Below are 42,793 nucleotides of genomic sequence, written 5' to 3'. Positions count from 1 at the left end.
GCTCGAGCATCCCCGCCACCCCGACGCACTCGAAGACGACCGGACCGGTCGGTGACTGGCCGAGGCGGTCGGCGTCATGACGAGCCGACTCGGCGGGGTTTTCGGTCAGAACGAGCCGACTCGACCTGGTTTTGGCCCGCGTTGGAATAGGGGGCGTAGGGTCTTCGTTGTGGAGAGTGAACGAAGTTGAGTTGATCCGACTCAACTTGTTTGCAACACTCGGCGGCAGCAGTCGCTGGGCGGGTGCAGAACAACCCAAGTCTTCCGGGGTCTCCCCAGGGAACACAGTCCACATACACACAGCTTCAACAAGCGGAGGTAGCAAAGATGGCACGTGCCGTCGGTATCGACCTCGGGACCACCAACTCGGTCGTCTCGGTTCTGGAGGGTGGCGAGGCCACCGTCATCGCGAATGCCGAAGGCGCCCGTACGACGCCTTCCGTGGTCGCGTTCAGCAAGTCCGGTGAGGTGCTGGTCGGTGAGGTCGCCAAGCGCCAGGCCGTCACCAACGTGGACCGCACGATCAAGTCGGTCAAGCGTCACATGGGCACCGACTGGAAGGTGTCCATCGACGACAAGGACTTCACGCCGCAGCAGATCAGCGCGTTCGTCCTGCAAAAGCTCAAGCGCGACGCCGAGGCCTACCTCGGTGAGACGGTGACCGACGCGGTCATCACCGTCCCGGCCTACTTCTCCGACGCCCAGCGTCAGGCCACCAAGGAGGCCGGTGAGATCGCGGGCCTCAACGTCTCCCGCATCGTCAACGAGCCCACCGCCGCCGCGCTGGCCTACGGCCTCGACAAGGGCGACGACCAGACCATCCTCGTCTTCGACCTCGGTGGCGGCACGTTCGACGTGTCCCTGCTCGAGATCGGTGAGGGTGTCGTCGAGGTCAAGGCGACCTCCGGTGACAACCACCTCGGTGGTGACGACTGGGACAACGCGATCGTCAAGTGGATGGTCGGGAAGTTCAAGGCCGCCAACGGTGTCGACCTCGCCGCCGACAAGATCGCCGCCCAGCGCCTCCAGGAGGCCGCCGAGAAGGCGAAGATCGAGCTCTCCTCCTCGCAGAACACGAGCATCCACCTGCCCTACATCACCCACGGTGAGTCCGGCCCCCTCCACTTCGAGGAGACCCTGACCCGGGCGGAGTTCCAGAAGATCACCGCGGACCTGCTCGACCGCACCAAGAAGCCGTTCGAGTCCGTCCTCAAGGACGCCGGCGTCGCGCTCAAGGACATCGACCACGTCGTCCTGGTCGGCGGTTCGACCCGGATGCCGGCCGTGACCGACCTGGTCAAGAGCCTGCTCGGTGGCAAGGAGCCCAACAAGGGCGTCAACCCGGACGAGGTCGTCGCCGTCGGTGCCGCGCTGCAGGCCGGCGTGCTGAAGGGCGAGGTCAAGGACGTACTGCTCCTCGACGTCACCCCGCTGAGCCTCGGCATCGAGACCAAGGGCGGTGTCTTCACCACCCTGATCGAGCGCAACACCACCATCCCGACCAAGCGCTCCGAGATCTTCACCACGGCTGACGACAACCAGCCGAGCGTCGAGATCAAGGTCGCCCAGGGCGAGCGCCCGATGTGGTCGGAGAACCAGCCGCTGGGCAACTTCGAGCTGACCGGCCTCCCGCCGGCGCCGCGTGGCGTGCCGAAGATCGAGGTCACCTTCGACATCGACGCCAACGGCATCGTGCACGTCTCCGCCAAGGACCAGGCCTCGGGCCGCGAGCAGTCCATGACGATCTCCGGCGGCTCCGCGCTGTCGAAGGACGACATCGACCGCATGGTCAAGGAGGCGGAGCAGTACGCCGAGGAGGACGCCAAGCGTCGCGAGTCCATCGAGATCCGCAACCAGGGTGACAGCCTCGTCTACACCACCGAGAAGTTCATCACCGACTCCGGCGACAAGGTCCCGGACGACGTGAAGACCGAGGTGCAGGCCGACCTGGACGCCCTGAAGAAGGTCCTCGAGGACACCGAGGCCGACAAGGACGCCATCCAGACCGCGATCACCAAGCTCGGTGAGTCCTCGCAGAAGATGGGTGCGGCCATGTACGCCGCGGCCGAGGCCGAGCAGTCCGCTGCCGGCGGTGCCACCGGTGCGACCGGTGAGGCCGACGACGACGTCGTCGACGCCGAGATCGTCGACGAGCCCGTCGAGGGTGAAGAGGGCGACAAGAAGTGACGAAGCGCCGCCCCGGCGGGGCGGAGGAGGCCGTCGAGGAGACGACCACCGAGGCCCCGCCCGAGACCGACCCTGAGACAGAGGCTGGCGAGGAGTCGACCGAGGATTCCGAGGTGGACGCTCCTGAGGGCGACGCCTCGGAGTCGGACGACGCCGCCGAGACTGGATCCGACGAGGATGGCTCCGCCGAAGCGGCGGAGGACAAGGCGGACGAGGCAGACGACGAGGACGACGTGATCGTTGACGACAGCGAGGTGGACTTCATGGGCGATGCCGCCGACGAGGTCGACAAGCGGGTCGCCGAGCTGACCACGGACCTGCAGCGTCTCCAGGCCGAGTACGTCAACTACAAGAGGCGGGTCGACCGTGACCGCGAGCTGGTCTCGCAGAACGCGACCTACAAGGTGCTCACTCCGATCGTGGAGGTGCTCGACACCATCGACCGTGCCCGCGAGCACGGCGAGGTCGACGGCGGCTTCAAGGCCGTCGCCGACCAGCTCGAGAAGATCGTGACCAACCTGGGTCTGAAGAAGTTCGGTGAGCCGGGCGACGTCTTCGATCCCAACCGTCACGAGGCGCTCAGCCACATGGGCACCGACCCGGAGGTCGAGGAGACCTCGGTCAAGCTGGTCGCCAAGGCCGGCTACATGATCGGCGACCGGGTGGTCAGGGCCGCGCAGGTCCTGGTCGTCGACCCGGAGTGACCCGGAGTGACAACGATGGGTGGCCGAGGCTGTCGAGAGATCGACGGCCTCGGTCACCGAGAAGAAGGGAGGAGGGGCTAGGTGGCTGAGAACGACGGGATCCGGCCGGACTGGATCAACAAGGACTACTACGCCGAGCTGGGCGTCAAGAAGGACGCCTCGGGCGACGACATCAAGAAGGCCTATCGCAAGCTCGCGCGGGCCAACCACCCCGACTCCAACCCTGGCGACGACGCCAAGCACGAGAAGTTCAAGAAGGTAGCCGAGGCCTACGACGTCATCGGCGACGCCGAGAAGCGCAAGAAGTACGACGAGGTCCGCACCCTCGGCGCCTCGGGCGGGTTCCCGGGCGGCTTCGGTGGCACGGGTGGCGGCCGCGGCTACAACTTCGACGACCTCTTCGGTGCCGGCGGCGCCCAGGGTGGTGGCCTCGGTGACATGTTCGGCGACCTCTTCGGCGGCGCCGGCGGCGGTGGAGGCTTCGGTGGGCGGCGTACGACCCCGAGGGCTCGGCCGATCAAGGGTGCCGACGTCGAGACGAGCGCCACGATCGGGTTCACCGACGCGCTCGACGGCGTGACCATCTCGCTGCGGCTGACCTCCGACGCCGCCTGTCCCGACTGCAACGGCACCGGTGGCAAGCCCGGCACCAAGCCGCGGGTCTGTCCCGAGTGCGAGGGCGCGGGCTACGTCGTCAACTCCGTCGGCGGCGCGTTCTCGATGAACGAGACCTGCCCGCGCTGCGGTGGCCGCCAGCTGATCTACGACGAGGCCTGCCCGACCTGCCACGGCTCCGGTCGCGGCACCTCCGCCCGCACCATCCAGGCGCGCATCCCGGCGGGCGTCAAGGACCGTCAGCGGATCCGGCTCAAGGGCAAGGGTGCCGCCGGTGAGAACGGCGGCCCGGCCGGTGACCTCTACGTCACTGTGCACGTCACGCCGCACCGCGTCTTCGGCCGCAAGGACGACAACCTCACCATCGACGTGCCGGTCGGGTTCGACGAGCTGGCTCTCGGCGCCGAGGCCAAGCTGCCGACGCTGTCCGGCTCGCCGGTGACGCTGCGGATCCCCGCAGGGACCCCCAACGGACGTACGTTCCGGGTCCGCGGCAAGGGGTTCCGCCGCTCGGACGGCACCGTGGGTGACCTGCTCGCGACCGTCGAGGTGCAGATCCCGGCCGTGCTCGACGCCGATGCCAAGGCCGCCGTCGAGGCCTATCGGGCCGCGATGGCCGGCAAGCCCCTGCGTACGTCCCTTCTCGAGGAGTCATGATGAGTGACGGATTCGGCAGCCCGGCGCCGGATGCCGCGGTCTACGTGATCAGCGTCGCCGCGGAGCTGACCGGGCTGCACCCGCAGACACTGCGTACCTACGAGCGGATGGGCCTGATCACCCCCGGTCGCACCGGGGGCGGCGGGCGGCGCTACTCCTTCCACGACATCGAGCTGCTGCGCTCGATCGCGGACCTGACCGCGGCCGGTATCGGCATCGAGGGCGTGCGTCGCATCCTCGCTCTCGAGCAGCACGTCGACGCCCTGCGCCGGCGCAACGAGGAGTTGCTGCACGAGCTGGCCGCGACCCGCGAGGCGCTCGCCCAGGCACGGGCGGCGGCGCCCGAGCCGAAGGGGCCCACCAGCAGGCTTCCTGCGGTTCGTCAGGCCCCGCCAGGACAGGCGATCGTGGTCTGGCGGCGCCAGCAGGGCTAGCACAGTACTAACTGATCGCTCGATAGATTTGTTGGCGAGTTGTGGATTTCGGGTAAAACCGATGTGGGTTCGACACCCGCATACTGAGGAGTAAGCCGCGGGTGTCGGACCAACCCCCATATGGTCGGGGCACACGCGGCGGACCCGGTGGAGCCGACCCGAGACGGACCCGCCGGGTCCTTCCAATTTCAAGCGAGCCACGAGATCGCGACGCAGGAGCGAGCTCGTTAGCGAGACGAGATCGAGCAGCGGCGCGGCTGAGCTTGCGAAGCCGCGACCCGCGTGTCGAGATCTACACATTCCGGGGCGGTCGGAGAGCGAAAAGTTCAGTTCGGGAACGTCCCGGCCTGCGCCGCCGCCTTGCAGGACTGGTTGCCCGGAAGCAGCTCGATCTCCAGGTTCGGCAGGGTCACCTTGCCCTCGATCTGGGCCTGCCAGACGTCGCCGTAGACGGAGTTGAGGTCGGCGACGGTCGCGTCGATGCCGGTGAAGCCCTGGCCGTTGTTGTGGCCGCCGTTGCCGCTGGCCTGGTACCAGCTCGGGTCGAACGCCTGGGGTAGGCCCATCGGGTTGGCGGCGTACGGCGCGCTTCCCGGGTTGGTGGTCAGGTCGGTGGAGGCCAGCCCGATCTGGGCGACCCCCTGCAGGTTGATCCCCGGCGCGGCCGCGGCACGGAGCTGGGTGATGTCGAAGACGGCCATCTGGGCGTTGATCTCGTTGGTCGCCGGGTCGTCGTCCCCGGAGGTGAGCCTGATCGTGTAGCTGCCGAGCATCCCGACCTCCTCCACGCGGGAGAGGCAGAAGCCGTTCATCGTCGCGCTCGCGAAGCCGGCACGCAGGACCGGCGTCCAGTCGCCACCGCTGCTGGCGGCCGCCTGGGTCTGCACCAGCGAGGTGCCGAAGGCGGCGTCGGCCGCGTGGATGTTGGTCGAGGAGAAGGTCGAGCTGCCGTTGTTGATCGTCAACGTGGGGCTGAAGACCGCGGACGCGGAGGACCCCATCGCTGCGACCATCCCGGCGAGCAAGCCGAGGCCGACCGTCGTCGCCGCGACCATGCGTCGCCACCGTGTGCCGTACGTGCTCATCCCGCGGTCACCGTGATCGTCGTGTGGGGGAGCTGGATCGAGTTGAGCGGGTTCGTGGTGCCGCCCGGGGGATAGACGTACGGGTCGTTGCTCGCGTTGTTGTCGTGGGTGAACAGGTAGTAGAACTCCAGGTTCGCCGCCAGGATGTTGTAGTCACCGCCGGCCGCGAGGCCACTGAGGATCGCGGTGACCAGGTCGTTCCAGCCGCCGGTGCCGTCACCGGCGAGCGTGCGGATCTTCAACCGGCACGAGTCGCCGTTCCAGCCGGCGGTGCAGATGGTGTTCTTCTGCGAGGTCGTGGTCAGGCCGGCGGCGATGATCAGGAGGCCGGCCAGGTTCGTGACCGTTCTCCACGGGATCGCCACCCAGGAGTCGCCGGTGGTGAGCAGGTTCGTCTTCACCCCCGGCCCGCCGACGGTGAACGGGCCGTCCGGAGCGATCCTGAGGGTGTGCGCCACCTTCGCGCTGGGGGCGGGCGCCGTCGTCGACCGCGCGGAGAGCACCGGAGCGCCGAACGAGGCGACGTTGTTGCGGAAGACGAGGTCGCTGAAGGCGATCTGGAACAGGCACATCGAGCCGGTGGCGGCGTAGTAGTAGGTGAAGCCCTTGTTGCTGTCGCAGTTGCCGTCGCTGCTGTTGGTGTAGATGCCATGCACGTCGGCGGCCACGTTGGTGGTGCTGCTTCCGTTCGGCTCGCCCGCGGTCAGGACCCACCGCGTCCCGGACAGGCAGGGGAACATCCGGGTCCCGAAGAGGCGGCTCTGGAAGGCGCCGTTGTCGCCACTGTTCTTGAGCGGTACGACCTGCCGCCGTTGCTGCGGGTTGCTGCTGCCCGGCTGGTCGCACTGGAACGGCTGATAGCTGTTGTTCTGGCTGTTCGCCGCGGCCCGGTGGTCGGGGGAGGGCCACAGTGCCGAGGACATGATGAGGAGCGCGATCGCGGTGACGACGACAAGGCGTTGCTTGCCGACGGTGAGCTGGTGGGACACGGCGGTCAGCCGCCGGAGGTGACGCGCTTGGACGGCCGCGGCTTCTTCTCGCCCCAGGACCAGATCATCGAGCCGCCGATGATGCCGAGGACGGAGCCGAGGACGAAGCCGCCCAGGTTGGCAGTCGGGAACGCACCGAGTGCGATCAGGAACGCGACGATCCCCGAGAGCGACTTGTAGTGCGGTGCCAGCCAGGTGACCAGCCCGAACATGATCAGCGCTCCGCCCATGACGTAGCCGGCGGAGTACGACCAGCCGCCGGTCAGCGCGATGCCGATGTCGAACGACATCCAGTAGATGATCCAGGCGCCGGCCACGATGAGCCACAGCGCACCCCAGAAGGGTCGCGTACGTCGCCACGCGCGGAACCACGAGCGGGCCCCGCCGAGGAGCGTGCCGAGCCGGTTGCGGCGTACGTGCACGGGGTCGGAGGAGAAGCCGAGGATGTCGGTCGATGTCTTGGTGTCGGTCGCGGTCATGAGCAGTCTGCCTGTGTCTTGGCTCCGGGGACGACCCTGAGGCTCAGCTTCGGCAGGGTGATGTTGCCCTTGAGGTTGAGCCCATAGCTGTTTCCGTTGAGGCCGGCCACGTTGAGCTGGCGGGCGTAGAGACCGAAGGCACCGGCCTTGGGCAGCTGGTTGGCGTTGCCCTCGAAGGCGAGACCGGCGGAGTCGCCGACGGTCTCGGCCGACTGGCCGAGGTTCATGCCGGAGATCTTGTTGCCGTAGCCGCTGAGCGCGTCGGCGTTGATGAAGAGGTTGGTCGCCGAGATCGCGTTGCCGAGGCTGCCCTCGGTGAGCTTGCCCGTGCTCGGGTCGGTGGTGGTGCCCGTCGGGATCGTGCTGCCGCTGTAGCTGTCCGGGATGTCGTCACCGGCGGTGATCATCAGCGAGTAGCTCCCGACGAGCGGGATGTTCTCGGTAGCGATCCCGCACAGGCCGGCGAGCTTGGCCTGGTGGATGCCGAGCTCGGTGACGCCGCACTGCGCCTGTACGTCGGCGACACCGGGATCGCAGTCCGTGGCCCCCTGGCGGCTGGTCGGGGCGAGGTAGCCCGCGGCGTGCTCGGCGTCGAGGTAGTTGGAGTAGAGCTTGAACTTGGCGTTCCCAGTGGTGAAGTTCACCGCCAGAGCGTTCTGCGAGACCGCGCCGAACATGGCCACGAGCGCGGCACTCCCGACGATCATCAGCGGCAGCGAGCGCTTGCGGCTGCCGCGACGTACGGACTCCGCATCCGCCTTCATCTGTGCCGACTGCTCCGTGGCACGGTCGACGGCGGCGTACGCGGCGCGGTAGATGCGGCCGGTGAGCCGGCCCCACGCGCCGAGCAGGCCGGACTCCTCGCCCCACGGTTCGGGCCGCTCGAAGCGGCGGGCGCGAGGGCTCATGCGACCGCTCCGCTCCGGGCCGGCTTGCCCGCCGCCTTGCGAGCGCGCTTGCGGGCGTCCTTCTCGGCCATCTTGGCCAGCTGCTTGTCGGTGTAGGGGGTCCAGGCGACGATCAGGGCGCCACCGGTGACGCCGGCGACGGTGCCGATGATCAGGCCGCCGAGGTTGGCCAGCGGGAGCGCCGCGATGGCGAGCGCGACCGAGACGATCCCGGGGAACGTCCGCTGCGCGGGCATGAACATCGCGATCAGCGCCGCGGCGGCCATGGCGAACGAGATCAGCACCGGCGGCAGGGTCTGGTCGCCGAAGGCTGCGAAGATCGTGAAGTCGAGCTGCTTGGACAGCATCGAGGACCCGATCATCCACGACGACCACAGCAGGATCAGGCTTCCCCAGAAGGGGCGGGTGCGCCGGAAGCCCTTGAAGCCGCGCGGGATGGGGACGGCGGCTGGAGTGCTCACGGTGGGTGCTTCGGGGTCGATGGGCGTCTTGTCAGGCATGGGGTTCTCCGGCGGGGCTGGGGCAGAGGTGTTGGCGGGCGCTCCGGAACGCCCGCCAACTACTGCGGGCTGATGAGGTGGAGTGCTACGGGTTGAGCGTGATCGACAGGTTGTCGAGGCTCAGCGAGCTCAGCTGAACCGCGTACGCCTTCGCCGACAGGTTGTTGAGCACCTGCTGGCCGCTCTGGCCGGCGCTCTGCGCGGCCTGGAGTGCGAAACCGTCCGCCACGTAGCCGGGGCCGCCCGGGTCGAACCCGGCGTCGGCCTGCGACTGGCCCAGGGTGACGTTGGCCATCGTGGCGCCGCTCGGTGTGTTGAGCGAGGCCGCGTTCAACGCCACGTCGCCGAGGTTGATCGCCGAGTCGGTCGAGGTGATCCCCAGGTTGAGGCTCAGGCCCGGGAGCACCTCGACCTCGGGTGTCACGACGTTGAGCCCGTTGGCGACGGAGCCCTCGGTCTGGGCGTAGATCGTGCCCTGGTTGTTGCCGGCAGAGCCGACCTCAGTGGCGCCGGTGCGCATCTTCAGCGCGTCGGCGGTGAGGCTCGTGCGCATGTCGAACCCGCCGGTGGACGAGATGACCGCTCCGACCATGCCGGACAGCATCGCGTACCCCATCCCGGCGGAGACGACCGCCGCCGGCAGCGTCACGGCCGCGAAGCGGCCGAGACTGGTATGCCCCATCTTGTTCATATGTGCTCCCTCGTTGAACCCGTCCCTCACGGGCTGATGAACCCGAGAAAAGTGCACCGCCCGTGGGCCCTAATACCCGGGGCGGCATCACAGACTGTGACGGGCACCACGTGCTACGGTCAAGCAAATCTGGACATTTTGTCCCTAAATGTCTACGAAGTGTGGCGAACCCTGCGTGGGTTTGGCTTCGCTGTCGTCGACCTGCCCGAAAGAGAGTCTGGTTGTGTTCGGAGGACCTCGAAGCGTTCGTTTCGCTGACGAACGTGGCGCCGCCGGAGTGGTCGTCGGGTGGGTCGCGCTGGTGGCGTTCCTGCTGGTGATGACGGTGGTCGTCGCCGCGCTCTTCGGCTCGTTCACGGTCAAGGGACGCAGCATGGAGCCGACGATGGTCTCCGGTGAACGGATCCTGCTCGACCCGGTGCACAACGACGACATCGAGCGCTTCGATCTGGTCCAGGGCGTCGAGCCGGGACCGGAGCGCTTCGGCGGTGGCGCGCAGGTGGTCAAGCGGGTGATCGGGATGCCCGGCGACCGGGTCGCGATCGTCGGCGGCGAGAAGCCGGTCGTCTATGTGAGCCCTGCCGGGTCTGCCGACGTCTACCGGGTCGACAACCCCGCCTGGCCGACGAGGATCGGGGCCGAGGTCGGCACGTGCTGCGAGCCGGACGGGACGTACGACGACGATGCCGCGTCCGGGGTCTGGGCGACGGTCCCGGGCGACTCGCTCTGGGTCCTCGGTGACAACTGGGGCGGCTCGACCGACTCCCGCGGGTTCGGCTTCCTGCCGCTGGCGGACGTCTCCGGCAAGGCGTGGCTGCGGTTGCTCCCGGCCGGCGCGTTCGGTGGGTTCGGCGACGGTGGCGTCGAGCTGGTCGAGGTGGCGGTGCCCGTCGCCGGTCTGGACGTACGACCGTGAGGAAGGTCCTCGCGGCGAGCGGTGTCGGTGCCGGGGTCGCGGCCTTCGTCGCGCTGGTCCTGGTCGTCGCTGCGCTCGCCTTCTCGGTCACCGTCGACGGGACGAGCATGGAGCCGACGCTGCACGACGGCGACCGGATGCTCCTCGAGTTCTGGACCCAGGACGAGATCGAGCGTTTCGACGTCGTCGAGGCGGACGCCCCGAGCGCTGTGTCCGGTGGCGGCACCCAGATCCTCAAGCGGGTGATCGGGATGCCCGGTGACCGGGTCTCGGTCTCCGGCGATGCGCGGGTGCTGGTCCGCCCCGCGGGCGAGGACGAGACCTATGTGGTCGAGAACCCGGCCTGGTCTGCCGAGGCTGGTGCCGAGCTGGAATGGCTGACGGTCCCCGAGGACGCCTACTGGCTTCTCGGCGACAACTGGAACGCCTCCACCGACTCGCGCAGCTTCGGTTTCGTCGATGCCGACGCCGTCCATGGCAGGGTGGTCTTTCGAATGCTCCCCCTGCGTCGGAACGGGATGATCACCCGGGACGTACGACTCGCTCCCGTCGAACCAGGCTCGATCTTTGGATCGATAACTGAGTGATCGGTGGACATTTTGCCCCAAGTTGTCAAACGGTGGACTAGCCTTCGCGCCAGGGAGGCCACGACACCGCTTGAACCTGGGGCGGTCTCGTGGATGAGGAAATGAAGGTCAGGTCTTGTGTCTAACACCATTTCGGCGGGGTTGACCCTGCTAGGCGAGTTCAACTGGTTCGAGTTCTGGTCGGTCCCGATCTTCACCGCCGTGATCGGCTGGCTCATCAACTGGTCGGGGCTGTGGATGCTCTTCTCCCCGATCCATTTCCACGGGTTCACGGTGCCGGGGCTCAAGCAGATCGCCGGCTCGCTGCCGCGCAAGGTCCAGGAGATCCCGGGCATCCTGCGCGGCGGGATCGGCTGGCAGGGGATCGTGCCGGCGCGGGCCGCGAAGATGGGCTCGATCGCCGTCGACCGGGCACTGTCGCAGATGGCGACGGCCCGCGACTTCTACGAGCAGCTCGAGCCGGACAAGATCGCCGCCCACATCGTCGACGTCTTCCGTCCGGAGATCCCGCTGCTCGTCGACGAGATCATGTGGCGGGAGCATCCTCGGTTCTGGCGCGATCTGCCGCGCCCGCTGCGTACGGTCGTGATCCAGCGGGTCCAGGACCGGCTCCCGGAAGTGGTCGGTGACGTGACCGTCGAGATCGGCAACCACATCGACCAGATCTTCGACCCGAAGATCATGGTGATCGAGAACTTCGAGAAGGATCCCTCGATCATCGTGCGGATCTTCAAGGACTTCGGGGCCCGCGAGCTGCGGATGATGGTCGTCTTCGGGGCGATCTTCGGCTTCCTGCTCGGCATCCCGGTCGCTGTCGTCGACCAGGCGTTCCACATCTGGTGGCTGCTGCCGATCCTCGGTGTGCTGGTCGGCTGGACGACCAACCTGCTCGGCATGCTGCTCATCTTCGAGCCCGCCGAGCCCAGGCGGATCGGTCCGTTCAAGATCCAGGCGCTCTTCGCCCGGCGGCAGTGGCAGGCCTCGGACGTCTACGGCAAGCACATCGCCAAGGACGTGATCACGCTCGAGCACATCGGTGAGCACCTCCTCAACGGGCCGTCCGGCGACCGCACCCGTCAGATGCTCGCCGCGGCCCTCGAGCCGGCTGTCAACGCCGCGGTGGGACCGGCCTACGGTGCGGTCCGGGTCGCGGTCGGGACCAGGAGGTTCGACGCGATCCGGTCCTCGGTCGCCGAGCAGGCCGTCGACTACACGCTCACCCCGCTGCGCGACGCCGCCTTCAGCCAGCAGCAGTCGTGCAACATCCACCGGCTGATCGCCGACCGGTGCAGGGCGCTGCCTCCGAAGACCTTCGTTGAGATGATGAGAGCCGCGATCAAGGAGGACGAGTGGCTGCTCTACGCCCACGGGGCGATCATGGGCCTGGCGGGCGGGTTTCTGCACGTGGCGGTCTTCGAATGGTGGAACGTGTTGTGAGCGCCCTCCACATCAACACCGAGCCAGAGGCCCGTCGACCACGCTCGATCGAGCCGCCCGAAGAGCTCGTCGACGGTCGGGAGGGGATGCACCGCATGCCCACGCCGGCCCCGAGCGGCGGTCTCGTCGACGATGCCATGGAGGTCCTCCCGGGCCTGCTCAGGATCTCCGCGGTCACGGTCGCCCACACCGCTGGCTGGGGGCTGAGGACGTACGCCCGCGGGGTGGGGCGGGTCGCGAAGGCGGTCGTCGACCCCGACGAGGCGGTCCGGCTCACCGAGGACGTGGCGACCAACGCCCGCCAGGTGACCGCCCTCGCGAAGCGGGTCGCCACGGGCAACCCGGTCACGGGTCTGCTGGAGCGGTTCGCGCTGCCGGCCGCCGAGAGCGCGAGGGCGGCGATGGAAGGTCGTGCCGCGCGGGTCAACGGAGTCGCCCCGGGGGCGGAGCCCGACCGGCTGCGGCGGACCGGCGAGGAGCTGTTGCGCCGCTCGCGCGACGTATGGGACGAGAACGAGCGGCACCCGGCCTTCGTGTCGATCCTCAACGAGCTGGCCCCCGACGAGGCCCGCATCCTGGTGCTGATGCTCAAGGGTGGCCCGCAGCCGGCCGTCGACGTGGTCGAGGGCGGCCTGATCGGCCATCTGCGCGGGGCTCGGATGATCGCCCGGGGACTGACCATGATCGGAGCGCACGCCAGCGTGCGCTACCCGTCGCTGGTGCCGCAGTACCTCAACAACCTGACCCGGCTCGGCCTGGTCTGGCAGTCCGAGGATCCGGTCAGCGAGCTGATCCGCTACCAGGTGGTCGAGGCGCAACCCGACGTACTCGCGGCTCTGCACGCCAAGGGCGGTGCCCGGATCAAGCGGCGCTCGATCCACCTGACCCCGTTCGGGCAGGACTTCGCCCGGGCCTGCTTCGCCGACGTCGAGGATCTCGACCGGTTGCCGAGCCATGAGATCCCGCCAGGTGCGGCGACGGAGGCATCAACCGAATAGCAGACGCTTCAGGGTGTGTGCGTTCGCCTGTGGGTAGGGTACGCATACTGACGGTCTGGAACTCTGGCGGAAGGAGCTCGGATGTCGCCGGAGTGGCAGGACTCGCTGGTCAGCTGGCTGGAGGACTGGGCTGCCCACGTCCACTGGCTCTCGCTGATCACCATCCCGATCTTCACCGGAGTGATCGGCTGGCTGATCAACTGGTCGGGCCTCTACATGCTCTTCTCCCCGCTCTCCTTCAAGGGGTTCCAGGTGCCCGGGCTGCGCGAGCTCACCCGGGTGCTGCCGCACAAGCTGCAGGAGGTCCCGGGCTTCGCCCAGGGCGGGATCGGCTGGCAGGGCATCATCCCCGCACGCGCCGCGAAGATGGGCTCGATCGCCGTCGACAAGGCGATCGCCAAGCTCGGCACACCCAGCGACTTCTACCAGCAGCTCGGCCCCTCGGAGATCGCCACGCACATCGTGGAGACCTTCCGGCCGGAGGTGCCCGAGCTGGTCGACCAGATCATGATGCGGGAGCACCCGCGGCTCTGGCGCGACCTGCCGCGGCCGGTCAAGGACGCGATCGCCGTCCGTGTGCAGGCGCAGCTCCCCTCGATCGTGCACAAGGTCACCGACGACATCGGCGTACACATCGACCAGCTGCTCGACCCGAAGCTGATGGTCATCGACCACTTCCGCAAGAACCCCGCCCTGGTGGTCAGGATCTTCCGTGACTTCGGGCAGCGCGAGCTCAACCTGATGGTCGCCTTCGGGTTCATCTTCGGCTTCCTGCTCGGCACCCCGGTCGCGCTGATCGACCAGACCTTCCACGTGTGGTGGCTGCTTCCCGTCCTCGGCGTGGTCGTCGGCTGGGTGACCAACCTGCTCGGCATGTGGCTGATCTTCGAGCCCGCCGAGCCGCGGCGCGTCCTGGGGATCAAGGTGCAGGGTCTCTTCCCGCGCCGCCAGGAGCAGGCCGCGGAGGTCTACGCCGACATCATCGCCACCGACGTGATCACGCTCGAGCGGATCGGCGACTTCCTGCTCGACGGCCCTCGCGGCGACGCCACCCGCAAGCTGCTGATCAACGCGCTGATGCCCGCGGTGGACAGGGCGGCCGGGCCCTACCGGGGTGCGGTCCGGATAGCACTCGGCTCGGAGCGGTTCGACCGGATCAGCACGTCGGTCGCCAACGAGGCGGCGGATCGTACGCTGGTGCCGTTCCGCGATCCCGGCTTCAGCCGTCACCAGGCGGACAAGATCCGGGACCTGGTCGCGCGGCGCACCAAGGAGCTCCCGCCGGGCGACTTCGTGGACATGATGAGGTCAGCGATCAAGGAGGACGAATGGATGCTCTACGCCCACGGCGCGATCATGGGACTCGCGGGCGGCTTCCTTCACCTTCTAATCTTTCCGACATGAGCCTCTTGGGCAAGGTCATCCCGACCGCCTCCGCCGTGGCCGGCACCGCACCCGGTCTGGCGAGGGTGGCCGCGGGGGCTGCCTGGCACACGGCCGGGTGGGGGCTGCGCACCTCCGGCCGCGCCGGGATCCGAGTCGCCAGGGCGATGGTCGACCAGGACGTACGCGTGGGGCTGGTGCGGGAGACGGCCGAGGCCGTGGGCATCGTCGCCGGCACCGCGGCCCGGATCATGCTGCCCAACTCGAACCAGGTGATGGAGCTCTCCGACGCGGACTACGAGGCCGCCGGCCGCGACGTCGTGCTCGCTCGTACGCGGGAGGCCGAGGCCTCCGAAGACTCCCTGCCGGTGCTGCGCCGGCGAGGGGCCGAGCTGCTCGACCGGTCCCGCGACGTCTGGGCCGATGAGCAGGGCCACCCGGCGTACGCCCGGATCCTCGACGAGCTCGCGCCCGACGAGGCGCGGATGCTGCTCTACCTGCTTCAGGCCGGGCCGCAGCCCTCGGTGGACATTCGCACCGGTGGGCCCGCAGGCCTCGTCGGCAGCACCATGATCGCGCCCGGTCTCAACATGATCGCCGGGCGCAGCGGCGTGCGCTATCCGGACCGGGTGCCGGCCTACCTCAACAACCTGTTCCGGCTCGGTCTGGTGTGGTTCTCCAAGGAGCCGCTGCCCGACCCGTTGGAATACCAGGTCCTCGAGGCCCAGCCCGACGTGCTCGAGGCGCTGCACTCGGTGAAGTTCGCCAAGATCGTGCGCCGCTCGGTGCACCTGACGCCGTTCGGTGAAGCCTTCGGCCGCACCACACTGGTGGACGAGGTCTCGGCCGAGTCCACCTTCCCGGAGCATCAGGCTCCGGTCACGGGTGGGGCGGACCTGCCGAAGGCGTAGGGATCGCCTCGGCGAGCTTCGTGAACTCGGGGTCGACGGTCTGCGGCGACACATCGGCGTCGCGCTCGAGCATGATCCCGGGGAGCCGTCGCCCGGCGTACGCCTCGACCGCGGTCGCGAGCAGCGACAGCACCGGCGTCGGCATCGGGTGGGCGTGGGTGTCGATGTAGAGGCCTTCGCGCTCGGTGCCGCCGGCGACGTGCATGTAGGCGACCGCGTCGAGCGGGAAGCGGGCCAGGTCGGCGACGGGGTCGGAGCCGCGGGCGACCGCGGAGGCGTAGAGGTTGGCGACATCGAGGACGAGGCGTACGCCGGTGCGCTCGACGAGCTCGGTGAGGAAGTCGGGCTCGCTGATGGTGTCCTCGGGCCAGGTGAAGGTGGCCGCGATGTTCTCGACCGCGAGCGGCACCGGCAGCTGGCCCTGCGCGATCCGGACGTTGTCGACCAGCACGTCGAGCGAGTCCTTCGTGCGCGGCGGCGGCAGCAGGTGGCCTGCTTCAAGGACGTCGCCGTGCAGCGGGTCGGGTGAGTCGCTCGCCCGCACGAACGCGACGTGCTCGGAGACGAACGGGCTGTCGAGGACCTCGGCGAGCTCGGCCAGCCGGGTGAGGCGGACCTCCGCGGGGCGGTCGGCGCCGGCCAGGCCGAGGGTGACCCCGTGGGCGATGACCGGGACGCCGAGATCCCGGACAGCCTGCGGGACCTGCTCCGGCGCGGTGTTCTCCGCGACCACCTCGGTGAACCCGAGACGGCCGGAGGCGGCGTACGTCTGGAGGAGCTGGGCGATCGCGGGACGCCATGCCACGGCGACTCCGGAGACCGAGGGGTTCACAGGGAGAAGTGTGGCGGATCGAACGCGATCGTTGTGGGGCCTTCCGGTATTCTGAACACCTGTTCTCCAATCGTTCAGCAACCCTCGCCGGTCCTGGCTCGAGGCCCGGATAGGAGCCCCCATCTTGGCGCGCAAAGTCGTTCGTTCCATGCCGTTTCACCGCGTCGCGATGCGGTTCGCGGCATTCATCGGCGTCGCCGCGGTGACGGGGCTGGTCGCCTCCGGCATGGCGGTTCCGTTCATCCACCTCACCGGCGTCGCGGCGAAGTCCGGCGCCCAGGCGATCGACGATCTGCCCCTCGACATCGACATGGGCGAGCTGTCGCAGACGACCCGCATCCTGGACGTGCACGGCAAGGTGATCACGACTCTCTACGACCAGAACCGGTCCTACAAGTCGCTCGACCAGATCTCGCCGAACATGCCGAAGGCACTGCTCGCGATCGAGGACAGCCGCTTCTACGAGCACGGCGCGATGGACCTCAAGGGCACGCTGCGGGCGCTGCTGCGCAACTCGGCCTCCGAGTCGGGCTCGGTGCAGGGTGGCTCGTCGATCACCCAGCAGCTGGTCAAGACGACTCTCGTCTACGGAGCCGACACCGACGAGGAGCGGGCCGCCGCGACCGAGAAGTCCACGGCCCGCAAGATCCGCGAGCTCCGCTATGCGATCTGGCTCGAGGAGAACCACGACAAGGACTGGATCCTCGAGCGCTACCTCAACGCGGCCTACTTCGGTGACTCCGCCTACGGGGTCCAGGCGGCCGCGAAGCACTACTTCGGCGTCGACGCCGCCGACCTGACCTGGGGGCAGGCCTCGATGCTGGCCGGGATGGTGAAGAACCCGACCGGCTACGACCCGACCGACTACCCGGACGCCACGCTGGCGCGCCGCAACCTGGTGCTCGAGCGGCTGGCCCAGGTCGGTGACCTGCCGCGTGCCGACGCCGAGAAGCTCAAGGAGACCGAGCTCGGCCTCAACGTCCAGGACAGCCGCAACGGCTGCTTCGGATCCTCGGCGGAGTTCTTCTGCGACTACGCGCTGCGGTGGCTGCTCGCCGACAAGTCGCTGGGCGAGACCGAGGCCGAGCGCTGGCGGCTGCTCCAGACCGGCGGGCTGACCATCAGGACGACCCTGGATGCGAGCTTCCAGAAGGCGGCGCAGCGGTCGGTGAGCGGCCGCGTCTCGCCCACCGACAACGCGGTCGGCGCTTTGGCGATGGTCGAGCCCGGCACGGGCAACGTCAAGGCGCTCGCGCAGTCGCGGCCGATGGGGGAGAACCGGAAGAAGGGCGAGTCCTATCTCAACTACCTGGTGCCGAAGGAGTACGGCGACGCCAACGGCTTCCAGGCAGGCTCGACCTTCAAGGTCTTCGTCGGCGCCGCGGCGATCGAGAAGGGCTTCCCGCTGCGGCAGGAGATCCCGTCGCCGCCCAAGCGGACCTTCAACCAGGCGTCCTTCGCCAACTGCCCCGGCGAGGGCAACTTCAACCCCAACCCCTACCCGGTCGGCAACTCGACCACCTCGGGCAACAAGAACCTCTACACCGGCACCCGCGAGTCGGTGAACACCTTCTACGTCCGGCTCGAGCAGTTCACCGGCGTCTGCGCCCCCTACACGCTCGCGAAGAAGATGGGCGTCAGCCTGACCGACCCCGCCCACGAGCGGGTGCCGTCCTTCACCCTCGGCCCGGTCGATGTCAGCCCGCTGGAGATGGCCGAGGCGTACGCGACCTTCGGTGCTCGTGGCAAGCACTGTGACTCGCGGCCGGTGACCGAGATCGTCGGCCCGGACGGGAAGACGATGAAGGAGTACGCCGCCTCGTGCGAGCAGGTGATGCGTACCGGCACGGCCGATGCGATGAACGACATCCTCCGGGGCGTGCTGCAGCCGGGCGGGTTCGGGCAGAAGCTCGCGCTGAGCGTGCCGTCGGCCGGCAAGACCGGGACGACCAACAGCGACCGCGCGGTGTGGTTCAACGGCTACACGCCCAAGCTGGCGACCGCGTCGATGATCGCCGGTGCCAACTACGAGGGCAAATGGGTCTCCCTCAACGGCCAGCGCCTGCGCGGCGGCTATGTCGCCTCGGCGTCGGGCTCGACCGTGGCTGGGCCGATGTGGGCCGACGCGATGCGGGCGATCGACGGCAAGCTGGGCTCGGCCGGCTTCGTACGTCCCGGCGCCAGCGTCGTCAACGGCAAGGGCGTCAAGATCCCGAAGGTCGAGGGGCTCTCCATCGCCCGGGCCACCGCACGGCTCAAGGCGGCTGGGTTCAAGCCGGTCGTCGGCAAGCGGGTGAAGTCGCGCTGGAAGGCGGGCACGGTCGTCGGCACGGTTCCGGGAAGCCGGGCGATCAAGGGCGCGACGGTCGAGATGCTCGTGTCGAAGTGGCGCGGGTGACGGGTGGATGTTCACCGAGGTAACTCGGTGTATGCGCGCTTCCTTCGTGGAGTTCCACGAAGTCGGTGACCGCTGACCGAGTTACCTCGGTGAGCATTCAGGCAGCCGCGCGCGCCCGAGCCGCCTCGACCGCGTCGCGGAAGGCGCGGGTGACGTAGTCGGGGACCGGGAGGCCGCGGTCGCGGGCCCAGAGGAGCTCCTGCTCGACCCTGGCCACGTCGGCGGCGAGGTCGCGGCCCTCGTGGTCGACGCCGAGGGTCTCCATGACGTCGCCGAAGTCGGCGAGCTGGGTGACGTTGTTGACCCCCACGGGGGCGAAGGAGATCCGGCGCATGCGTCTGACCAGCCACTTCTGCCAGGCGGCGAGCGTGGCCCAGTGGGCGCGGGCGGAGAGCTGGTAGAAGGCGTAGTGGCCCGGCTCCTGGCGCTTGATCGGTGCGATGACGGTCTCGGCGACGGCGTGCTCGCCGGTCTCGATGACCCCGTCGTGGAGCAGGTTGTAGGCGATCACCGCGGAGCGTTCGGTGGCCATGCCGGTCAGGTAGTAGAGCATCCGGCAGACGTCCTGGAACGGCTCCAGGTGAGCCAGCAGGCCGAGCACCTTCAGCTTCAGGCCGACGTGGTCCAGATCGGTGGTCGCCGGCGGGCGCCCGAGGATCTGCTGGAGCCGGTCGAGGATCAGTCCGTGCTGGATCTCCTGGGGCTGCCACACCTCGGCGTAGAACTGCTTGTCGACCTCGGGTGGGTTGGGGAGCATGGTCGAGATCTCGAGTACGTTGCGGTCGACCTCGAGCTCGACCCGCGCCATGTAGTCGAGCACATGGCCGAAGCGGGCGCCGAAGCCGGCCGGGTCGTTCACGGTGAAGTCGACCGAGTCCATCGGGATCGGTGGGTGCTCCTCACCGAGGCGCGCGACATGAGCAACGAGACGTTCGGTATCGGTCGGCATCGGGGCGGCTCCTGGTGGGGGAGTCAAGCAGCTCTCCCAGTGTGCCCGCACGGGGCGGCGTTGTAACGCGATTTAACGTAACCGAGGGGTGTTGGCCCCGACACGTTCGCCGGGGCTCCGGCGGCTCGACCAGCGGGGGAGGGCGGTGGTCGAGACGGGTGCGCGGGCGGAGGTGCCGAGGCCAACACGTCGGGGGACCGATTCTCAGGACGTGCTCGCTGTGGCCTCCGCGCCGGTCGACTCGTCGGCCGACTCGGTCGCGGCCGGAGTCTCGGTGGGCGTCTCGGTCGGAGCTTCGGTCGGCGTCTCGGTCGGGGTCTCGGTCGGAGTCGGATCCACCGTGGGCGTCTCGGTCGGCGTCTCGGTCGGCGTCTCCGTGGGCGTCTCGGTCGGTGACTCCGTGGGGGAGCCGGTCGGGTCCGGGCCCGAGGTGGGCGACGGGACGACGGACCCGTCATCGCCGGGAGAGCCCGACGGCGAGGGCGACGAGGGCGTGGTCGAGCCGCCGCCGGGCGTACCGGTGTCCGTCCCGCCCGCGGGCGAGCCGCCCGAGCGCCGGGGTGGCTGGGCGCTGGGCGTGGCGCCGGAAAGCGGCTCGAGGTCGGAGGCGGAGGTGACCGGGATCTGCGCGGCCGGCAGGACGACGTCGGTCGGTGCCTCGAAGGTCCCGAGGCGATAGCCGGCGGCGATCTGCAGGACCGCCGAGACGTACGCCTCGCTGTGGTTGTAGCGCAGCACCGCCGAGCGCTGCCCGGCCGCGGTGGACAGGTCGGCGGAGCCGGAGCAGAGGTAGACCGCGGTGGCGAGCGCGGCGTCGTCGACGTCCTGCGGGTCGCGGCGCCCGTCGCCGTCGGCGTCGACCCCGACGTCGGACCAGGTCGACGGGATGAACTGCATCGGCCCGACCGCCCGGTCGTAGACGAGGTCGCGGTCGTAGGTGCCGCCGTCGGTGTCGAGGATGCGCGCGGTCGCGCCGGCGCCGGTGAGAGGTACGCCGAAAATTCCCGGCGTCGCGACCCCGGAAGCGGACAGCGTGTTACCCCCGGCGCGGCCGTGGTCGGACTCGACCCGTCCGATGGCGGCGATCAGCGACCAGTCGAGACGACAGTCCGGGTCGGCGTCGGCGAGCACCGTCGCGGCCCGCTGGTAGGCGGAGAGCGCGGTCTCGGGGATGACTCCGGCGGCCGCCTCGGCGGCGAAACCGGCGGGCTTGGCCGCGAGGGTGGGGCTGACCTGGGGGACGGGCTTGACGGCGGAGACGCTCACCGGCGGCAGCAGCTCCTGGGCCGGCACCTCGACCGGCACCTGACGCACGCTGGCCGCGGCGTCGACGGGCCGGCCCTCCTGGATGGCATGGATCGTCCACGCGGCGGTGGCGGCGGCGACGGGCAGCGCAGCTGCCTTCAACAGCAGACCGGGTCGTGGGGTCATCCTCGGTCACATCCTCGGGTCGGGCGGGGTGGGTCGATGCCACCGATCCAGCCATCATGTGAGCCCCGCCACAACGAGCTGAGTGCGATCCGGGCCGAGAATCCCGGAAACTACTCACGCACGTGACAAGTTTCCGGACCTCGTCACCGCGATCGTCCCGGCCGCTGCCGCGGTCACCAGGCAGAGCAGCGCGCACCCCGCGGCGAGCAGGATCGAGCCGGCGCCCAGGATCGTCAGCACCGCCCCGGCCACCGCCGGCGCCAGTGCGACGGGCCCGGCCCAGCGACGACCCAGGACGACCCCGCGGCCGAGCGAGATCAGTTCGGCGACGCGCCGGACGTCGAGATCGGTCAGCCGTACGCCGGAGCTCCCGCCCACGGCCAGGTCGGCCACCGCCTGGGCCTCGGCGTCCTCCGGGCGAGCGCTCACGAAGGCGACCACCTGCCCCTGCTCCTGCAGCTCGGCGACGAGCCGCTCCCGCTTCTCGGGGGCGATCTCGGGATGCCACCGCTCGATCCCACAGGTCTCGGCCAGCTCCTCGGTCTCGCGGGAGCCGTCGTCGGAGACCAGCACCGGCGTCACCCCCGCGGACGTCAGCCGTGACACCGACACCCCGGCATCCTTGCGCGGCTCGTCGCCGACCACGAGATAGCCCAGCGGTCGCCCGTCGAGCTCGACGCCGAGCACGGTGCCGCGGTCGGTGCGCTCGGCCATGCCGACCCAGGACGGCCGCCCGACGCGTACGGGATGTCGGTCCACCGACCCCCGCACCCCCGATCCGGGAACGACGCCGAAGTCGGTGACCTTGCCCCGCGGCGAGAGCCGGGCGACCGCGCGGGCGAGCGGGCCCTCGGCCTCGTGCTCCAACGCTCCCGCGAACCAGCGCAGATTGCGCAGATGGTCGGGATCGAGCGGGTCGACGGTGTTCACCACGAGGCGCCCGGTGGTCACCGTCCCCCACCGGTCGAGCACCACGGTGTCGACCCGGGCAGCGACCGCCCACGAGGGCCGCGGCACCGACTCGATCCCGCGCCGGCGCCCGGCCCAGCCCGCGACGAACTGCGGAAACACGAACCCCAGGACGTACGCAGCGACAGCACCAGCCACGAGAACGATCACTTCCACCATGAGCGACCCAGGTCAGCCGGTCTGCTGCTGGTAGCGGTCGAAGTCGCTCTGGTCGCCGGCGACCCACAGCGGCACGCTCGCCTTCAGCAACAGCAGGAGCTGGGTCACGAACTCGGGGTCGCGCAGGGACTCCCCGAAGAGCTCGTTGATCCGCTTCCAGCGGTAGCGGATGGTCTGCGGGTGCACGCCGAGGACCGCCGCGATCGCCGGCGCGCTCTCCCGGGTCTCGAGCCAGACCAGGAGGGTCTCGGTGAGGATCTCGCGGGAGTTGGCCGACTCGGCCAGCAGGGGTTCGAGCAGCTCCTGGGCGAGCTGGCGGCGCATCACCGGCTCGGCGTGGAGCCAGATCTCGGTGCGGTAGGCGAGGCAGTCGATGACCGGCTTGGCCGGGATCACCCGGGCGTTGACCAGCGCCAGGGCGCGGTTGGCCCAGCGCCAGGCGGCGGGTACGTCCCCGGGTGGCACCGGCCAGCAGACCGAGACCCGCGCCTTGGGAGCCGCGGCCCGGACCTGCTTGGTCACCGACTCGGTGTCGTGAGGAGGGCACATCACCACCTGGGTCGGCGCGCGGCGGCGGGTGAGGGCGGTGGCCGAGAGGGCGTCGGAGGGGATCCGGTCTCCGTCACGGAGCTCGACCGCCATCACGGTCACCTTTTCCGGCAGCGCCCAGTCGCCCAGCGCCGCCTGCACCTCGATCTCGTCGGCGGAGGCCCCCGACAGCATCCGGTCGATCAGCCGGGCCCGGGCGACGTCGTTGTCCTGGTCGCGCGCCTCGGTGCCGGCCTCGAAGCCCTTGCTGACCTGCGAGGTCAGGTGCTCGACGTACGACGTCATCATCTCGTTGAGCGCGTTCAGCGCCGCGGCGGAGAGCTCGTTCTCGACCGCCCGGCGACGCAGCTCGTCCCAGAGCTCGGTGGTGGCCATGTGGATGCCCTGGTCGACGATGGCCCGGTCCTGGCCCAGCGCGGCGACCTTGAAGCCGACCTTGCGGAAGTGGTCGTCGATGGCGATATAGGGCGCCGAACGCCCGAGGCCCAGGTCGATGAAGTGCGACATCGCGCCGTGCACCGCGGTGAAGATCAGCTCCTCGAAGCCCTCGGTCTCCGCCGGCAATCCCTCGCGAAGATGACGGGTGATCTTGCGCGCGATCGGCCGCACCTCGCTCTCGAGGCTCTTCAGCATCCACACGGCGGAACCGGGTAGCCCGGGGGACTGGTGGGTCTGCGTCATCGCGTGCTCCGTCGCACGTCAAACTCCTTCGTCCAACATGCCCGAGAAGGTATCGACCACCATGGCACGTCTTTGCCTTGCGCGCCCCCGAAATCGGGTACGCCCGTGCCGCTGCGTGGCCTGGATGGGCAAAGCCCGCCGGGGGCCGTTCGGCCACCCGGCGGACTCGGGGAGGGAGAGCTCAGCCGCGCCGCGGGTTGGTGAGGTTGAGCTCGATGGTGTTCCCATCGCCGGGAACGAGGGCATTGACCAGCCAGGTGTTCAGACCACAGTTCTGGAAGTCGCCGATCGAGTACGTCCCGGTGAGCCGGCCACCGGTGAAGACCCCGAACCGCTCACCCTCGGGCGTGGCCACGGGGATGGCCACCGGCTCGACGGTGCGGCAGAACGGTCCGGAGAAGGTCGGGAAGCCGACGACCTTGATGTTGGTGAGACGTACGTTGTAGTAGGAGGTGGCCTCGACATAGCTGCCGCCGCCTTCGGGGTGGGGCTTGAGCGTGCCGGTGGTGGGGGCGGCCTCCTCGAAGCTGACGTCGGCGCTCATCGGGATGAATCCCGCCGCCTTGAACTCGGTGTGGGCGCCGGGAAGCGCGAGCGAACCGGTGAACGCGCCGGTCGTGGTCTCCAGCGTCGTGTCCAGGACCGCCGGGCCGACCGGGAGCTGCGACCCGGTCGAGGCGACGACGGTGGTGCCGTTGGCGTCGTAGAGGATGTCGAGCGGTGCGGCGTGGGCGGGTGCGGCCGCGGCGACGGTGAGCAGCGCTGCCGCGGCGGGGACGGCGAGCAGACCGAGCCGGCGCTTCATGAGAGTCGAGAGAGACATGACGGGCTCCTTCGGGATGGTGAACATGTGCCACATGACGACGGTGCGCCCATCGGACGCACCGTCATCGATCGTTGATTCAGCTGAGGTTGATCGCGCCGTCAGGGGAGGTGATGGCGTAGGTTCCGGAGAAGCTGGCGGCCTCGCCGACGGTGATGGTGCCCAGGCAGTCTCCGGCGACGCTCGTGATCTTGAGGCTGGCATCAGCGCCGGACTCAGCGATGACGAGCCTCTGGGTGGCCTCGTTGAAGCTCCCGTCCACGTTTCCACCCACCGTGAAGTCGCAGAGCCCGGTGCCGGACGAGTCGACCACGCGGGCGCTGACGCCGACGATCTTGCCGGCGATCACGTCGGTCGAGCCCGCGGTGGCCGAGCCGGTCGGGGTGAGGGACCAGGAACCACTGTGGGTGACCGTGAGCGGGGTCCCGAACTGCTCGGTGCATCCGCTCCACCCGGTGGACGCGATGGTGGCAACTGTGGTCAGCCCGGTTCCGCTCTGCACGGTCCCGGATGCGCTGGCCGACGTGCAGCTCATCGTGTTCAGTGCGGTCGCGAAGTTGATCCCGCCCACCGAGGCTGCGGTGAACGGATGGCTCCCGGCGGTCGAGCTCCCGCCGACGGAGACGGTGTACGGGGGCGCGGCGCTTGCCATCGCCGGGGTCGCAAGGGTGAGAGCGGCTGCCGCCGCGCCCACGAGAAGGATCTTCTTAGCCATCGAACGATGTCCCTTCGGATCAGAGGAGACCAGGTGTCCCCGCTTCGCCCATTCATCCCCGTGGCTGGGCCGGCTGTCGACGGCCAACGGCGTGAATGGGCGAAAACGGGCCCCAGGATGTCGCGCACACGACATCGCACCGGCCGCTCGACGCCGGAGTTGTCATGGCGATGACAAAATGTGCGGGCGCATGAAGCGAACCCTCTGATCCAGGTTGCGGCGCGAACCCGGCGGCATCATGGTCGTTGCATGCGGCGAACGAGGAGACACGTCACGGCGGCGGCGATGCTGGCTGTGGTCGCCTTCATCATGGTTGGCACTGGCAGCAGCCGTGCCGACGAGGGGCCCTATCCCGGATTGCCCGCGCCAGAAGTTCACCCGGCACCGGTCGTGCACCGTTCTTGGGGTGGAGCTGCGATGGGATCGGCGGCCAAGGCAGAGACTGCCCAGCAGTGGATCCGTACGCCATTGATGACCTCTGCTTTCGACTTCTACAGCGGGGTCGTGGACAACCCGGACCCGTCGCGCTATATCCGCTGCACGGTCGCCGGCGCGAACGTATACCTCGTCGCGGAGGCTGGGGCGCCGCACAACTACGGGATCAGCCGTGAGGTGACGATTCGTACCGTCGCGTTCGGCGCTATCCCAGTAGAGGCGAGAGTGCGGCTGGAGCAAACTCGTGATGGTGGTCTGCCTCGGCCCATCGAGATCGAGAACTTGACCTGCACAGTCGACGGCGGGGCCGAGGTGCCCGACAGCGAGGTCGACGCCGAGCTTCACACGCAGATCACCTCACTCGTAGTCGACGGTGTCGCGATGCGGCTCTCAGGCACCTGTCGCACCACAGTGCCTGGCAAGATTCAGCTGCACGGAAATGGATACCGGTATGGCGTGGTCGACGGCGTGATCGTCCCTCAGCCGCCGCAGCCATTCTGGGAGAATGGCCACTTCAACCTCAGCGTCGGTGGCGAGCTGACCGGCACGATCGACGTGCCGCCATTTGACGGATGTGTCACGGCTGATGGTGACGACCTGTCCGCGCTGCTCACCGCGACGGTCTCAGGATCGGGCTACGCCATCCGCACCCATCAGGGAGGTGCCTTCGGTTGCACGAAGAAGAACCCTGCAGGAGGCAATCTGCCGCCTGGTCCAGGCGAGGCGACGGTTGAGTCGGTGCCGTGCAACCCCGGGACCGCGGCGGTCCCCTTGATCCCGCCGGCACTGGAGATACCTGAGGGCGACCGGTGACGACGCTCGATCGTCACCACCGGCCGCCGCGTCGGTGTGGCGTCAGCTGATGTTCAGCGGGCCGTCCGGGATGCTGAGGGATAGGGAGACCTGAAGGTCAACCGGGTCACCTTGCGCGAACATGCCGAGGCAGTCGCCAGAGACATTCTCTACGGAGAGACTGCCGTCGCCTGTCTCGACGAACGCGAGGCGTTGCGTGGTCTCATCGAAGGTCGCATCCGCGCTGCCGGTGAACCAGAAGTCGCACAGGCCGGTGTCAGGGCCGTCGACGATGTGGAGACTGACGTTGGAGACTGTGCCGGAGAGTGTGTCGGTCCGGGCGGCAGTCGCTGTCGGGTCTTGGCTGGCGAACCTCCACTCTCCGACCTGGGTGAAGTCCAGTGGAGTGCCGAGCTGCTCGGTGCATCCGGTCCAAGCGACACCCTCGATGGTGAAGGGGTGGTCCGCGGGGGTATTGCCGGTGTAGTTCCCGCTCATCGCGGTTCCGCTGTGTGCCTGTCCCATCCCACTGATGGAGAAGCAATTCCCCGCGACGAGCGGCGTGGAGAAATTGATGCCGCCGACGTCCGCGGCGCTGAAGGCGTGGTCGCCCACCACCGTGCTGCCGCCGACGGCGACGTCGTACGGTGGCGCGGCCTGGGCTGCGGCGGGGGTGACGACGATGAGGCTTGCTGCTGCTGCGCCGATCACCGGAAGCTTTTTCATGGGTGGTGCCCTTTCGGGTGGATGAGATCGAGCTCCCTTCATCTCGCAGGTCGACGCTTCATTTCCATGGCGTGACGGCCGAGACCGTCAGATCGGCCGCGCGGATGTCGCGCACGCGACATCCGCGGCTCGAATTTGTCATGCACGTGATAATTCAGGGCTCTCCGCATGCCGATTGGGCCTTCCAGCACTGGCTGATCGGCTCGGTTTCCTCTGTGATGAGCGTCACTGAGTGCGCCGGCTTGACGAAGCACAGTGCTCCTGCGGGCCGGGGATCGAGGGGAGAAGTCGTAGATCCATGAGTCCGACGCAGAGCCAGACGACGACCGCCGGAACGCGTGTCCCGCGCCCACGACTGCCACGCCGAAGCGCCTCTCGGCAGCTCGCCGAGAAGATCCATGCCCCACACGTCTCGCCTACGGAGTGCGCGGTGATCCGCCGGGTCGGCCGCGGGCTGGTCCCGCAGATCACCGACGAGATCCTGCGCCAGGTCGCCGCCTACTCCCGACACCCCACCCAGCGGCGTCGGGACCTGATCACGAAGGCCGTCGCCAGCGCCGTGGAGCTCTATGCCGACGTGGTCGAGAAGATCCCGTCCGACCCGGAGACGGTGTCGGCGATGTACTTCGGGATGGGGAAGGGGGAGGCGCTGGCCGAGCGGAGCCTCGACGGGTTCCGGGCCGCCGTCGACCTGGCCACCCACCGGGCGGCCGAGGCGATCCGTCACGAGGCCGAGGGGCTCGTCCCCGACGACGTACGGGGGACGCTGTGCGGCTCCCTGCTCGCCTACATGGGGATCCTCCTCGACGACGTCGCCCGCGGGTACGCCGCCGGCATCCGTGACCGCGAGGCGGATCCGCGCTGGATCCGGCGCCGGCTCGTTCGCGGTCTCGCCGGCGCGGCGGACGCCGAGGTGATCGATGGTCTCGCCGCGCGTGTCGGCTGGCAGCTGCCGCCGGCGGTGGTGGTCTGCTCGGTCGACACCATCATCCCGCTGGACTCGGTCGAGCCATCTGCCGAGCACCCTGTCGAGCTGCCCGGCGGGTGCGCGTGGGACACCGCCGGCCGACGCGCTCTGGTGGTCACCGACCCGGCCGACGTCGACGCCGTCAGCGCGGTGATGCGGGGGTGGCCGCGTACCGGCCCTGTCTTCGTGACCGTGCCGGTGCCGTTGGCCGATGTGCCGGCTGCGATCCGCTGGACCGAGCGTGCCCGGGACCTCGTCGAGTCGGGGATGATCCCCGCGGACCCGGTGGTGCGCTGCGCCGACCACCACGTCGCCCTGCTGCTCAACGCCGACCCCACGCTCTCGCGCTGGGAGGCGAGTGAGGCCCTCGCGCCGCTGGAGGCGTTCAAGGACGAGCACCGGCGGGCGATGCTGCGTACGCTGCGGCTCTGGTTGCTCACCGGCGCGAACGCGCCGGCGCTGGCCGCCGAGCTCGGCATCCACGAGCACACCGTCCGCAACCACAAGCTCCGGCTACGGGCCGCCTTCGGCAGCCGCCTCCAGGACCCCGAGTTCGTCACCCTGCTCCTCTTCGCGCTCGGCGCGCGCGAGAGCTCGGCGCTGGACTGGGTCGAGCTCGAGCGCTGCGGCTGAGAGCTTCGAGGGCAATTTGTCATGCGCGTGACAAAACCCGGCCCGCATTTGTCGGGCGGCTCGATTTCCTCTCCCGTGTGACCGGTGCCACACGTACCGTCCGGGTCGAAGCACACCCCACAACGGCAGATCAGGAGGTCCCGCGATGGGCGGAACCGTGGAGGTCACCGGGCTCACCAAGAGCTTCGGGTCCCAGAACATCTGGAGCGACGTGACCCTCACGCTGCCCCAGGGCGAGGTCACCGCACTGCTGGGGCCCTCGGGCACCGGCAAGTCGGTGTTCCTGAAGTCGCTGATGGGGCTGCTGCGGCCGGAGGCCGGGGTCTGCCTGGTCGACGGGGTCGACATGGTCAAGGCACGGGAGTCCCAGCGGCAGGAGCTGCGCAAGCGGTTCGGGGTGCTCTTCCAGGACGGTGCGCTCTTCGGCTCGATGAGCGTCTTCGACAACGTCGCCTTCCCGCTGCGGGCGCACACCAGGAAGCGCGAGTCGGAGATCCGGCAGATCACCAACGACAAGCTCGACCTGGTCGGGCTGATGGGGCAGGAGCACAAGCTGCCCGGCGAGATCTCCGGCGGGATGCGCAAGCGCGCCGGCCTGGCCCGCTCGCTGGTCACCGAGCCCTCGATCATCCTGTGCGACGAGCCCGACTCGGGGCTCGACCCGGTGCGTACGGCCAACCTCGCCCAGCTGCTGGTCGACGTCAACGCGGCCACCGACGCGACGATGCTGGTGGTCACCCACAACATCGAGCTGGCACGTACGCTGCCGGACAACCTCGGCATGCTCTACCGCCGGCGGCTGGTGATGTACGGCCCGCGCGAGGAGTTTCTGCTCACCGACCACCCGGTCGTCTCCCAGTTCATGAGCGGCGACCCGATCGGGCCGATCGGGATGAGCGAGGAGACCGACCACGGCGTCAACGACGACTACGTCGAGGGCGAGGCCTACTACCCGTCCGGAGGAGTGGCGACCGTACGCGCCGGCGCCCGCGCCATCGAGGTGCTGCCGCGCCAGCTCGCCCCGGCCAGCGGCGCACCCCGCGAGGGTGCCACGCGGCATGCGGACCGGGTGGCGAGCGGAGCCGCGACGCTCTACACCGCCGATGACGACGAGGTCGACCGAGCCCCTGCCGCAGTCCGGACGAAGGATCCGGTCAGCAGGGGGCTCGACCAGGTCGGGGCGCTCTTCGCGCTGGGCCTGGACACCTTCCGGGCGGCCTTCCGGCGGCCGTTCGCGGCCCGCGAGCTGCTCGACCAGTTCTGGTTCGTCACCTCGGTCTCCTGGATCCCGGCGATGCTGGTCGCGATCCCGTTCGGAGCGGTGATCGCGCTGCAGCTCGGCACGCTGACGGTGCAGATCGGGGCGCAGTCGTTCACCGGCGCCGCCTCGGTGCTCGCCGTCGTGCAGCAGGCGGCGCCGATCGTGACCTCGCTGGTCATCGCAGGGGCGGGCGGAGCGGCGATCTGCGCCGACCTGGGATCCCGGACGATCCGCGACGAGATCGACGCGATGCGGGTGATCGCGGTCGACCCGATCCAGGCGCTCGTGGTGCCACGCGTGCTCGCCTGCGTGCTCGCGGCGGTGCTGCTCAACGGCCTGGTCAGCGTGGTCGGCGTCCTCGGCGGCTACTTCTTCAACGTCATCATCCAGGGCGGTACGCCCGGGGCGTACCTCTCCTCCTTCACCGCGCTCGCCCAGCTCTCCGACCTGTGGGTGGGCGAGCTCAAGGCGGTGCTCTTCGGGCTCATCGCCGGACTCGTCGCCGCCTACCAGGGGCTCAACACCAAGCCCGGGCCGAAGGGGGTGGGGGAGGCGGTCAACCAGTCGGTCGTCGTCACCTTCCTGCTCCTCTTCTTCGTCAACTTCGTGATCACCACGCTCTACCTCGAGCTCGTGCCCGGGAAGGGGGCCTGAGATGGCGACGGTCGATGTGGTCAAGAAGCGGTCGCGCCTGGACCGCTCGCTGGACGGGCTGGTGCAGTCCGGCCGCGACATCCGGTTCTACGGGAAGGTGCTGGTCGGCATCCCGTCGGCGATCCGGCACTACCCCCGCGAGATCCTCCGGATCCTCTCCGAGGTCTCCTTCGGCACCGGCGCGCTCGCGGTCATCGGCGGCACCATCGGCGTGATGACGGGGATGAGCATCTTCGTCGGCACGGTCGTCGGCATGCAGGGGTACGCAGCGCTCGACCAGATCGGCACCTCGACGCTCAACGGGTTCATCTCCGCCTACTTCAACACCCGCGAGATCGCGCCGCTGGTGGCGGCCCTGGCGATGTCGGCGACCGTCGGCGCCGGGTTCACCGCCCAGCTCGGCGCGATGCGGATCAACGAGGAGATCGACGCGGTCAAGGTGATGGGGCTGGGCACGATCCCCTACCTGGTCTCGACCCGCGTGGTCGCCGGCTTCGTGGCGATCATCCCGCTCTACGTCGTCGGGCTGCTGACCTCCTATGCGGGCTCGCGGATCGTGACGGTCTACTTCCATGGGCAGTCGGCCGGGACGTACGACCACTACTTCCAGCTCTTCCTGCCGCCCATCGACATCCTGCTGAGCTTCGGGAAGGTCCTGATCTTCTCGATCCTGATCATCCTGATCCACTGCCGGCTGGGCTTCTACGCCAGCGGCGGGCCGTCGGGGGTCGGGATCGCGGTCGGGCGCTCGGTGCGGCGGACCATCGTGGTCGTCGCGCTGCTCGACCTCGCCCTCTCGATGGCGATGTGGGGCGCCACCACGACGGTGAGGATCGCAGGATGAGCCTCGGCAGACTTCGCGACGCCTTCCTCGGCCTGTGCTACCTGGCCGTGGTCGCGGCGGTGGGGCTCGGCGCCTGGCTCGCCTACGACCAGACCTTCGTGGACCGCTCCGAGGTCACGCTGACCACCGGCACCCTCGGCAACGCCCTCCAGGAGGGCTCCGACGTCAAGCTGCGTGGGGTGCCGGTCGGCACGGTCCGCACCGTCTCGGCCCGCGAGGGCGGCGCCGAGCTGACCCTGGCCCTGGAGCCCGGGGTCCTCTCCGACCTCACGACCGATACCACCGCCAGGCTGCTGCCCAAGACGCTCTTCGGGGAACGCTACGTGGCACTGCAGCCGACCGCGGGCGGGGCGGACCTCGAGGCCGGTGACACCATCGAGCAGGACCGCTCCGACGAGGCGGTCGAGCTGGAGCAGGTGCTCGACGAGCTGCTCCCGGTGCTCAAGGCGATCCAGCCCCACAAGCTCAACGCGACGCTGAGCGAGCTGGCCACGATGCTGCGCGACAACGGAGACGACATCGGCGAGGTCTTCTCGGCGTGGGCGGACTACCTGAGGAAGCTCAACCCGCTGGTCCCGCAGATGGCCGACGACCTCGCCGCGCTCGGCCGGGTCGCGGGTCACTACGAGGAGGCCGCGCCGGACCTGCTGGACGCGCTGGACACCATGACGGTGACCGCGTCGACTCTGGTCAATCAACAGAAGCAGCTCGCCGACACGTTCCGGTCGGTGACCACGACGGCCGCCGACACCGACCGCTGGCTCGAGCGCAACCGGGAGACGATCGTGGTGCTCTCCGACACCTCGCGCGACGCGCTCCGCGCGGTCAGCCCGTACGCCTCCTCCTTCCCCTGCCTCTTCAGCGCCCTGCGCGACTACGCGCCGGTGATGGCCAAGAATCTCGGCAAGGGCACCGACGAGCCCGGCTTCCATGCGCTGGTCAGCGTCTCGGAGATCCGGCAGCCCTACCCCTCCGGCTACGTCCCGAAGCTGCGCACCGGCGGCCCCCGATGCCCGTACGTCACCGGCCAGACCGGCAGCCAGCCGGCCGTCACCGGGACGGCCGACTCCGCCGAGCGGATCGAGGCACCGCCGACGGACCGGGTGCGCACCTTCGGTGCGACCACGGGGCTCGGCGAGCAGAACTCCCCGGGCGAGAACCAGCTGATCGCCGAGGTGATGGCACCAGCGGAAGGCCTGGCACCTGATGAGTATCCGACCTGGTCGAGCCTGCTGCTCGGCCCGACCCTGCGAGGCACGGAGGTGATCGTCCGATGAGACTCAACAGTGGCGGCTCGGTCGCGGTGACGCTCACCAAGTCGGTGGTCTTCGCGCTGGTGACGGTCCTGGCGATGGCGGCGCTGGCGACGACGATCTCCAACGGGTCGACCTCGTCGGGGCGTACGTTCACGGCGCTCTTCACCGACGTGACCAGCCTCAACAAGGGCGACGACGTGCGGATGGCGGGGGTGAAGATCGGCACCGTCCAGTCCATCGGGCTGCGCCACAACGACACCGCCGAGGTCGTCTTCACCGCGGCCGAGTCGGCGCCTATGGTCGAGGGGACCCGGGCGGAGCTGCGGTTCCGCAACCTGATCGGGCAGCGTTACATCGCACTGGAGCCGGGTGCTCCCGGCGGCGAGCCGCTGCGCGCCGGCTACACGTTCGAGCTCGACGAGACCCGGCCGGCGCTGGACCTGACGATGCTGTTCAACGGCTTCCAGCCGCTGTTCAAGTTCCTCGACCCGGAGGACGTCAACAACCTCAGCGCCCAGATCATCGCGGTCTTCCAGGGCGAGGGAGCGACGGTGGAGTCGCTGCTCTCCTCGACCGCCTCGCTGACCTCGACCCTCGCCGACCGCGACCAGGTGATCGGCGACCTGATCACCAACCTCAACTCGGTCCTGGAGGTGGTCAGCCAGCGCACCGGGATGCTCGACACCACCCTGGTGACGCTGCAGCGGCTGGTCTCCGGGCTGGCCGCCGACCGGGAGACGCTCGGCTCGACCATCGAGGGGATGGGCGAGCTCTCGCAGAGCGTCACCGGGCTGCTGGAGGAGGGCCGCGAGCCGCTGCGCGACTCGATCGACTCCCTTGGCGACGTCTCGGAGAACCTCGCCGAGAACGACGAGGCACTGACCACGTTCCTGACCACCATGCCGCAGAAGACCGACCAGATCGGCCGGATGGCCACCTACGGAGGCTGGCTCAACTTCTACATCTGCTCCATCGACGGGCGGATCCCGAAACCCGAGGGCTACTACGGCGACCTCGGGGTGGACTCGCCGGCAGGAAGGTGCCAATGATGGCCCGCTATCCGAAGTCGTTCGCCGAACGCAACAAGATCGTCATCGCCGTGGTCGGGATCCTGGCCATGACCGGCGTCTTCTTCGCCACCTTCTACGCCGAGGACCTCCCCGTCATCGGCGGTGGCGACACCTACGAGGCCTACTTCGCCGAGGCCGCCGGGATACGTCCCGGTGACGAGGCGCGGGTCGCCGGGGTGAAGGTCGGCGAGGTCTCCGAGCTCGAGCTCGACGGCGACAAGGTGCTGATCAGGTTCCGGGCCAAGGACGTCTCGCTCGGCTCGCAGACCACCGCGTCGATCAAGGTGAAGACGCTGCTCGGACGCAAGTTCCTCGCCCTGGACCCGGGCGGCTCGGGCCGCCTCCGCGAGCCGATCCCGGTCTCCCGGACCACGACTCCCTACGACGTCAACGCCGCCTTCTCCGACCTCTCCACCACCGTCGGGGAGATCGACATGGCCCAGGTCGAGCAGTCGATGGACGCCCTCTCGGAGGTCTTCGAGGACACTCCCGAGGACGTACGCGGCATGGTCTCCGGTCTCACCCGGCTCTCCCGCACGATCTCCTCGCGGGACCAGGAGCTGGCCGAGCTGATGAGGACGACGACCGAGGTCACCGGCACCCTCGCCGAGCGCAACGAGGAGATCGGGCTCCTGATCGAGGACGGCGACAAGCTGCTCGAGGAGCTCGCCGCCCGCCGGCAGGCGATCCACCAGATGCTCACCTACACCGACGACCTCGCCAAGCAGGTCACCGGTCTGGTCGAGGACAACCAGAAGCGTCTCCAGCCGGCCCTGAAGAAGCTCGACCAGGTCTCCGAGATCCTGCAGCGCAACCAGGACCACCTCGACAAGGCGCTCTCCCAGATCGGCGCCTACTACCGGGTGATCGGCGCCTCGATGAGCAACGGGCCGTGGATCGACGTCTACGGCTGCGGCCTCTTCGACGAGAACAACGCACCGGTGCTCGACAACGACGTCCAGCGTGACTGCAAGCCAGGAGGGACGAGATGAGACGACTCATCGCCGGGCTCCTCGTGATCGCCGTCGTCGGCGCGATCGGGTGGGGTGCTGCGTACGGGATCCGGGAGGGGCGGAAGGGCACCACCTTCTCCGCGCTCTTCGAGGCCTCCATCGGCCTCTATCCCGGCTCCGACGTGCAGATTCTCGGCGTACCGGTCGGCGAGGTGACCGCGGTGACCCCGGCCGGCGAGCACGTGAAGGTCTCGATGACGCTCGACCCCGGCCAGACCGCCGCGGCCGACACCGAGGCCGTGATCGTCGCTCCGACGCTGGTCTCGGACCGCTTCGTCCAGCTCACCGAGCCGTACGTCGACGGGCCCGAGCTCCGCGACGGCACCGTCATCGAGGAGACCGCGGTGCCGGTGGAGATCGACGACCTCTACGCCTCGCTGACCGAGGCCGGCGACCAGCTCGGTCCCAACGGCGTGAACAAGAACGGTGCGCTCTCGCGGTTCCTGGAGGTGATGGCGGCCAACCTCGACGGGCAGGGCGCCGACATCAACCAGGTGATCCGGGAAGGCGCCGATGCGTCGGCCACCCTGGCCGACATCGACCAGGACTTCTTCGCCACCGTGGAGAACCTCGACACCTTCAACCAGACCCTGCTCGAGCACGACGACGGGGTCGAGGACGCCAACCGCCGGTTCGCGCAGGTCACCGAGTATCTCGCCGACGACCGCGACGACCTGGCCTCCGCGGTCAGCAACCTCGGCGAGGCGCTCGCGCTGCTGGAGTCGTTCATCAAGGACAACCGCGGCGAGATGCGCACCAGCGTCGAGAACCTGCAGGGGCCGACCCAGGTCCTCGTCGACCAGAACGAGTCGCTCGAGGAGGCGGTCGCCACGATCCCGCTGGTGCTGCAGAAGTACGTCAATGCCTACGACCCGGCGACCAACAGCCTCGTCGGCCGCACCAACCTGAACGAGCTGAGCGTCTGGTCCGGCGACGGGCTCACCGGCCAGACCTCCGAGGACGCGCCACCGGTCCTGCTTCCCGGTGTCGGAGAGGAGCAGTGATGTCGCGCTCGTCGAGACCTCTGTCGAGACCGCTCATGGCCCTGGTGGCCACGGCCGCCCTGACCCTCTCCGGCTGCGGCCTCGGTGCCGTCAGCGGAGGCGTCTACGAGGCCCCGCTGCCCGGCGGCGCCGACGTGGGGGAGGACCCGATCACGCTGAGCGCCGAGTTCAGCGACGTACTCGATCTGGTTCCTCAGTCCAGCGTCAAGATCGACAACGTCGCGGTGGGTCGGGTCTCCAAGATCCGGCTGACCGAGGACGGCCGCAGCGCGCGGGTGTCGCTGGTGGTCAGGGACGACGTCTCGCTCCCCGCCGGCACCACGGCTCGACTGCAGCAGACCTCCCTGCTCGGGGAGAAGTACGTCGCGCTGATCCGCCCCGCCACGCCGGTCGCGGGCTCGCCCCTGGGCGATGGTGCGGTCCTCGGGAGGGGTGACACCGAGGCGGCAGCGCAGGTCGAGGAGGTGCTCGGAGCCCTGTCGATGGTGCTCAACAGCGGCGGGATCGCACAGTTCCAGGAGATCTCCCGCGAGATGCAGCAGATCTCCGACGGACGGCCGGAGGAGATCAAGGCGTTCCTGACGGAGATGGACCGGTTCGTCTCGGTCCTCGATTCGCGCTCGGCCTCGATCACCTCCGCGATCGAGTCGCTCAACGAGCTCGCGGTCACGCTGGAGAAGGACAAGACCAAGATCGCAGAAGCGCTGGAGGGGCTCTCGCCGGGCATGCAGGTGCTCGTCGACCAGCGTCCGCAGCTGGTCGCGATGCTGGAGGCGCTCGACAAGCTCTCCAAGGTCACCATCAGCACCCTGGACGAGGCCCAGGACGACATCGTCGCCGACCTGAAGCTGCTCGACCCGATCCTCGACCAGCTCGCCAAGGCCGGCTCGGACCTGCCGTACGCGCTCGAGATCCTCTTCACCTACCCGTTCCCCGACGAGGTGCTCAACGCGCTCCGCGGGGACTACATGAACCTGTTCATGATCACGAACTTCCGTACTCCTGCCGGCTGCCAGTCCAAGGGCTGCGAATGGCTGCAGCCGGCGGTCGGGGGCGGGTCCGGCGGCTCGGTCAGCTCCCAGTCCGGGTCGTCGGACGCACCGCCCGGACTGCTGCCGTCGACGACGTCGCCGGTGCCGGGCTCGTCCTCGCCGTCGATCCCGGGGGAGTCGATCCTGCCCTCCGCTCCCGGGTCGTCCTCGTCCTCCTCGGATCCGTCGCAGTCCGGGTCGTCCTCACCGTCCTCGTCCCCGTCAGATCCCTCCGGGTCGCCCTCGGAGTCACCGACCGAGCCTTCGTCCGGGTCCGGGTCGGCGACCTCCGAGACGTCGCCGGAAGGCGCGGCGAGCGACGCCGGCTCCGTGGAAGGGAGCGAATGATGCAACGGCTCACCGGAGGCGTACGCGTCAAGCTGGGGCTCTTCGTCGCTCTCGCGCTCGTGGGCACCAGCTATGTCGGGGCCCGCTATGTCGGCCTGGACCTGCTCGACGAGCCCTACCGCGTCGACGTCTCGCTGCCCGAGGGCGGCGGCCTCTTCGTCAACTCGGAGGTGACCTACCGCGGGGTGCCCGTGGGCGAGGTGACCTCCTTGGAAGCGGGCTCCGACGGCGTACGCGCGGTGCTGGAGATCGAGGGCGACGCCCCCGCCATCCCCGAGGACGTCACCGTGAAGGTCGCCAACCGGTCGGCCATCGGCGAGCAGTACCTGGACCTCCGCGGTGGCGCGGTGGGCTCCGCCCGGCTCTCCGAGGGCGACCGGCTCTCTGCGGGGGAGGAGGCGTTGCCGTACGACGCCTCCCAGGTCATCGAGACCGGCCGCGACTTCGTCGCCTCGGTGCCCGAGGAGGCCCTGGTGACGACCATCGACGAGTCCTACCTGCTGTCCCAGGGAGCCGGGTCCGACCTGCGGAAGCTGGTCGACACCTCGCTCTCGTTCCAGCAGGAGGCCGACCGCAACTTCCTCGTCTCGGCGAGCCTGATCCGCAACTCCGACCAGGTGCTCGCGACCCAGGAGGAGTCGGCGACCAGCATCAAGGCCTGGAGCAACGACCTCGCGCTCTTCTCCTCGACCCTTGCTGACTCCGACAAGGACCTACGCGACCTGATCGGGGCCGCGCCCGGCACGGCCACCGAGATCTCGCTGCTGGTCAAGGAGGTCGGGCAGCCGCTCGGGATCCTGATGAGCAACCTGGTCACGCCCGCGACGCTCTTCGGCACGAACGCCACCGCGCTCGAGTCGACCTTCGTGACCGTGCCGGAGGCGGTCAGCATCGGCTGGGCGATCAACACCTCCAACGGGCCACGGCTGAGCCTGATGCCGTCCTTCTTCAACCCGCCGCCGTGCGTCTCGGGTTATGAGGGCACCGACCTGCGCGCCGGCACCGATCTGAGCAAGGGCAAGCCGTTCAACACCGCGGCCGGCTGCGAGGCCGTGCCCCGACCGAAAACCACGAAGACCGAGACAGTCGAGCCGGGGACGGTTAGCGTCCCCACCACGCTCGCCGGACTGATGGGGGAGCGATGAGCACGACGACGGAGAGACGGACGGAGGCCTCGGTGGTCGAGCTGGTCCCCGAACAGCCGTCGAGGCGCGACCGGGTGCTCACCTGGGCCCTCCCGCTGGTGGCGCTGTGCGTGCTGGTCGCGGGCGCGCTGACCTGGTGGCGTGCGACCGGGCACGACCAGGAGATGGTCGACGAGGCCGCCCTGCGCGACCGGGTGCTGATCGTCGCGACCAGCCACATCGAGACCCTCAACTCGCTCGACTACCGCAAGGTGGACGAGGGGCTGAAGGGGTGGGCCGCGGTCACTACCGGGACCCTGCACGATCAGCTGACCAGCGTCTCCGAGGAGGACCGCAAGGTCCTCGCCGAGCAGGAGAAGATTTCGACCGGCTCGGTGATGGACGCGGCCGTGACCGAGCTCGACGACGACAGCGCGACCGTGATCGCGGCGGTCGAGATCACGGTCCGCGACGGCTCTGCTTCCGGTGAGGACGCCGAGCCGACGGTCAAGCGCAACAGGTTCGCAGCCGACCTGGTCAAGGTCGGCGACGACTGGCTCCTGGAGAGCCTCGAGCAGGTAGCGGTGAACATGTCATGAGCACTTCTCTCGTACGTCGCTGGGCACCGTTCCTCGCCGCGCTCGCCCTGATCCTGGGACTGGGAGCGTTCTGGCAGGCCGACCGGGAGCGCAGGACCGACCACGTCGGCAACCGCGCCGTCGTCGACGCCGAGGCCACCACCGAGGTGCAGTCGGCCGTCACCACCGGCCTGCTCCAGGTCTTCTCCTACGACTTCTCCGATCCCGGTCCGACCGCTGCCGCCGCTGACGAGTTCCTCGCCGGAGACGCCCGCAAGGAGTACGACCTCCTCTTCAAGCAGCTCCAGGAGAAGGCCCCCGGCCAGAAGCTCGTGCTCAGTGCCGAGGTCCAGGTCGCCGCGGTCAAGTCCCTCGACGCCGACTCCGCCGAGCTCCTGGTCTTCCTGGACCAGGCCTCCCAGCGCTCCACCGACAAGGAGTCATCCATCTCCGCCGCCCAGATCGCCGTCGAGGCGGCGAAGGTCGACGGCCAGTGGAAGGTGACCGCCCTCGACCTCTTCTGATGGCTCTCTAGTCGCCGCCGCCTCCGCCGCCGCCGCAGCTCGAGCCGCAGGAGGAGTTGCAGAAGTGGTTGTTGCCGGAGTCGTAGGTGGAGCCGCACGAACTCGAGCCGGAGCTGCCGCCGCCCCGTCTACGGGGACCTCGGCGGCGGTTGCGACGCCTCTTGAGACCGGGCTCGATCAGTAGGTAGATGACCAAGCCGAGGACCCCGAGGATGATCAGGATTTCCATGTGAAGCTCCGTTTCCAGGTGCGGCGGCTGAGGTGCCAGATCTGTGAGCCGAGACCGATGGTGAGCACCCGGCGCCCGGCGATCCGGGTGAGTGCCCACTGCCGACGGCCTTCGTAGACCTCGTGCAGCCGGAGCCAGTCGGCGCCGATGCTGGTCAGGAAGCCGCGTACGTCATCGTGGGCGCAGCCCTGCTGCGGGTGCTGCGCGGCCCAGGCATGGAAGCGGGCCCGCCAGTCCGGGAGCAGGTCGAGCTCGGGGGCGGCGTGCTCGGCGGCCGAGGAGCGCTTGTGGTGGAGGACCCGCGTGGTCGCGGTGGTCCCGGCGGGGTCGAACCCCGGCGGCGTACGTCCCGCCAGCAGGTCGTCGAGGACCTCGCGCTGCCGCGCGGCGAGCTGCTCGCGTACCGCGCCTGGGGAGTCCATGTGAGGAGTGTGCCCGATTCGTTTGGGCCGGCGCCGCACTATATAAAAGTCAAAGTTGAGTGGAACAGACTCAACTTTGGTTGTGTTGAGATAGATGCGGGTGACAGGCACTCGCGGCAGACTCAGGTGCGTCCCCAGGAGGAGAGCAGAGACAGATGAGCCAGTTTTCGGCAGACAAGTTCACCACCAAGGCTCGCGAGGCGATCGAGGCCGCGCAGCTTTCCGCCACGACGGCGGGCAACACCACCACTGAGCCGATCCACCTGCTCGTCGCGCTCCTGCAGCAGGACGAGGGCACCGCGACGTCGATGGTCACCAAGTCCGGTGTGGACGCCGAGGAGCTGTCGCGAGCGGCGGCCGCCGATCTCGCCGGTCTCCCGCGTGCCAGCGGGTCCACGGTGCAGCAGCCCGCTGCCTCGGGTGGGCTGACCCGGGTCCTTGCCGGCGCGATCACCCTGGCCACCTCCCTGAAGGACGACTACGCCGCGACCGAGCACCTGCTGATCTCGCTGGCCACGGTCGAGTCGTCGGCGCAGAAGGTGCTCAAGAGCGCCGGGCTCACCGAGAAGGGGCTGCGCGAGACGCTGAAGGCGGTCCGCGGCAACCGCCGGGTGACGAGCCAGGACGCCGAGGACTCCTACGAGGCGCTCGAGAAGTACTCCCAGGACCTCACCGAGGCCGCCGAGCGCGGCAAGCTCGACCCGGTCATCGGGCGTGACTCCGAGATCCGCCGCGTCATCCAGGTGCTGTCGCGGCGTACGAAGAACAACCCGGTCCTCATCGGCGAGCCCGGCGTCGGCAAGACGGCCGTCGTCGAAGGGCTCGCCCAGCGGATCATCGCCGGCGACGTACCCGACTCGCTGAAGGGTCGCCGTCTCCTGTCCCTCGACCTGGCGGCGATGGTCGCCGGTGCGCAGTACCGCGGCCAGTTCGAGGAGCGGCTCAAGGCCGTCCTGGAGGAGATCAAGGCCGCCGAGGGCCAGGTCATCACCTTCATCGACGAGCTCCACACCGTCGTCGGCGCGGGCGCCGGCGGCGACTCCGCGATGGACGCCGGCAACATGCTCAAGCCGATGCTCGCCCGCGGTGAGCTGCACATGATCGGTGCGACCACGCTCGACGAATACCGCGAGCGCATCGAGAAGGACCCGGCCCTGGAGCGCCGGTTCCAGCAGGTCTTCGTCGGCGAGCCGTCGGTCGAGGACACCGTGCAGATCCTGCGCGGCATCCAGGAGAAGTACGAGGCCCACCACGGTGTCCGCATCACCGATGCCGCCCTGGTGGCCGCCGCGACCCTGTCCGACCGCTACATCACCGGCCGGCAGCTGCCCGACAAGGCGATCGACCTGATCGACGAGGCCGCCTCCCGGCTGCGGATGGAGATCGAGTCGTCTCCGGAGGAGATCGACCAGCTCCGCCGCGCCGTCGACCGGCTGAAGATGGAGGAGTTCGCGCTCTCCAAGGAGTCCGACGACGCCTCGCTCGAGCGTCACGCGGCGCTGCGCAAGGAGCTCGCCGACAAGGAGGAGGAGCTGCGCGGGCTGGAGGCGCGCTGGGAGCAGGAGAAGGCCTCTCTCGAGGGTGAGGGTGCTCTGCGCAAGCAGCTCGACGCGCTGCGCAGCGAGGCCGAGCGGCTCCAGCGGGAGGGATCGCTGGGGGAGGCCTCGGAGATCCTCTACGGTCGCATCCCGGAGCTGGAGCGGCAGATCGCCGAGGCCGCCGAGGCCGAGGGCGAGGGCGAGGTCGCCGACCGGCTGGTCGGCGAGGAGGTCGCTGCCCAGCAGATCGCCGAGGTCGTCGAGGCCTGGACCGGCATCCCGACCGGCAAGATGCTCCAGGGTGAGCAGGCCAAGCTGCTCGAGATGGAGTCCGTCATCGGACGGCGCCTCATCGGGCAGAAGTCAGCGGTCACGGCCGTTGCCGACGCCGTCCGCCGCTCTCGTGCAGGCATCGCCGACCCCAACCGCCCCACCGGCTCGTTCCTGTTCCTGGGCCCGACCGGCACCGGTAAGACAGAGCTCGCCAAGTCGCTCGCCGACTTCCTCTTCGACGACGAGCGAGCGATCGTACGCATCGACATGTCCGAGTACTCCGAGAAGCACTCGGTCGCCCGTCTGGTCGGAGCGCCTCCGGGCTACGTCGGCTACGAGGAGGGTGGTCAGCTGACCGAGGCGGTGCGCCGCCGCCCCTATTCGGTGGTGCTGCTCGACGAGGTCGAGAAGGCCCACCCCGAGGTCTTCGACATCCTGCTGCAGGTGCTCGACGACGGGCGCCTGACCGACGGCCAGGGCCGCACGGTCGACTTCCGCAACACTGTCCTCATCCTCACCTCCAACCTCGGCTCGGCCTTCCTGGTCGACCCGGTGATGGACGAGCACGAGAAGCGCGAGTCGGTCATGGCGGTGGTCCGGGCGTCGTTCAAGCCCGAGTTCCTCAACCGCCTCGACGAGGTCGTCATGTTCGACGCCCTCTCGCTCGCCGACCTCACCAAGATCGTCGACATCCAGCTCGGTCTGCTCGAGAAGCGTCTGGCCGCCCGCCGCATCTCGATCTCCGTCACTACGCAGGCTCGGGAGTGGCTCGCCGAGACCGGTTACGACCCGGCGTACGGCGCCCGGCCGCTGCGCCGCCTCATCCAGTCCGCCATCGGCGACCCTCTCGCCAGGATGCTCATCGGCGGCGAGGTGTCCGACGGCGGCCAGGTCACCGTCGACCGCGACGGCGACGGCCTCACCCTGAAGGTCTGACCACCGCCGCCCGAAACCGTAGTTCTGGCGGGCCGAATCCGTAGTTGTGGGCGACGAAACTGCCGTTGACCACGGCGAGCGTGCTGCCGTGTAGGTCGACCGTGGTCGGCACCCGGAACAGGTCGGACTCGATCACCTCGACGACCTC

Annotated in this window: 40 protein-coding genes; 24 read left to right on the top strand and 16 right to left on the bottom strand. The window is 69.1% G+C overall.

Translation table 11 applies throughout. From position 1 onward, the window contains the following. The first annotated feature begins 327 nt into the window (after positions 1–327). The 4 genes from dnaK (at position 328) to ABTX24_RS27790 (ending at position 4,597) form a co-directional block, all read left to right on the top strand. On the top strand, positions 328–2,187 hold the full coding sequence (gene dnaK / locus ABTX24_RS27805) for a molecular chaperone DnaK (RefSeq protein WP_160026611.1): 1,860 nt from the start codon (positions 328–330) through the stop codon (positions 2,185–2,187). Further along, positions 2,184–2,891: a nucleotide exchange factor GrpE gene (grpE, locus tag ABTX24_RS27800; RefSeq protein ID WP_160026612.1), complete on the top strand. Its 708-nt coding sequence runs from the start codon at positions 2,184–2,186 to the stop codon at positions 2,889–2,891. The genes dnaK and grpE overlap by 4 nt, the downstream gene beginning before the upstream one ends. 81 nt (positions 2,892–2,972) lie before the next feature. Then, positions 2,973–4,163 (top strand): DnaJ C-terminal domain-containing protein, encoded by a 1,191-nt coding sequence (locus tag ABTX24_RS27795; RefSeq protein WP_160026613.1) that lies wholly within the window; start codon positions 2,973–2,975, stop codon positions 4,161–4,163. Continuing rightward, the gene (locus ABTX24_RS27790) at positions 4,163–4,597 is read left to right on the top strand and encodes a heat shock protein transcriptional repressor HspR (protein ID WP_160026614.1); all 435 of its coding nucleotides are present in this window, start codon (positions 4,163–4,165) and stop codon (positions 4,595–4,597) included. The genes ABTX24_RS27795 and ABTX24_RS27790 overlap by 1 nt, the downstream gene beginning before the upstream one ends. Before the next feature lie 326 nt (positions 4,598–4,923). Here ABTX24_RS27790 and ABTX24_RS27785 read toward each other — a convergent pair whose 3' ends face one another. The 6 genes from ABTX24_RS27785 to ABTX24_RS27760 form a co-directional block, all read right to left on the bottom strand. Next, positions 4,924–5,682: a DUF6230 family protein gene (locus tag ABTX24_RS27785; protein WP_350844284.1), complete on the bottom strand. Its 759-nt coding sequence runs from the start codon at positions 5,680–5,682 to the stop codon at positions 4,924–4,926. Next, positions 5,679–6,671 (bottom strand): hypothetical protein, encoded by a 993-nt coding sequence (locus ABTX24_RS27780; RefSeq protein WP_350844282.1) that lies wholly within the window; start codon positions 6,669–6,671, stop codon positions 5,679–5,681. The genes ABTX24_RS27785 and ABTX24_RS27780 overlap by 4 nt, the downstream gene beginning before the upstream one ends. A gap of 5 nt (positions 6,672–6,676) precedes the next feature. Further along, a complete protein-coding gene (locus ABTX24_RS27775; RefSeq protein ID WP_350844280.1) occupies positions 6,677–7,150 on the bottom strand; it encodes a DUF6114 domain-containing protein in 474 nt (157 codons plus the stop codon). Beyond that, entirely contained in the window at positions 7,147–8,058 is a 912-nt protein-coding gene (locus tag ABTX24_RS27770) for a DUF6230 family protein (protein WP_350844278.1), read from the bottom strand. The genes ABTX24_RS27775 and ABTX24_RS27770 overlap by 4 nt, the downstream gene beginning before the upstream one ends. Further along, positions 8,055–8,558, bottom strand: a complete 504-nt coding sequence (locus ABTX24_RS27765; protein WP_350844277.1) for a DUF6114 domain-containing protein — start codon at positions 8,556–8,558, stop codon at positions 8,055–8,057. The genes ABTX24_RS27770 and ABTX24_RS27765 overlap by 4 nt, the downstream gene beginning before the upstream one ends. Positions 8,559–8,643: 85 nt before the next feature. Then, a complete protein-coding gene (locus tag ABTX24_RS27760) occupies positions 8,644–9,249 on the bottom strand; it encodes a DUF6230 family protein (RefSeq protein ID WP_160026620.1) in 606 nt (201 codons plus the stop codon). Between the two features lie 223 nt (positions 9,250–9,472). Between ABTX24_RS27760 and lepB (ABTX24_RS27755) the strand changes: the two genes are divergently transcribed. The 6 genes from lepB (ABTX24_RS27755) (at position 9,473) to ABTX24_RS27730 (ending at position 15,481) form a co-directional block, all read left to right on the top strand. Further along, a complete protein-coding gene (gene lepB, locus ABTX24_RS27755) occupies positions 9,473–10,165 on the top strand; it encodes a signal peptidase I (protein ID WP_350844275.1) in 693 nt (230 codons plus the stop codon). Then, on the top strand, positions 10,162–10,752 hold the full coding sequence (lepB, locus tag ABTX24_RS27750) for a signal peptidase I (RefSeq protein WP_350844273.1): 591 nt from the start codon (positions 10,162–10,164) through the stop codon (positions 10,750–10,752). Before lepB (ABTX24_RS27755) ends, lepB (ABTX24_RS27750) begins: the two co-directional genes overlap by 4 nt. 117 nt (positions 10,753–10,869) lie before the next feature. After that, positions 10,870–12,189 (top strand): DUF445 domain-containing protein, encoded by a 1,320-nt coding sequence (locus ABTX24_RS27745; RefSeq protein ID WP_350844271.1) that lies wholly within the window; start codon positions 10,870–10,872, stop codon positions 12,187–12,189. Further along, complete coding sequence (locus tag ABTX24_RS27740) at positions 12,186–13,187, top strand: Abi-alpha family protein (RefSeq protein WP_350844269.1); 1,002 nt, start codon at positions 12,186–12,188, stop codon at positions 13,185–13,187. Before ABTX24_RS27745 ends, ABTX24_RS27740 begins: the two co-directional genes overlap by 4 nt. Positions 13,188–13,268: 81 nt before the next feature. Continuing rightward, a complete protein-coding gene (locus ABTX24_RS27735; RefSeq protein ID WP_350844267.1) occupies positions 13,269–14,591 on the top strand; it encodes a DUF445 domain-containing protein in 1,323 nt (440 codons plus the stop codon). Further along, positions 14,588–15,481, top strand: coding sequence for an Abi-alpha family protein (locus ABTX24_RS27730; protein ID WP_350844265.1), 894 nt, complete (start codon positions 14,588–14,590; stop codon positions 15,479–15,481). Before ABTX24_RS27735 ends, ABTX24_RS27730 begins: the two co-directional genes overlap by 4 nt. Here the strand turns inward: ABTX24_RS27730 and ABTX24_RS27725 are convergent. Then, positions 15,450–16,313 (bottom strand): MbnB/TglH/ChrH family RiPP precursor modification enzyme, encoded by an 864-nt coding sequence (locus tag ABTX24_RS27725; RefSeq protein ID WP_350844263.1) that lies wholly within the window; start codon positions 16,311–16,313, stop codon positions 15,450–15,452. The genes ABTX24_RS27730 and ABTX24_RS27725 overlap by 32 nt on opposite strands. 148 nt (positions 16,314–16,461) lie before the next feature. Between ABTX24_RS27725 and ABTX24_RS27720 the strand changes: the two genes are divergently transcribed. After that, complete coding sequence (locus tag ABTX24_RS27720; protein WP_350844261.1) at positions 16,462–18,711, top strand: transglycosylase domain-containing protein; 2,250 nt, start codon at positions 16,462–16,464, stop codon at positions 18,709–18,711. Positions 18,712–18,808: 97 nt separating this feature from the next. Here ABTX24_RS27720 and ABTX24_RS27715 read toward each other — a convergent pair whose 3' ends face one another. The 6 genes from ABTX24_RS27715 to ABTX24_RS27690 form a co-directional block, all read right to left on the bottom strand. Further along, positions 18,809–19,660 (bottom strand): GTP-binding protein LepA, encoded by an 852-nt coding sequence (locus tag ABTX24_RS27715; RefSeq protein ID WP_350844259.1) that lies wholly within the window; start codon positions 19,658–19,660, stop codon positions 18,809–18,811. A gap of 204 nt (positions 19,661–19,864) precedes the next feature. Then, positions 19,865–21,091: a lytic transglycosylase domain-containing protein gene (locus ABTX24_RS27710; protein ID WP_350844257.1), complete on the bottom strand. Its 1,227-nt coding sequence runs from the start codon at positions 21,089–21,091 to the stop codon at positions 19,865–19,867. Between the two features lie 114 nt (positions 21,092–21,205). Further along, positions 21,206–22,198, bottom strand: coding sequence for an HAD family hydrolase (locus ABTX24_RS27705; RefSeq protein ID WP_350844256.1), 993 nt, complete (start codon positions 22,196–22,198; stop codon positions 21,206–21,208). A gap of 33 nt (positions 22,199–22,231) precedes the next feature. Further along, positions 22,232–23,449: a PucR family transcriptional regulator gene (locus ABTX24_RS27700; protein ID WP_350844254.1), complete on the bottom strand. Its 1,218-nt coding sequence runs from the start codon at positions 23,447–23,449 to the stop codon at positions 22,232–22,234. A gap of 181 nt (positions 23,450–23,630) precedes the next feature. After that, complete coding sequence (locus ABTX24_RS27695; protein ID WP_350844252.1) at positions 23,631–24,272, bottom strand: hypothetical protein; 642 nt, start codon at positions 24,270–24,272, stop codon at positions 23,631–23,633. A 79-nt stretch (positions 24,273–24,351) separates the two neighbouring features. Then, positions 24,352–24,987, bottom strand: a complete 636-nt coding sequence (locus ABTX24_RS27690) for a hypothetical protein (protein WP_350844250.1) — start codon at positions 24,985–24,987, stop codon at positions 24,352–24,354. Between the two features lie 249 nt (positions 24,988–25,236). Here ABTX24_RS27690 and ABTX24_RS27685 point away from each other — a divergent pair, with 249 nt between their 5' ends. Continuing rightward, a complete protein-coding gene (locus ABTX24_RS27685) occupies positions 25,237–26,235 on the top strand; it encodes an AsmA family protein (protein ID WP_350844248.1) in 999 nt (332 codons plus the stop codon). Positions 26,236–26,277: 42 nt separating this feature from the next. On the opposite strand, the gene ABTX24_RS27680 is transcribed toward ABTX24_RS27685, so the two are convergent. Then, on the bottom strand, positions 26,278–26,940 hold the full coding sequence (locus ABTX24_RS27680; protein ID WP_350844246.1) for a hypothetical protein: 663 nt from the start codon (positions 26,938–26,940) through the stop codon (positions 26,278–26,280). Between the two features lie 298 nt (positions 26,941–27,238). Between ABTX24_RS27680 and ABTX24_RS27675 the strand changes: the two genes are divergently transcribed. From ABTX24_RS27675 to ABTX24_RS27620, 11 genes are all read left to right on the top strand, one after another. Further along, positions 27,239–28,540, top strand: a complete 1,302-nt coding sequence (locus ABTX24_RS27675; protein ID WP_350844244.1) for an RsbRD N-terminal domain-containing protein — start codon at positions 27,239–27,241, stop codon at positions 28,538–28,540. A 145-nt stretch (positions 28,541–28,685) separates the two neighbouring features. Next, positions 28,686–30,455 carry an ABC transporter permease gene (locus ABTX24_RS29680; RefSeq protein ID WP_502891114.1) on the top strand — a complete coding sequence of 590 codons (1,770 nt, stop codon included), beginning with the start codon at positions 28,686–28,688 and terminating at the stop codon, positions 30,453–30,455. Between the two features lies 1 nt (position 30,456). Beyond that, entirely contained in the window at positions 30,457–31,299 is an 843-nt protein-coding gene (locus ABTX24_RS27660) for an MlaE family ABC transporter permease (protein WP_160026635.1), read from the top strand. Beyond that, on the top strand, positions 31,296–32,576 hold the full coding sequence (locus ABTX24_RS27655) for an MCE family protein (protein WP_350844242.1): 1,281 nt from the start codon (positions 31,296–31,298) through the stop codon (positions 32,574–32,576). The genes ABTX24_RS27660 and ABTX24_RS27655 overlap by 4 nt, the downstream gene beginning before the upstream one ends. Further along, entirely contained in the window at positions 32,573–33,604 is a 1,032-nt protein-coding gene (locus ABTX24_RS27650) for an MCE family protein (protein WP_160026637.1), read from the top strand. The genes ABTX24_RS27655 and ABTX24_RS27650 overlap by 4 nt, the downstream gene beginning before the upstream one ends. Next, a complete protein-coding gene (locus ABTX24_RS27645) occupies positions 33,604–34,617 on the top strand; it encodes an MCE family protein (RefSeq protein WP_350844240.1) in 1,014 nt (337 codons plus the stop codon). Before ABTX24_RS27650 ends, ABTX24_RS27645 begins: the two co-directional genes overlap by 1 nt. Continuing rightward, positions 34,614–35,642, top strand: coding sequence for an MCE family protein (locus ABTX24_RS27640; protein WP_350844238.1), 1,029 nt, complete (start codon positions 34,614–34,616; stop codon positions 35,640–35,642). The genes ABTX24_RS27645 and ABTX24_RS27640 overlap by 4 nt, the downstream gene beginning before the upstream one ends. A gap of 35 nt (positions 35,643–35,677) precedes the next feature. After that, complete coding sequence (locus tag ABTX24_RS27635; protein WP_350844236.1) at positions 35,678–37,021, top strand: MCE family protein; 1,344 nt, start codon at positions 35,678–35,680, stop codon at positions 37,019–37,021. Beyond that, positions 37,021–38,166, top strand: a complete 1,146-nt coding sequence (locus ABTX24_RS27630) for an MlaD family protein (RefSeq protein ID WP_350844234.1) — start codon at positions 37,021–37,023, stop codon at positions 38,164–38,166. The genes ABTX24_RS27635 and ABTX24_RS27630 overlap by 1 nt, the downstream gene beginning before the upstream one ends. Then, on the top strand, positions 38,163–38,744 hold the full coding sequence (locus ABTX24_RS27625) for a hypothetical protein (protein ID WP_350844232.1): 582 nt from the start codon (positions 38,163–38,165) through the stop codon (positions 38,742–38,744). The genes ABTX24_RS27630 and ABTX24_RS27625 overlap by 4 nt, the downstream gene beginning before the upstream one ends. Then, entirely contained in the window at positions 38,741–39,247 is a 507-nt protein-coding gene (locus ABTX24_RS27620) for a hypothetical protein (RefSeq protein ID WP_350844230.1), read from the top strand. Before ABTX24_RS27625 ends, ABTX24_RS27620 begins: the two co-directional genes overlap by 4 nt. Positions 39,248–39,254: 7 nt before the next feature. Here the strand turns inward: ABTX24_RS27620 and ABTX24_RS27615 are convergent, their stop codons facing one another. After that, entirely contained in the window at positions 39,255–39,476 is a 222-nt protein-coding gene (locus ABTX24_RS27615) for a hypothetical protein (RefSeq protein WP_350844228.1), read from the bottom strand. Further along, entirely contained in the window at positions 39,464–39,898 is a 435-nt protein-coding gene (locus ABTX24_RS27610; protein ID WP_350844226.1) for an SCO6045 C-terminal-like domain-containing protein, read from the bottom strand. Before ABTX24_RS27610 ends, ABTX24_RS27615 begins: the two co-directional genes overlap by 13 nt. A 155-nt stretch (positions 39,899–40,053) precedes the next feature. On the opposite strand from ABTX24_RS27610, the gene clpB reads away from it, so the two are divergent. After that, on the top strand, positions 40,054–42,645 hold the full coding sequence (clpB, locus tag ABTX24_RS27605; protein WP_350844224.1) for an ATP-dependent chaperone ClpB: 2,592 nt from the start codon (positions 40,054–40,056) through the stop codon (positions 42,643–42,645). Positions 42,646–42,793 lie beyond the last annotated feature (148 nt).

The sequence above is a fragment of the Nocardioides sp. NPDC127514 genome (assembly GCF_040302125.1).
Taxonomy (GTDB): Bacteria; Actinomycetota; Actinomycetes; order Propionibacteriales; family Nocardioidaceae; genus Nocardioides.
This window is presented reverse-complemented; position numbering and strand designations above follow the sequence as displayed.

Excerpts from the sequence above, each read along its gene's own strand:
- ABTX24_RS27625 (WP_350844232.1), top strand. The coding sequence starts at position 38,163 with ATGAGCACGACGACGGAGAGACGGACGGAGGCCTCGGTGGTCGAGCTG.
- ABTX24_RS27700 (WP_350844254.1), bottom strand. The coding sequence starts at position 23,449 with ATGACGCAGACCCACCAGTCCCCCGGGCTACCCGGTTCCGCCGTGTGG.
- ABTX24_RS27790 (WP_160026614.1), top strand. The coding sequence starts at position 4,163 with ATGAGTGACGGATTCGGCAGCCCGGCGCCGGATGCCGCGGTCTACGTG.
- ABTX24_RS27760 (WP_160026620.1), bottom strand. The coding sequence starts at position 9,249 with ATGAACAAGATGGGGCATACCAGTCTCGGCCGCTTCGCGGCCGTGACG.
- ABTX24_RS27695 (WP_350844252.1), bottom strand. The coding sequence starts at position 24,272 with ATGTCTCTCTCGACTCTCATGAAGCGCCGGCTCGGTCTGCTCGCCGTC.
- ABTX24_RS27710 (WP_350844257.1), bottom strand. The coding sequence starts at position 21,091 with ATGACCCCACGACCCGGTCTGCTGTTGAAGGCAGCTGCGCTGCCCGTC.
- ABTX24_RS27635 (WP_350844236.1), top strand. The coding sequence starts at position 35,678 with ATGGCCCTGGTGGCCACGGCCGCCCTGACCCTCTCCGGCTGCGGCCTC.
- ABTX24_RS27620 (WP_350844230.1), top strand. The coding sequence starts at position 38,741 with ATGAGCACTTCTCTCGTACGTCGCTGGGCACCGTTCCTCGCCGCGCTC.
- clpB (WP_350844224.1), top strand. The coding sequence starts at position 40,054 with ATGAGCCAGTTTTCGGCAGACAAGTTCACCACCAAGGCTCGCGAGGCG.
- ABTX24_RS27660 (WP_160026635.1), top strand. The coding sequence starts at position 30,457 with ATGGCGACGGTCGATGTGGTCAAGAAGCGGTCGCGCCTGGACCGCTCG.
- ABTX24_RS27645 (WP_350844240.1), top strand. The coding sequence starts at position 33,604 with ATGGCCCGCTATCCGAAGTCGTTCGCCGAACGCAACAAGATCGTCATC.
- ABTX24_RS27655 (WP_350844242.1), top strand. The coding sequence starts at position 31,296 with ATGAGCCTCGGCAGACTTCGCGACGCCTTCCTCGGCCTGTGCTACCTG.
- ABTX24_RS29680 (WP_502891114.1), top strand. The coding sequence starts at position 28,686 with ATGGGCGGAACCGTGGAGGTCACCGGGCTCACCAAGAGCTTCGGGTCC.
- ABTX24_RS27730 (WP_350844265.1), top strand. The coding sequence starts at position 14,588 with ATGAGCCTCTTGGGCAAGGTCATCCCGACCGCCTCCGCCGTGGCCGGC.
- ABTX24_RS27770 (WP_350844278.1), bottom strand. The coding sequence starts at position 8,058 with ATGAGCCCTCGCGCCCGCCGCTTCGAGCGGCCCGAACCGTGGGGCGAG.
- ABTX24_RS27630 (WP_350844234.1), top strand. The coding sequence starts at position 37,021 with ATGCAACGGCTCACCGGAGGCGTACGCGTCAAGCTGGGGCTCTTCGTC.
- ABTX24_RS27735 (WP_350844267.1), top strand. The coding sequence starts at position 13,269 with ATGTCGCCGGAGTGGCAGGACTCGCTGGTCAGCTGGCTGGAGGACTGG.
- ABTX24_RS27650 (WP_160026637.1), top strand. The coding sequence starts at position 32,573 with ATGAGACTCAACAGTGGCGGCTCGGTCGCGGTGACGCTCACCAAGTCG.
- ABTX24_RS27690 (WP_350844250.1), bottom strand. The coding sequence starts at position 24,987 with ATGGCTAAGAAGATCCTTCTCGTGGGCGCGGCGGCAGCCGCTCTCACC.
- ABTX24_RS27640 (WP_350844238.1), top strand. The coding sequence starts at position 34,614 with ATGAGACGACTCATCGCCGGGCTCCTCGTGATCGCCGTCGTCGGCGCG.
- ABTX24_RS27680 (WP_350844246.1), bottom strand. The coding sequence starts at position 26,940 with ATGAAAAAGCTTCCGGTGATCGGCGCAGCAGCAGCAAGCCTCATCGTC.
- ABTX24_RS27785 (WP_350844284.1), bottom strand. The coding sequence starts at position 5,682 with ATGAGCACGTACGGCACACGGTGGCGACGCATGGTCGCGGCGACGACG.
- ABTX24_RS27765 (WP_350844277.1), bottom strand. The coding sequence starts at position 8,558 with ATGCCTGACAAGACGCCCATCGACCCCGAAGCACCCACCGTGAGCACT.
- ABTX24_RS27615 (WP_350844228.1), bottom strand. The coding sequence starts at position 39,476 with ATGGAAATCCTGATCATCCTCGGGGTCCTCGGCTTGGTCATCTACCTA.
- ABTX24_RS27610 (WP_350844226.1), bottom strand. The coding sequence starts at position 39,898 with ATGGACTCCCCAGGCGCGGTACGCGAGCAGCTCGCCGCGCGGCAGCGC.
- ABTX24_RS27675 (WP_350844244.1), top strand. The coding sequence starts at position 27,239 with ATGAGTCCGACGCAGAGCCAGACGACGACCGCCGGAACGCGTGTCCCG.
- ABTX24_RS27775 (WP_350844280.1), bottom strand. The coding sequence starts at position 7,150 with ATGACCGCGACCGACACCAAGACATCGACCGACATCCTCGGCTTCTCC.
- dnaK (WP_160026611.1), top strand. The coding sequence starts at position 328 with ATGGCACGTGCCGTCGGTATCGACCTCGGGACCACCAACTCGGTCGTC.
- ABTX24_RS27715 (WP_350844259.1), bottom strand. The coding sequence starts at position 19,660 with ATGCCGACCGATACCGAACGTCTCGTTGCTCATGTCGCGCGCCTCGGT.
- ABTX24_RS27720 (WP_350844261.1), top strand. The coding sequence starts at position 16,462 with ATGCCGTTTCACCGCGTCGCGATGCGGTTCGCGGCATTCATCGGCGTC.
- ABTX24_RS27685 (WP_350844248.1), top strand. The coding sequence starts at position 25,237 with ATGCGGCGAACGAGGAGACACGTCACGGCGGCGGCGATGCTGGCTGTG.